The following is a 57,671-nucleotide window of genomic DNA, read 5'->3' as shown; positions in this document are numbered from 1 at the left end:
ATACCGTGAGGCATACAGCACCATGGCCATTTTCATCATCTCACTCGGCTGAAAATTGACCGGCCCTAAGGGGATCCAACGCTTTGCCCCATTAATCTCACGGCCGATAAAGGGCATGAGGACGAGTAACAATAAGACCGCAGCTACCCCAAAAAAGAGAAAGGACAGCTCCTCCCATTTGTCCATATTGATATTGAATACCGTGAACATGCCGCAAAAGCCGATAAAAATATAAATGGCTTGCATCATAAAGTAGCGGTTGAATTTAACGACCTCACTACTTGGTCCATCCGTCAGCGCAATTGAGGAGGAGTACACCATCACCAAACCCAGCACCAAAATCACGCCGATAATGGATAATAGTCCCAGATCATAGTCACGCATTTTGCTACGAGTGGGCGAAACCTCATTGATCCCCGGCTCCGTCTGGCGCACAAAGCGCTCGCGCATGCTCAGACTCATTTAAATTTCTCCATATTCATGCGCTAAATCCTGTACCGCCTCTGCAAAGGCCTCGCCACGCTGCATATAATTGCTAAACATATCCATACTGGCACAAGCGGGCGACAGTAATACAATATCGCCTGCGGTGGCGAGACGCATCGCTTCAACCACCGCTTCTTGCATGGAGTCGGCATGCTTAATTGGCGAACCCGTTGCGCTCAATGCTGCTTCGATTAACTTTGCATCGCGCCCGATTAAGATGATGCCTTTAGCCTTTTCCTGTAATGGTGTTAATAAAGGACTGAAATCCTGCCCCTTGGCGAGACCACCTAGAATCACGACCAAGGGCTGCGCCAAGCCATTAATGCCGGCTAAAGTAGCGCCGACATTGGTGCCCTTGCTGTCATTAATAAAATCCACACCGGCGATGCTGCGTACAAAGTTCATCCGATGCGGAGCCGCTTTAAAGGCAGCCAGCGCACGCAGTAACGGACTCCAATTTATGCCCAGCGCACGGCACAGCGCAAGTGCAGCTAAGGCATTCAGCGCATTATGGCGCCCTTTAACGGGCAAGGCTTCAACCGGCATCAATTGCTTTAAATGAGCAGGTGCACGAGTTGAGGCTTCGGTTTTTCTTTTTTTAGCCCCCGCACTCAATGGCGTCTCGAAACCCTCATCGTCGCAGGAGGCGGCAAGCCAACTCATGCCACCCAATGTTTGAATCCCTAAATCACCTAGTAAGGACGGCTCATCCTCACCGAAACTAATCACCTCGACTGCCGCCACCTCTGGCACCATCGCTAACACTTCCGGATCGGCTCGAGCCACCACCTTAGTCTCACTTAACTGTAAAAGCTTGGCTTTATGCTGTGCATAATCTGCCCAATCCACGTGCCAATCTAAATGATCCTGACTTAAATTTAAGACCACCGAGGCCTTAGGCTGCAAAGATTGTACCGTTGCCAACTGGAAGCTAGATAGCTCTAGCACCCAGACTTGAGGCAGGGCATCGGTATCCAAGGCATGCATCAATGCACTCAAAGCAGCAGGACTAATATTACCCGCTGCAACTGCCGTCAAACCGGCGGTCTCCAGCATATCACGCACCATCATGGTGACGGTGGTTTTGCCATTGGTGCCGGTAATAGCAACGACCTCGCACGCATAATCACGGCTAGCCTTTAAATCGCGCAAGGCGCGAGCAAAGAGCTCAATTTCACCGATAATTTCAATTCTCTGCGCCTCGGCTTGGGACAAAAACTCCCGCACCGGTGAGGCATTAGGCGATAAACCTGGGCTCAGCACCAGTGAATCAATCCCCGCTAAGGTGCTCGCTTGGAGCGAGGCGGCTCCTAGCGCATAGGAAATCTTCGCTGCCGGCTGTGCCTTAGCAGCCACTTCAATCTCAGCCAGACCCGCCGGCTCATCACGGGTATCGGCAATACGCAGCTTAGCACCTTGGCGCAAGCACCATAAAGCACTGGCGACACCGGTCTCACCTAAGCCTAAAACTAATACATGTGATTGAGACAAGTCTTTGTGCTGTGCCATGGCCTAACTCTAAAAGAATAAATTGAAAAAGATAACTAACGTAATTTTAAGGTCGAAAGACCAATTAACACCAACATAATGGTGATAATCCAAAAACGAATCACCACTTGGGTTTCTTTCCACCCTTTTTTCTCAAAATGATGATGTAAAGGAGCCATTAATAAAATACGTCGTCCCTCACCATAGCGCTTTTTCGTGTATTTAAACCAACTCACTTGGAGCATGACGGACAGCGTTTCAACGACAAACACGCCACCCATAATAAAAAACACAATTTCCTGGCGTACAATCACGGCGATACAGCCTAGCATCCCGCCTAAAGCCAATGCCCCCACATCACCCATAAACACCTGCGCTGGGTAGGCATTGAACCATAAAAAGGCAAGACCGGCGCCGCCCAAGGCAGAACAGAGAATTAGCATCTCCCCAGCGCCCGGAATATAGGGAAAGAGCAAATAACTTGAGTAATCGACACGACCGACCACATAGGCAAAAACACCTAGCGCCCCGCCCACCATCACGGTCGGCATAATCGCTAAACCATCCAAACCATCGGTCAGATTCACCGCATTACTGCCGCCCACAATCACCAACCAGGTAAGAATAGCAAAACCGAATACCCCTAGCGGATAGCTAACACTCTTAAAGAAAGGCACAATCAAATCGGCCTGTGCGGGTAGCGGCATGGTGAATCCACTCATGACCCAATCTTTAAATAATGGCCATAAATCGCCGGAGGCGGGTGCTGATACAGCAAAGCTCAAATAAAGGGCGGCAATGGCACCAATGGTTGATTGCCAAAAAAACTTCTCTTTGGACGACATGCCTTCAGGGTTGCGATAGACCACCTTACGATAGTCGTCACTCCAACCGATAGCACCAAAGCCCACGGTCACAAAGAGCACGACCCACACAAAGCGATTGCTTAAATCAGCCCATAACAAGGTGGACAGCGCAATAGAAATTAGTACCAAAACACCGCCCATGGTCGGCGTTCCGTCTTTGACCAGGTGACTTTCTAGACCATATTGACGCACCGCCTGCCCGACCTTCATCTCTAACAACTTGCGGATCACCTTTGGTCCTGCGACGAGACCGATAAGCAATGCCGTCGCACTGGCCATCAGTGCACGCATGGTCAAATAATCAAAAACCGAAAAAAAACTATAATCTTTACTTAAATACTTAAAGAGCTCATATAACATGAGTACATTCCCCGTTACTAGCGAGATTTATTATTCCTGTTTATCTAGTAAATCCTGCACCACGCGCTCCATACGCATCGAACGAGAACCCTTTACTAATACAGCTGCTGGCGCTAATTCAGCCAAGGCCTTGAGTAAGTCTGGCAGCTCCGTAAAATGCTGAGCGCCCTCAGCAAAGGCTTGACTGCTTGCCTCAGTCGCGGCACCAAAAGTCAACAAATACTCAATACCTTTTTGCTTGGCATAAGCACCCACTTCACGGTGCATTTGCGGTCCTTCAGGTCCCACCTCGCCCATATCACCTAAGACCAACAGCCTTGGGCTAGGTAAAGCACTTAGCACATCTATCGCCGCGCGCACAGAATCTGGATTAGCATTATAACTATCATCAATTAAGTGCGTGCCATTTTTAAGCACATAGTTTTGTAAGCGTCCACTAACCGGAGCAAAACTTTCCAAGCCCTGCTTTATTTGAGCCACTGGCACACCCGCTGCTAAGCAAGCCCCTGCGGCAGCAAGCGCATTACTCACATTATGCTCACCCGGGATTTGTAGACTAATTTCAGTACTACTGTCATGCGCATGCAAGACAAAATCAATACCAGCGTTTTGTGGTTGCAAATCGGTGGCGTAAATTTCTGCTGTCGGCGCTGCAATCGCAAAACGCAAGGCTTGACGATGGCGACTTAATTCATCCCACAAAGCGGTGTACTCAGTGGCCGCCGGATAAACCGCCACGCCACCCGTGGCCAAATACGCAAACACTGAGGCGTTTTCTTGAGCGACGGCCTCCACACTTTGCATAAACTCCTGATGCTCACGCTGTGCATTGGTTAAAACCGCCACCGTAGGTCGGCACAAATCCGCCAACACAGCAATTTCCCCAGGGTGATTCATGCCCAACTCAAAAACCGCCATTTGCTGTGTAGCACGCAGTCTTAATAAGCTAAGTGGCACGCCGATATGGTTATTTAAATTTCCCTCGGTGGCTAGGTAATTATCAGCATAGGCTGCTTTTAAAACGACCGCGATCATTTCCTTGGTGGTCGTTTTGCCATTACTGCCCGTCACTGCAATCACCGGCAAGCTAAATAAACTGCGCCATGCCTTACTCATGGTCATCAATGCCTCTTGGGTATCGTGGACCTGAATTTGCAGCAAGCTGATATGCTTATCAGGACTGGAGACTAAAGCGGCTAGAGCCTTTTTAGCTTGAGCCTCAGCCAATAAGCGATGGGCATCAAAATTCTCACCCTTTAAGGCCACAAAAAACTGCCCTGGCTGTAATTGACGCGTATCGGTACTAATATCCAAGGCATCACGCATCAACAAGCCTAGACTAGCCCATTGGCGATCATCGAAGTAATGACGCACGCCATGCACTTCCTGATAATCCTCATGGCCTTTCCCGGTGATCAAAATCACATCCTCAGGCGCAGCGTGCAAAATCGCATAGAGAATGGAGTAATCTCGGTGTCTTTCTACCATGGCTAACTTCGCTGCCGATGGCGAAGAAAGACCAGCCACAATCTCGTCTAAAATCCGATGCGGGTCCTCAGTGCGCGGATTATCACTGGTGATATAAACTAAATCACTTAGTTGCTCAGCAATCTCAGCCATCACTGGGCGCTTGGTACGATCTCTATCGCCACCACAACCAAACACACAAATCAAGCGCCCATCACGCGCCGCTGCATTAGGGCGTATTGCTTCTAGTGCCCGCTTGAGGGCATCGGGGCTGTGCGCATAGTCCACCACCACCAGTGGTTTATTTTGTGTATTCACTAGTGGTTCGACCGTTTCCAAACGGCCAGCAACCGCTTCTAGCTGACTCAGTGTTCTGCTAATACGGCTTAAACCCCAGCCCAGCCCTTCTAAAATACCGACGGTTAACAATAAATTAGAAATATTATGCTCGCCCACTAAGCGACTTAAAATTTGCGTATCACCTTGAGCCGTGTGCAGCATAAAGGACAAACCATAGTCATGGAAGGTGTAATGCAAAGCACGGATATCAGCAGCAGAATCCACATCAAGCGAGTAAGTTAAGGTCTTGGCAGCCACTGAGCGCTTCGCCAAACGCAAACCAGCCTCATCATTGGCATTCAGTACAGCCAACTTTAAATCGGGCCAAGTAAATAAAATCGCCTTGGCCTCTTCGTACTCAGCCATGCTCTGATGGTAGTCCAAATGGTCTAAACTTAAATTAGTAAATCCAGCAATATCAATGCGTATGCCGTCCATACGACCCTGTTCTAGACCAATAGAGGAAGCTTCCATGGCCACCGTGAAAATCTCTTGGTCCCGCAAATAGGCCAATATACGATGCAGACTGAGCACATCCGGTGTGGTTAAGGAGCCGCCTAGGTTTCTACCATCTGGTAATATCACGCCCAAGGTACCGATAGTGGCACACGGTGTATTATTTAAATTTAAGGCTTGAGCTACCCAGCTGGCGCATGAGGTTTTACCATTTGTACCGGTAATCGCAACGACTTTGACTGACTCTGATGGACGTCCGTACCATTCATCCGCTAGCTTGCCCAATAAGCCTTTCAGATGGTCTACTGTCAACAGCGGCACTGCGCTAGCCGCTTCGCTTAGCGCCTCGGCCACATGCGTTGAAGCGGCATCAACTAAAATTGCTGCCGCTCCATTATCAATTGCCGCTGGGATAAATTGTGCACCATCACTATGCAAGCCCTTAGATGCAACAAAGACATCCCCCGCTCGGATGTCTCTGGAATCAAGTTTGAGGTCGGCTCGGCTTTCGGTATGTTGACGTAGCCATTGCACAATCGCCGTAATTTCTTTAGTTTGCTCTTGCATAACACTTCCTGCACTGTTGCGTGATAATTATCCGCGCGGATTGCGAGCGGATGCAGCTGTTGCCTTGCTATTATTTGCCTCTAAGGTAGGGACGACATTAAGATCTGGTGGCACACTTAAATACTTTAAGGTACCACTGATAATTTCACCCGTCGCAGGACCAGCAATTAGAGTACCGAAATAGCCTGCTTTACGTGGATTATCCACCGTGACTGCCACCACAATGCGTGGATTGGAAATCGGTGCCACCGCAACAAAGGAACCACGATAGTCACTGCGGCTATATTTACCGTTAACAATTTTACGTGCGGTACCGGACTTACCACCAATGCGATAGCCCTCGACCATCGCCTGAATTTTCGAACCATTAGGACCAGCGGTTTCCTCTAGCATGCGACGTACATTTCTGGCCGTTTCTTTACTAAAAATTTGTACACTCTTGGCTGGTTTCTCACTACGAATTAAAGATAAAGAAACCATATCGCCATCGCGCGCCAAGGTGGTATAGGCATGGGCGATTTGCAGCAAGGAGGTAGAGACACCATAACCATAGGACATGGTGGCTTTTTCAATCAAACGCCAACGCTCCCACGGTCTTAAATTACCAGTGGCAATGCCAGGGAAACCAATTTCTGGCGCAGTACCAAAACCCAAGGCTTTAAAGACCGTCCACATTTGCTCAGCGCGTAAACGCTCAGCAATCATGGTCATACCAATATTACTGGAGCGGCGAATCACACCCGCCACATCCAAGGTACCGTTATAACGGCTAACGTCAGTAATGGTATGGCCCTGATAGCGATAACTACCGTTACCAGTCGCAAACTTTGTGTTTAAAGAAATCGCTTTAGCATCCAATGCTAATGCCGCCACCAAAGGCTTGATAATTGAGCCTGGCTCAAACACATCCGTCACTGCCCGATTTCTAAGTAGCGCACCCTTACGCGCCGAGCGATCATTTGGATCGTAACTCGGGTAACTGACCATACTTAAAATTTCACCCGTTTGGGTATCGATGACGACCGCCCCACCGGAATCCGCTGCGTGATGTTTGACCGCTTTTTCTAGTGCTTGGTAGCTTAAATACTGAATTTGACTATCAATGGTGAGTCTGACATTTTCCCCATCTTGCGCTGGTGATTGCGCATAAACGTCCTGAATCACTCGTCCCAGACGATCGCGCAGTACGGTACGGTTACCATCAACGCCGCTTAGACGGGATTCATAATGCTTTTCAATCCCTTCAATACCGTTATTTTCGATATTGGTAAAACCAACCAAATGGGCAGTAATTGGCCCTTGAGGATAGGAGCGCTTAACCTCAGGTAAAAAATACACGCCGGGCAACTTTTGCTCGCGCAAGCTCTCTGCCTTATCCATCGGCACTTGGCGCTTTAGATAAACAAAGGTCTTACCCATATGATTTTCCATGCGCTCTTTAACACTGGCCACGGATAAATCAACCGACTCAGCTAAAAACTTAAATTGTTCGGGCGTGGCTCGTTGCAATTCCTCGGGAATAATCCACACCGCACGCACCGGCACACTGGTGGCCAAAAAGACACCATTGCGGTCTTCAATACGACCACGATTGGCCGGCAAGGTCTGATTCACCTCAAAACGCTTTTCACCCTCGGCACGTAAAAAGTCGTTATTGTAGATTTGATGATAAAAAGCCTGTCCCAAAACGATGGTAAAGCCACCGACAAACAGCCCAAGAATACACAAACTGCGCCATTTAGGCAGTTTATTCTCGATCACCGGCTCATTAAAAAAGCGAAGTTGGGGCTTATAGCCGCGCGTATTGCGACTTTTTGAACGCTGAATATGTTGTAAAACTTTTTTTAATTTCATTTTTTTACCTATTCTGAACCAACTTCGCTAATGGGACTAAGCTCAGACTCTTTGATGTAAATAATTTCATTCACTTGGGGCGAATGCATCTTTTTCAGCTTTTCTTCGATCTCACTGCGAATATTCATGGAGCTAGTTAATTGCGCTCGTTCCAACTCCAAAAATCGCCATTGCGTTTCCAGCTCACGCTCAACCCGAGTCGCGCGTTCAATTTGAGTAAATTGCTGCCGTTGTTCATAACGTGCACTTACCAACTCGATCGCGCTATAAATAAAAAAAGCGATTAAACCGAAAATCAATACTCTTAACATGCCAACGCCTTAGCCCTTATTCAGCGGCAGTACGCTCTGCCACCCGTAACATCGCCGAACGCGAGCGCGGATTATGCTTAATCTCCTCGGCGGAGGCTTGCACCTTGCCAAGATTGATTAGACGCGCTGCAGGCAACTCCGTCTCACGCAGTGGCAACTTGGCCAACGCCGGATCTAAGGTGGAGGCTTGGGCAATTGCTTGCTTCACCGGCCTATCTTCCAGTGAATGAAAGCTGATGACCGCCAAACGCCCACCCACATCCAACAAATCTAGCACTGACGCGAGGCTGCGTGAAAGCTCCTCATGTTCTTGGTTGATGTGAATCCGTATAGCTTGAAAGGTGCGAGTTGCCGGGTGGTGACCCTTTTCGCGCGACTTGACGACGCTAGCGACGAGCTGGGCGAGCTCGAGCGTACTACGAAATGGGCCGGATTGCCGGCGATCAACAATCTTCTTTGCAATCTGGAAAGCATACCGTTCTTCGCCATAGTCTTTTATCACTCCTCTAATTTCATCGAATGAGGCGGTATTTAACCATTCGGCGGCTGTGATGCCGCGACTGGTATCCATTCTCATATCCAAGGGGCCGTCACGCATAAATGAAAAACCGCGGGCAGCGTCATCTAATTGCGGTGAAGACACCCCTAAATCCATCATGATGCCCTGCACTTTGCCAATTCCATGCGCAGCCAATACCTCAGCCATGCTAGAAAATGCATCATGCACAACAATCACACGCGGATCCTCAGCTCGTAACGCTGCCGCCACTTCAATCGCTGCGGGATCCTTATCAAACACGAATAACTTCGCTTTAGGGCTTAAATGGCTAAGCAAATAACGGCTATGACCACCTCGACCAAAAGTCCCGTCAACAAAAACGCCGTCTTTCTGCTGTGCGGGCAGTGGAGAATGCACAGCTTTGGACTTCGCATTGAAGTGCGGGTCTACTAAAGCGTTGACCGTAGCATGCAGCAAAACGGTGGTGTGGCTGAAATCCTGACTCATCGCTAGCTCTTATAGTGAGAAGTCATCGAGATCATCTGGTAGACCGGCCTCTAAATCGACTGCTACTAATGCCTCATACTTCGCGGCATCCCATAGGTCAAAATGACGACCCATACCTACCAACACCACCTCCTTATCCAAGCTCGCTCGTTCACGGAGCTGTGCTGGGATCAAGACCCGTCCCGCCTTATCAATATCCACGTCAAACGCGTTACCGAGCAGGGTTCTCTTAACTGAAGCGCGATTAGCGGGTAAGCGCATAATCTCTTCCAATTTGGACTCCCATTGAGCCCGTGGATAGACCAATAAACCGCCGTCAAAATTACAAGTGAAGGTTAATTCTCCCTTGGCACCCTCCAATAAGACGTCACGGTACCGGGCTGGGATCATGATCCTGCCCTTCGCGTCTATCGTTAATGGATGGTTCCCTTGGAAAATCACTACCCTATCCCACTTTTAATCTTTGTATCCCACTTAATACCACTTCATAACCCTTTTACTCCACTTTATGACATTTTTCTATTTTTTTCAAGCAAAATCATGCTTTTAGGCGCAAAAAAAAACCCTGCCATGGCAGGGATAATTTATTTAAATCTCAACTAGTTATCTAAGAAAGTAAATGTAAGTGGCATAAACCATACTAAAACAGTGGTTTTTCATCATCGAAGTGGGCGCCAAGGGTCAACAGCAATCGCAATCACTTGCTTTTCTATGACAATTAGCGTGGCCGAGTGGGAATCTGCGAAAAAAGAAAGGAGGGGCAAGTCTATAGGCCGGATTCTGTAAACGATAAATCGTTGGCAATCATTCATCTAGGCTTGTTATTACTAACAAGCTCTTGCCATCTACCCGCATACTCGGACGGACCGCCCTTAGCTGCTTGACGCAGTACGTACGCCTATTTGATGTTGCTCCGAGTAGAGGTTACCGCGTTTCACCCTGCTATGCTTCTACAATGCAACTCAATGCACTATATCAACAAGTGGAAGTCGCCACCTGTGTGCCTAATTGCTTAAGCCCTCATAACAGTCTCGTCTCTGTGGCCCTATTCCTCATGCCAAAGGCATGGACGGCTGTTAGCCGCTACTCTGTCCTATGGAGTCCGGACCTTCCTCGTACTTATAAGCACGCGATTGCCCAACTTGCCCTCGGCTTAGATTCTATCGCATCCAAGGAAGTTCCAAGCGCAAACCAGGCGTATTTGTATTTTTTTAGCCTATCGCTAGTGGCAAACGCTATTGGTACTGCCCATGCGCAAAGCGGCGCCTTTAATCACACCATGAATCAACAATGGCGCTAATGGCTCTCGGCGACGAATATCATAGCGCAACACTTGCGGCTCACCATCCTCGAGCGTCAGATAAAGTGTTTTACTATCGCCACTCACCCACATATCCGCCACAGCAGCTGGTAGCTCAATTAAGGTCTTATCCTTCGGGTCATCAAAGGACTGAAACTGCAAGGCCTTATCACCGCCCAATATCAGGGTGGTTTCTAGCCAACCGGTGCGGAACTCGCGTGGGGAAAAGTCAACTGTAAAATGCGTGGCTTCCTTGCTTTTCTCAAAGTCAAACAAAGCCACATGGCCGCCCGCATTGGCAAAAAGCGCACGCCTAAAGAATGAATCAATATATGGCCTCACCATGGCTTGATGAGCATCAGCTGAGCCCATGGGCCCGGTACTGTACAAGCGATCCTCATCAATATAGTAAACATAGCCTTCATTAGACCCTGTGGCGCTTAGTGCCATCATGTAGTTACCCGGGGTGACCACCCCACCATCAAAGCCCGAATTGATAGTAAGTCGCTCGGACAAATCCGTGACTGCCCAAGGCGCATCCTCCGCATCGTAGCTCGACCTATGATAGATATGAGGTTTATGTTTGTCTAGTAGCCAGTACGTTCGAGTAAATGAGCTAAATAACAAGCTAAAGCCCTGCTCATCGATAGCGCCAAGATCAAAGGGCGATGAATATAGCTTTAAGGCGCCGGTCTGATAATTCACCAGACCGAGCTGATCACGCATCCCTATCGCTAGCAATGTAGACTGCGGGATAAACACAGCCCGCTGAATCGGTGAAGGTAATGCCACGACACGTTGCAAACGCGTTTTAAGATCATACAAAATCAAGTCCTGAGACTCACTGCTAGCAACCACCATGATGGAGTCATCACGAGAAATTTCGACAATTTCTGGCTTGAGATTAAAATTCAATAAATCAATCTGCTGACCACTTTTAACATCTAACACCGTAATAAAGGCAGACTCGCTATCTACAATAAACAAATAACGCGTTGGATTATATAAACTCAGATGCTCAAGCAGCTGTGGCTCAGTGGCTGCTAACAATCGCTGCGGTTGAGACAGCACCAGCCCGCCCGCAAGCGAGTAGCGAAGAAAATCCCGTCGTTTCATAACAAATTCCTTGATACACCCAAGCCCAACATCACCCGCTTAGTGAGCCATCTTAATACCGGCTGCTTGCATAATCTCATCAATTGACTTAACCATGGCGTCACAACTGGCTTCCGTCCCATTGCTAAATTTAAACGTCATGGTATGGATCTCACCAACCCTAGGCAGTTTCTCCTCTGGAATGCTCATCAGCATCACGTGATCAGCGCCTTTTTTAAACTCTCTTATACCCGCTTCCAGGCTAGGATTAGTCAATGGAATCATGGTCATCACATGGTCTTTTAGCTCCATGGAGTGCAACTCAACGTGTGAAGTAATACTTGGAATCTCCGCCGCAATAATATCCACTGCAGGCCCCTGATGGTGAAAGGTCACAAAGGCGCCAGTCATGGCTTTGCCAGGCAAAACCTCCTGAATCACGCAATTATCCACGCTTGTGACCGTCGTTTCTGCCACTGCTACTTGCGCAAAAGCCACGAGCATGGCACTCAAAAATACACACTTTTTCATATTAACACCTCATTTGCTTAATTTAACTCTGGCTACTGGCTCACTGCGTGTGCCTTAAAACACTGGGCGTAATGACTGAGCCCCTCGGTTTCTTTAATGACCCCGTTTTTAATGGCCACCGCCTGACCATCAACAAATAGTGCATTAAAGGGCAAGCCGATACCACCCAGACGACGTAAAAGCGCATTATCCTCGCTCCGTTGTGGCTGCAAATTTTTTATCGCCTGGGCTTTAAAAAACTCGGCAACCCTTTCTGTCGGTTCATTTAAGTTTAAAGCAATCACCGACATATCATTTTGTGACCCTGCAAACGTATCCAGAATGGGCAACTCTACACGACATGGTGCACACCAAGTGGCCCACAAATTTAATAAGCTCACCCTTGATGCGGGAGCGGAATCAAGTAGTGTCGATAACTCATGGGCTTCTTTAGAGTCAACAAAGCCCTCCGGCAGCTCACAGTTTAGTGCCGGCGTCACTTTCGCAGGCGCTCGCACCGCGGCCTCCGACGTCTGTCTGGCAGATAACATCGCGCTACTAGGATTAGCCTCAGCCTCAGGGCTGCCTAGCACCTCATCGAGCGCCTCTACCAGCCCCTCTACCCCGATCTGATAGTCATACACATCAAGCAGCTCACGATCGGGTCCAATCAAATAGATTAACGCACTGTGATAAACCGCGTAGGACATGCCAGGCGCTGGGTCTTCGATTCGTTTACCATGCAGACTATAGCCATAGGTCGCCCCCAATTGATCGGCAAAGTGCTTGATATTTTCTTTAGTCCCTGATAAACCCACGATACGCTTATCAAAAAAGCCAGTATAAGCATTTAAACGATTTACCTCGTCATTCGTCGGATCAATCGTCACAAATAATGGCTGAATGGCATCCGGATTTTTAATCGCGCGCATGACGGCACCGAATTCATAAAGCGTGGTTGGGCAAATATCAGGGCAGGAGGTGTAGCCAATCGCCATAAGCAAGTACTTACCCGGATAACTTTCATGACTCACGGGACCCTTATTATCAAACAAGTCAAAGCGGATGCTTTGGGCATAAACAGTGCCACTAAGGAATGCTAAAAAGCAGACTAAACTCTTTATAAAAAATGCTCTTATCATCTATGGCTCCAACAACTCAGGCTAACAACGCCACACAGCGCAAGACCTGGTTTTTAACGCAAACATGGCAGTTCCTCTATAATATTAGCTTCTTTTGTGCAATTTTTACTGTTTATACATCGCTTTATGTCAGGACAAGCCCTTATTTCCCTTATCAACGTCAGCCTATCCTATGGTCATCATGCGCTGCTAGACCAGGTCGACTTGATCATTGCTGAAGGCGAGCGCATCGGCTTAATCGGTCGCAATGGCGCCGGTAAGTCTTCCTTGCTGCGTTTAATTGATGGTCGTAGCGAAGCTGATGATGGCGAGATCCAACGCCAAGGTGGTCTTAAGGTCATCACGGTAGAGCAAGAGCCGGACTTAGATCCTGATAAAACCGTACTTGATACGATTGCTGGTGATTACTTAGCGACCGAGGATTGGGCCAAGCCCTCCCGCGCCGAGGCGATTATTGATGAATTAGGTCTCAACCCCGAAGCTAAAATTGCTGGCTTATCGGGCGGCACCCGTAAGCGTATTGCCTTAGCGCGCGCCATTGTTGAACAAGCGGACCTAGTGCTGCTGGATGAACCGACAAACCATCTAGACTTTGAAGGCATTGCCTGGTTAGAACAACAGCTTAAAAGTAGCGGCATCAGCTGCATGATCATTACTCACGACCGTCGCTTTTTGGATAATGTCACTAATCGCATTGTTGAGTTGGACCGCGGTCAATTATTGAGTTTTCCTGGTAACTTTAGTCGCTGGCAGGAACATAAAGCCGAGTGGCTCGCTGCCGAAGCCAAGGCGCAAGAGCGTTTTGATAAGTTTCTAGCGCAGGAGGAAGTCTGGATTCGCAAAGGCATTGAGGCAAGACGTACGCGTAACGAGGGTCGGGTACGTCGCCTTAAGGCACTTAGAGTCGAGCGTCAGGCTCGCCGCGAAGTACAAGGCAAGGTGAACTTTGCCATTGATGCCGGCGATCGCTCCGGCAAAATCGTTGCCGAATTAGAGCATATCTCGCATCGTTTTGGTGACAAGGAAGTGATCAAGGGCTATAGCACCACGATTTTGCGCGGTGACCGTATCGGCCTAATCGGTCCCAACGGTGTCGGTAAAACCACCCTCCTCAAAATCATCTTGGGCCGTTTAGAGCCCACCGCAGGCACGGTAAAGCTCGGCACCAATCTTAATATCGCCTACTTTGACCAAATGCGTGAGCAATTAGATGAAAATGCCAAGCTCACCGAAGTGATCAATCCTGGTAGCGAATGGGTTGAGATTGGCGATAAGCGCCAGCATGTGATGAGCTACTTAGGTGATTTTTTATTCCCACCGGCACGTGCGCAATCTCCAGTTAGCAGCCTCTCCGGTGGCGAGCGAGCGCGTCTCCTGATGGCGCGACTCTTTGCACGCCCCGCCAATGTCTTAGTCATGGATGAACCCACCAATGACTTAGATATTGAAACCCTAGAGCTACTAGAGGAGCTGATTCAGGACTTTAATGGCACCGTCCTACTCGTTAGTCATGACCGCAGCTTTTTGGATAATGTAGTGACACAAACCATTGCTTATGAGGGTGATGGTCATTGGCGCGACTACGTGGGCGGCTATGAGGACTGGTTGGAGCAAAGCGCTGCCGCCAGAGCCACCGCAGCGAGCAAAGATAAAGCCAAGACGCAGCCAAGCATTCAGGCTGAGCTAGCTAAAGACAAACCCAAGGAAGCGCCTAAGCCACGCAGCGCACGCAGCAATCGCATCAGCCCTTGGGAACAAAAAGAGCTAGACCAACTACCCGAAAAAATTGCAGCACTTGAGGCTAAGCAAGCCCAATTATCAGAGCAACTGAGCCACCCGGATACCTATGCCGAGGGCTCAGCCAAAGCACAAGCCATTCAAGAGGAGTTGCTACAACTAAGCGATGAACTGGACACGCTATTTGAACGTTGGGAATTGCTTGAGAGCAAAACAAGCAACTAAGCGATGGCCTATGCGCTTATTTCACAATAGCCATTGAAAAGCCATCCCAGCTCTTTGCACCCACCGTCTGTATGGCGGTCGCATCAAGCTGCGGATGCTGACTCATCAACTCAAAAAAGCTACGTAGCCCCTTGATATTAGACCCGCGTGCGTTTTCATCGATTACCTTACCATGACGCACGACATTATCCCCGATAATCACCGTCCCCGGTCGCGACAGCTGTAAACACAGCTCCAAATAACGTGGATTATTCCCCTTATCAGCATCAATAAACACAAAATCAAAGGGTTCACAGCCCTCATCGATTAGACGCTGCAAGGTATCGGCTGCGGGCCCCTCAAGTACCTCGATTTTATCGCTCATTCCCGCAAATGCAATATTGTCACGCGCAATCGCCACATGCTTTGCATCATAATCTAAGGTGATGATTTTACCGTCCTCGGGCAATGCCAAGCCCATCCAAATGGTGCTATAAGCGGCTAAGGTACCAATCTCTAAGACCCGCTTGGCGGCCATCATCTGCACTAAGAGCTTTAATAACTTACCCTGTGTAGGTGACACATGAACAAAAGGGATCGGGTGCTGCTTTGAGCGCTCCAACACCTCCGCCAATAAACTATCTTGGGCAATTAAATGCTGATAAAAATAGGCATCCACCGCCGCTGCCTGCTGCAAATCCACCATGCGCTTCGCATCTGCTGTCATTTACTACTCCGAGAACGAGTTGTTAAGCTTCAAAGGTCCAGTTTAAGGTGGTACCTGCAGCCAATGGCACGAGGGTATCACCATTAACATAGGGTAGATACGTCGGCACCTCAAAGGCTTGACGCTTTAAGCTAATGGTCTCGGTATTACGTGCTAAACCGTAAAAATCCGCACCATACAGACTGGTGAATCCCTCTAACTGCTCAAGTTTGCCAGCCATATCAAATGCCTGCGCATAAAGCTCCAGGGCATGCAGTGCCGAATAACAACCCGCACAACCACCACTCTGCTCCTTCAGACCGCGCGCATGGGGCGCACTGTCGGTGCCCATAAAAAAGCGTCCTGAACCGCTAGTCGCCGCTTCTACCAGCGCTTGTCGATGCACCTCACGCTTTAAAACTGGCAGACAGTAATAATGTGGCTGCAAACCATTAGTAAAAATAGCATTGCGGTTATACAGTAGGTGTTGCGGCGTGATCGTGGCGGCTACTGGCCCCTCTGCATCCCGCACATAGTGCGCCCCCTCTTTGGTTGTAATATGCTCAAACACCACCTTTAACTCAGGAAAGCGTTGACGCAAAGGCAGCATCACCCGATCAATAAAGACCGCCTCGCGATCAAATACATCAATCGTCGGATCAGTGACCTCACCGTGCACTAATAATGGCATCCCGAGTTGCTGCATCTGTTCCAACACCGCAGAGCAATTCCCCAACAGATCGGTCACGCCAGCGTCAGAATTGGTAGTGGCGCCGGCTGGGTACAGCTTGACTGCGTAAACTAAGCCAGAAGCCTTAGCCCGAACAATCTCCTCGGCGGCGGTGTTATCTGTCAAATACAGTGTCATCAAGGGCTCAAAGCCTAATAAGGAGGGATCCGCCTGCGCATCTGGGGAGTCTGCTAAGGCCTGCATAATACGCTGATGATAGGCTTGCGCCTGCGCCGTGGTGGTGACCGGTGGTACCAGATTCGGCATAATCACAGCGCGTTTAATCTGCTTAGCGGTGTCTGCCACCACATGAGCCAATGCCTCACCATCTCTTAAGTGCAGATGCCAATCGTCTGGGCGTATAAGGGTGATGTTATCCTCACTAATTTGCATAATACATCCTAATCAAAAACAGTAAAAATCTCGAACTGTGGTTATTTTAGCTTTTTAAGCAAGCTTTTAAAAACATTTGTATAATGAATGCCTTACAATATCACGCTTTATCCATCAGCGCTGGGGCAGCTTTACTTGCCCGAGAAGCCGTACCAGAGCGGTTTAACGAGCAATATCAAGCGACAGTTTAGCCGCCGCTTTAAATCAATGCTTGATTAAGCCCGAGTATCGGCGACAGGTTTCGATACAAGGCAAAGACGCCGGATTTTAACCAGCCCCTCAGCGCACACCTTAGCTCCAAGTAATTAACTTAAATCAGAGAAAACTATGATGCGTATTATGATGAACAGCAAAATCCACCGCGCTGTGGTGACCGAAGCCGACTTAAACTATATCGGCTCCGTGACTATCGATCGCGACATCATGGATGCTGTGGGTCTATTAGCCAATGAAAAAGTCGCCATTGTGAACAATAACAACGGCGCTCGTTTAGAAACCTATGTCATTGAGGGCGAGCGCGGTAGTCGTGTAATTTGCCTTAATGGCGCCGCCGCTCGTTTAGTACAAAAAGGTGATGTCGTGATTATCATGTCTTACGTCTATGTGACTGACGAAGAAGCAAAAAATCACCGCCCTAAAGTGGCCATTATGAATCCTGACAACACCATTCAGGAAATTCTTGACTATGAGGCAGAAGCGACCATCAGGTAGTCCTTTTTCATGGATAATATAGGTAGGTGCTGGTGATTGAGCAAGTCATTTCAGTGCTTTCCTAGTTTTTAACAATTGCTACAGCAATTCAGGCTTTTAACTCTTCATAAAGGATATAAACATATGTTCCCTGAATATCGAGATCTAATCGCTAAGCTTCGCCAAGAAGATGCACACTTTGAAAAGCTATTCGATCAGCATAACGAACTTGATCACAAGATCATTCGCATGGAGCAAAATGCGGCTACGGCCATCCATGCAGACTTAGAAATTGATAAGCTCAAAAAAGAAAAGCTTGTACTTAAGGATCAAATTTACCAACTACTACTTAAGGCCGACGGCAAGCACTAGGTCTTGTATTAATTAAATGTGCATCGCCTATCTACGCTTTCAACCAGAGCAAGAGATTGCATTATTTATAGCGGCTAATCGCGATGAATTTCACCGTCGTCCCACGGCCTATGCCGATATCTGGCCAGATCACGATACGATCATTGCCGGTCGCGACTTAGAAGCCGGTGGTACGTGGTTAGGTATGAATCGCCAAGGCGGTGCCGCATTAATTACCAATATTCGCCATCCCATGGCGCTCAAAAGCACCGCGACTAGTCGTGGTGCTTTAGTACTTAATGCCCTGCGACATCATGCGGCAGATCCAGCGCATTGGCACGATGCAGATCCCTTAGCGCAGTGGCTTCAGAAGCAAGGCCCCTTAGACAGCTACAATGGCTTTAATCTGATCTTCGGTGATGCTAAAGCACTTTATTACTTAAGCAATTACGCCCTTATTGCAGCAGATACCTGCTCCCACAAGCAGCATTTACACCCCCTCAAAGCGGGTAGTTACACCCTCTCCAACGCCAATTTATACACCCCATGGCCCAAGACAGAGGCCCTTGGCAAAAGCTTAGCGCAGGTGGATGTATCAGCACTTCGCCCTCATGATTTTCACGAGCCTCAGAGCAGCTTCGTTCGTGATTTTACGGGGGAGGTATTTGCGCGCTTGGCAGATACGCAGCAAGCTGCACCGGAGCGACTACCTCAAACCGGTATTACTAAGGAACTTGAACAACTGCTCAGCAGCCCCTTTATTATCAACCCAGATTACGGCACCCGTAGCTCAAGCATTGTTTTAATCTTCAAGGATGGTAGCAGCTTTCTCGCTGAACGCAGTTTTGACCCTCAAGCGCACATTATCCAGCAACGTTATTTTTTTCAGCGACAGGGAGAAATAGTTTGCGGTCATTAAAAAAGCAGAGCACCTAGGCTCTGCTTAGTATTATGCGATTAACTCAGCGACGCTTATTCAACCGCATACAAGAACAATTCAACACGACGGTTCATACGACGACCCTCGGCGGTATCATTAGACGCAATTGGATCGTTGGCAGCGCGACCCTCAACCATCATACGCCCTTGATCTACGCCCTGACTGGTCAAGTAATTCGTCACTGCAGAAGCGCGGTTATTAGATAGTGGCTGGTTAATTGAAACCGAACCCGTGCTATCGGTGTGACCAACGGACTTCACACGCAATTGCTGATGGGTATTCATCTCAGCAGCAACTTGGTTTAAGACAGGATATAAATCCGCCTTAAGATCGTATTTACCGATATCAAAAGTAGCATTTTCAGGGATATACACCTTGAGACTACCGTCAGGCATCTGAGTCGTTGTAATACCTAACTCTTGACCGCCGGCTTTGTTGATATTGCCACGCAGACGATCCCAGTTATAACCAACAATACCACCTGCTACAGCACCGATACCGGCACCAATACCAGCCGCTTTGGAGCTATCACCGATCAGTGCGCCCAAACCAGCCCCCACGGCAGCACCCACACCAGCACCCGCTGCTGTCTGACCACCTTGAGTGGCACAACCAGCCACTAAGGTCGCTGCTAAAACCATACCACCTAAACGCATTGATTTGATTTTCATCCTATTTCTCCTAGTCTCATATGGTGAAATCCTTGTAACCATAAAATAGCATTACGCAGACTTTTAAATTACCCTTCCGGTAATTGAATCCTCTCATATTATCAAAGCTTAAAGCATTCAACCTTAAGTAATTGTAACTATTCCCACAGCGCCTACTTAAAGCCTGTGCGGGCCGCTTTAGAGAGCATCACAAACACCAAAGGCAGTACCGCAAAACTCAGCAATAACGCAGCCGAGGCTGATTGGGTGCCGGCTAAGTCGCCCCGATTAAAACCTGCCATTGCTACAATCATGCCACCCAAGGCCGTACCCAAAGAGACTGCATACAATTGCACCGTGGTAATGGCACTCGAGGTCTGATTCTCCTGCCCTTTATCGGCAGCCATTAAAATACGCGCCAAGATATGCGACCAAGACATGCCCACCCCTAAGCCAATACCAAATAAAGGAATAATTAATAAGTCGACCAAATGCCATTCGCTACTCAGTGCTTGCCAAGGCATCAACAAGCCTAAAATGAATAAAGAGGTAGCGGAAAGTAAAGGGCTATAAAACAGTAGCTTATTAACCGTCTGGCTCGACTTAGATGCCGTACTGAGCGTACCTACTGTCCACGCCGCAGACATCGATGCTGCCATATAGCCAGCGAATAAGGGACGCAGGCCATGAATATTCTCCAAAAAGTACGGGATAAAAACCTCGGTGGTCACCCCCATACTAAGTAGCAGCACGCCTGCAAACAACGCCCCTACGGGATGCTTCCAAGAATACAGTGCAGTGGGAAATAAAGGCTTATCCCCTGTTAAGTCACTGCGTGCAATAAAAAACAAAATCAGGCCCACCGCCAATAACACCGGTATTCTAAGTAACCACGAATCGCCTAAACTGCCCAAGGACAGAATAATCACGGAAAGGCTCAACAACAGAATCTTAAGCAAAGGCAACTCGCTTTTTGTATGCACATCCATGGCGACCGTTCGCTGGGGCACTTGGCTTAACACCAAGCAAGCTACAACCAAGGCGATTGGCACGGTTGACCAGAGTGCTAGGCGCCAGGCACCGTGCTCGGCAAATAAACCACCGACGGCGGGACCGGTTAGGGTCGACACACCCCACATGGTTGAGATCAATGCCATAGCACGGGACCATAAATGTGCTGCAAAGACCAAGCGCACCGAAGCATAGCTGAGCCCAAGCATCACGCCACCACCCAAGCCTTGGATAGTGCGGCCACACAGCAGAAAAGGCATGCTGGGCGCAAGCGCCGCCAAGATAGAACCCAAGATAAACACAAAAATGCTCAGCAAATAAGCAGAACGTAAACCCAAGCGCTCCATCAGGCGTACGGCCACGGTAGAGCCAATAATCGATGCCGCCACAAATAAGGAGGTATTCCATGCGTAGTAATCAATCCCACCAATATCTCGCACCACCGAAGGCATAATCGTGGTGACGATATAGACATTAATCGCATGCACCGCCACGCCCCCGCACAGTGCAATCGCTCTTAAACCGTTGCGACCACCCAAGAGCTCGGCCCATCCACCCTGTTGTGCGGGATTCTTTAATTGATTAGGCATAATTCATCCAACATTCTAAATCCTATAAAAGATGGGCTATTCTACCAAATTAGGCAGCCTTGGCCGCAGTCAGATATTTACCCTAGGCTTTTGAAAATGCTATGCTTATAAGAATAAAAACAGCCACCAGGAGACAATATGCCCAACGCTGATCAAGCACTGATCCTCACCCGTCGCGAAGAGGACGTGATCACCATTAGCCTAAATCGAGCCCATCAGTTTAATGCCTTATCCGAGGCGCTACTACAGGCTTTAATCGACTACTTAGCACCCTTGCAGGAGGACACGACACTACGTTGCGTGGTGATTGAGGCGCAGGGTCGAGCTTTTTGTGCCGGGCACGATCTTAAGGAGATGCGCAGCAAACCCGATTTAAATTACTACCGTGAGCTATTTACTCGCTGCGGTCAGTTAATGCAGCTAATTCGTGCTTTGCCAGTCCCCGTCATTGCTAAGGTACAAGGCATTGCCACCGCTGCCGGTTGTCAATTAGTGGCGGCGTGTGATTTAGCGATAAGTGCGGACACGGCGAAGTTTGCCGTATCGGGGATCAATGTCGGTCTCTTTTGCTCTACCCCGGCGGTGCCATTAAGTCGTAATGTACCAACTAAGCAAGCCTTTGAAATGCTCTTTACCGGACGCTTTATTGATGCCCACAGCGCTCAACGGTGGGGGCTGATTAATGACGTAGTAACACCCGCCGAGCTTGACGCACGGGTACAGAGTTTAGTCGATGATATTGTCGCCAAAAGCAATGCTGCGGTTCGTTATGGCAAACGCATGTTTTATCAGCAACTTGAGATGCCGCTCGCCGAGGCTTATGCCTATGCGAGCGAGGTAATGGCACAAAATATGATGGAGGATGATGTAGCCGAAGGCATTGATGCCTTTATTCAAAAGCGGGCACCGGTATGGAGCTCCTAGTTAAGAGCTAGCCCCTCATGTTGCAGCATGCGACGAAGGTGTCAAGTCCTATCTCAAGCGGTAGCTTATGAGTGCTTAATTAACATCACTAATTTATAGTCCAGATGCGTGGCCAGTCTGAAGGTGAGTTGTTCAAAGCTTAACTCACCTAATTGCGGATGATTAAAGCTGCGACTGCCACCCTCTCTGGCTTGCACCGCACGCTGCCCCCAAAACTGAGCAAATTCCTCACTGAGACTGCTAAAGCTGTCGAGAAACTCTCGCACCTCATTTTCTTCCATAAAAGGCGCAATATCAGCACGTAGCTCGGCCACTGAACGCCGCGCCCGTTCCTCCCAATCGACGATAATATGGCGCGCCTGGGGCTCTAAGAAAATAAAACGCAGCAAATTCGCAGCGCTTCCCACCTGACAGCTAGGCCAGTTAGCAAACAGATCGTCTAACTGCGGATTAAAATAAAGAATATTCCAATACCTATCCAGAATATAGGCAGGTGTGCTTATCTGTTGCACCGAATCCGCCAAGAACAATGGCAAACTACCGGCGGAGGCCTTTTCCCGATCCGGATCACTTTGCTCAGCGAGTTGAAATAAATAGGCTCGTTCCACCGGGTTTAAATGCAGCGCATCAGCTAGTGCCGACCAAACCTCAGCCGACACTCTCAAGTCACGACCCTGCTCAATCCAGGTGTACCATGTCACACTGATGCCGCTTAATTGAGCCACCTCCTCACGCCGTAGTCCCGGCGTGCGACGGCGCCCATAATTGGGTAGCCCCGCCATACCGGGAGTCACCTTAGCTCGCGCCTGACGCAGAAAATCGCCTAATTCCTTTTGTTTGAGTGAACCAAAACGCGCCATGTTACCCCCCCCTTATCGATTAAAGCTAAACTCTACTCAAGCACGCTGCTAAGCTGACGTTTTGCTTGTCCAAGAGAGATATTGCAACGTTCAGCATAATCATGCAACTGATCATCACCAATGGTGCCCACATTAAAGTATGAAGACTCGGGGTGACTAAAATAAAAACCAGACACACTAGAAGCTGGAATCATCGCATAACTCTCAGTGAGTTGCATACCGATATGCTCAGGCGCCAGCACCTCAAACATTGCCGCTTTGACCGTATGCTCAGGACAGGCTGGATAGCCAGGCGCTGGCCGTATGCCTTGATACTTCTCATCAATCAAGGCTTGATTATCTAAGTGCTCATCCGGCACATAGCCCCAGAGATCGGTACGTACACGATGGTGTAAGGCCTCCGCCAAGCCCTCGGCAAAGCGATCGGCTAGCGCCTTAATCATAATCGATGAATAATCATCGCCCTCGGCCTCAAACCGTGCAACATGCTTTTCAATACCCAAACCACCGGTAACGGCAAACATGCCAATATAGTCTTGGACACCGCTCGCCTTAGGGGCAATATAATCCGCTAAGCATTTATTAGCGATACCAGTACGCTTTTTGCCTTGAGAACGTAGATTGCGCCAAGTCAGTAGTACCTCAGAACGAGACTCATCCGTATACAGCTCAATATCGTCATCATTAATCGAATTGGCAGGATAAAAGCCTACCACGCCACTGGCTGTCAACCAGCGACCGTCAATGATTTTTTTAAGCATGACTTGGGCATTTGCAAATAGCTCTTGCGCCTCTTTGCCCACGACCTCATCCTCTAGAATGGCTGGGTACTTACCGAAAAGCCCCCACGAATTAAAGAACGGTCCCCAGTCAAAGTACTTTACAATCTCCGCTAAATCAAAATTCACGATCTCACGACGGCCAATAAACTTCGGCTTAGGTGGGGTGTAATTGCTCCAATCGATGGCAACCCGATTCGCCCGCGCTTCTTCAATGGAAATCAGAGGATTAGCCTTGCGATTCGCATGACGCTGACGCACCTGTTCATATTCCTGGTCGAGTTTTTCGACAAAGCTATCCACGTCATCAGACACCAGAGCCGTACAAACACCCACCGAACGGCTGGCATCCGGCACATAGATCACTGGTCCCTCATAATTCGGGGCGATTTTAACTGCGGTATGTACACGGCTAGTGGTAGCACCGCCAATCATTAAAGGAATTTTGCGCTCCGTAAAATAAGGGTCGCGTTGCATTTCCGCCGCCACAAACTGCATTTCCTCAAGACTGGGGGTGATCAGACCGGACAGACCAACAATATCTGCATTGACCTCTTTGGCCTTATTAAGAATATCGGCAGCGGGTACCATCACGCCCATATTCACCACGTCGAAGTTATTACACTGCAGTACCACGTCCACAATATTTTTACCAATATCGTGTACATCGCCCTTGACCGTAGCAATTACAATTTTACCCTTGGCGCGTACATCACCTCCGGCCGCTTCAATCTGGCGCTTTTCCTCCTCAATAAAAGGTACCAAATGCGCCACTGCTTCCTTCATCACACGGGCCGACTTGACCACCTGTGGTAGGAACATTTTACCGTCGCCGAACAAATCACCCACAATATTCATGCCGTCCATTAACGGCCCTTCGATCACCTCAATCGGACGACCGCCGGCATTGGTAATTTCCTGACGAACTTCTTCTGTGTCTTCAACAATATAGGTTGTGATGCCATGAACCATGGCGTGAATCAGGCGCTGACGCACTGGCGCTTCACGCCAACTCAGATCCTCCTCTTTACGCACGACATTGCCGCGCACGCTTTCAGCATGCTCCACCAGACGTTCAGTATTAGTTCGGGTATCATGCGGATCGGTTTTACCTACCGGCTCACTGCGATTAAAAATCACATCCTCAACCAAATCACGGGTGAGCTGATCCAACTCGGCATACACGCCCAACATACCGGCGTTAACAATGCCCATGGTCAATCCCTCACGAATGGCATAGTATAAAAAGACGGTATGAATGGCTTCACGCATCACTTCATTACCACGGAACGAAAAACTGACATTGGAAATACCACCGGAAATACGTGCATGCGGCAGATTCTCATGAATCCACTTCACCCCTTCGATAAAGTCCATGGCGTAGCGATTATGCTCTTCTAGCCCAGTGGCAATGGCAAAGACATTGGGGTCGAAAATAATATCTTCCGGTGCAAAACCGACTTCATCAACCAGGATCCGATAGGCTCTTTCGCAAATCTCGATACGCCGTTGCAAATTATCGGCCTGACCCTGCTCATCAAATGCCATCACCACCACGGCAGCACCATAGCGCATACATAATTTTGCATGCGCTTTAAACTCCTCCACCCCCTCTTTCATGGAGATCGAGTTAACGACCGCTTTGCCTTGAATACACTTCAGGCCGGCCTCAATCACCTCCCATTTGGAAGAATCGATCATAATCGGCACCCGTGAGATATCTGGTTCCGAAGCGATGAGATTCAGAAAACGCACCATGCATTGCTTAGCATCTAGCATGGCCTCGTCCATATTAATATCAATAATCTGCGCCCCATTTTCCACCTGCTGGCGCGCCACCGCTAAGGCTTCGTCGTATTTCTCCTCGCGAATCAAGCGTAAAAAAGCCTTGGAGCCAGTTACGTTAGTCCGCTCCCCGACGTTGACAAATAAGCTGTCTTCATCAATATTTAAGGGCTCCAAACCGGACAAACGCGTCTTAATTGGAATCTCTGGCACCTTGCGTGCCGGCACACCACGTACTTGCTCCCGAATGGCAGTAATATGCTCAGGTGTGGTACCGCAACAGCCGCCAACCACGTTAACAAAGCCCGCCTCTGCAAACTCCCTAAGTAAGGAGGAGGTCACATCGGGCGTCTCGTCAAAACCGGTTTCAGACATGGGGTTTGGCAGACCGGCATTAGGATAAACACAGATATAGGTACCGCAGATCTTAGCCAGCTCCGCCACATAAGGGCGCATCAGGGCGGCGCCTAAGGCACAGTTTAAGCCGATGGTCAGCGGTCGCGCATGGCGCACGGAGTTCCAGAAGGCCTCAACCGTTTGACCGGAAAGAATACGACCAGAAGCATCGGTCACCGTACCGGAAATCATCACAGGCAAGCGCACACCACGTTCTTCAAACACCGTCTCAACCGCAAAAATAGCGGCTTTGGCATTCAGCGTATCGAAAATTGTTTCTAATAAAACAATATCAATTCCGCCATCAAGTAAGCCATGGAGCTGCTCCGTATAGGCATCTCTTAATTGGTCGAAGGTGATATTACGCGCACCGGGGTCATTCACATCGGGGGAAATGGAAGCAGTCTTAGGCTGCGGTCCTAAGGCGCCCGCCACAAAACGGGGTTGCTCTGGGGTGCTGTATTTCAACACGGCGGCCTTGGCCAACTCAGCCGAGGCCTTATTCAACTCATAAGCAATCTCTGGCAAATCATAATCACCCTGCGCCACGCGCGTCGCACCAAAGGTATTGGTACTGATAATATCTGCGCCAGCCGCTAAATACTGCTCATGAATGGCAGCGATAATATCTGGACGCACCAGAGAAAGTAGCTCGTTATTACCCTTTACATCCTTATGATGATCGGCAAAACGCTCGCCCCGAAAATCCTGCTCACCCAGTTTGTAGGTCTGAATCATCGTTCCCATCGCCCCATCCAGCAGCAAAATATCATCGCCGCTGAGACGACGGGCAAACTCCGCCCCATGTGTATAAGAATCGATTGGATAAGGCAAGGTTGGATAAGACACGACAAACCCTTTAAAACAAAGAAAAATAAAGTCTTATATTATACGTCAGCCCGCTTCACTAAACACGGCCTAGACTTCGTCTCACACACTTGATGCTAAAGGCACGGCGCTTTAAAAGCAGTTTGGGCTGGTGTGAGCTGATAACATTTTGTTGCTTTTAAACACCACTTATTAGGCGAAAGCCCCTAATTATGAGCCCTCGCCTAATAAAAAAATGAATTTTTGTTACAATACTTGCAGGATTGATGGGTGCTTACGGCTAAATAGAACACCATTCTGTCGCTGCGTAAGTTAAATGGGAAACAGGATGCTCATACTCCACCCACTCCTTTAGGAACTGAGCAAAACTGTGCTGCCCCCGCAACGGTAATGATTAATTTGTCTCCTATCTAATTTTTCAAGCCCGATACCAGCCCGCAATCTACCTGGTTTTTTATCATTATGTGCGGGGTCGCACATTCACAGGATTGTTCATGTTTAAAGTCTCCTCCTTGACGACAGCCTTGGCTGTCGCTTATGTATTTACATCTACTGCAACAGCACAAAGCACCGACACTCAACATACGCAGCCGGAAATTCAACCATTACCACCGCTAGTAGTTATTGCTTCTCGTAGTGCCCAAACCATCGATCGTGCCATTGGTGATATCTCAGTGATTGACGGCGTGCAACTACGTCAATCAACTGACGCTACGATTTTGCGCACGCTAGCACGCCAACCCGGCATCCAAATGTACGATAGTGGCGGTCCGCAGACTACATCAGGTATTTCCATGCGCGGTGCATGGGGTGATCAAAACTTGATTATGCTAAACGGTATCCGCATCAATAATCCGGTGAGCGGTAACAGTATCCCATGGGGCACCCTCAATCCTCGTGCCTTTGAGCGGGTTGAGATGGTTCGTGGTTCTGCCAGCAGTTTATGGGGCTCAAGTGCCATGGGCGGAGTGGTTAATTTAGTGACCGAAGTGGCTCCTGGTGAGATCCGCGACTTTAGCCCCTATGCAGATATTGGCTTTGGCAGCCAGGGTACGGCCCGCAGTGGCGCTGGCTTCTCAGGCGCTGATGGCACCTTTGATTACAGCCTCAATGCGCTTTATGCCAGATCCGATGGTTATAATGCCACCACCAAAGACAATGTCTTTAGCTATCATCCGGACGATGACGGTTATCAGCAACATAGCCTAAGTGGCAGCTTCGGTTGGACCTGGGCGCCTGAACAACGCATTGGTGTGCACTTTTTTAATAGTTATTTAAATGGGGATTATGATGCGGGTCAATTTGATCCCGTCGGTGCCCATGTCAAACAGCGTCAGCAGGTTTACGGTGTTAGCAACAGCAATAAAATCACCGATTGGTGGCAGAGCACCTTGCGCTATGGCTTTGTGAAAACCTCCATGTTTAACAACGGTCCTTTCGGTGACTCAAATAATCGCAACTATCAAAATAGTTTTAGCTGGCAGCATGACTTCAGCCTCACGCCTGATCAAATCATCTCCGTGTTTTATGAAGGCTACAAAGAGCGCATTGCTTCTTCAAGCCAATTTGATAAAAACAAACGCAACACCAATTCCTTTGGTGCGATTTACCAAGGCCATTTTATGGATCGTCATCATGTGCAAGCAAGCATCCGAAACGATCGCTACACAGATTATGGCGCTCGCACGACCGGTAGCTTAGCGTATGACCTGGATATCACAGAGGAAGTCACTGTGGGGGTGGCGGCAAATACTGGTTTTAGAATGCCAAGCTTTTATGATCTCTATGCACCACTTGAATGGGGCTTTAAGGGCAACCCCGAGCTAAAACCTGAAAAATCGCGTAATCTCGAAGCCCATATTAGCTTTGAAAATGAGACTAGCTCAGCCAGTTTACGTGCTTTTCATAGTAAGTACCGTGACTTGATCAATCCCTATGACCTTAGCATGTTCCCAGCTTCTACCAGTAACACGGAAAAAGCAAGCATTCGTGGTATCAGCCTAAATGCCTCCCACGATTTTGGCACTACGCTAATTTACGCAGGTGCAGACTTCTTGGATCACAAGGATGACAGCACTAAAAAGCGTTTATTACGTCGGGCGCGTCAAGTCTATCGTGCTGGTGTAGTACAACGTTATGAACGCTTTGAGTTAGGCGCTGAGTTTATGCACATCGGCTCACGCTTTGATGATAAGGACAACACACCTGAAAAGCGTTTAGGCGGTTATGGCATTGTGAATTTATCTGCCAAAGCGCAACTGAGCAAGGAATTCTCGGCACAACTTCATTGGAATAATGTGTTCGATAAAAAATATGCGCCAAGTCACGGCTATCGCGGCCAAGGCAGCAATGTCTTTGTCAACCTAAGTTGGCAGCCCAAGCAATAATTGTTCCTTAGTTCCTTCAAAAGCTGCTTTAAGTGGGAGTAAAATCTAAGCTTCCCATAAGCAGCTTTTTTAGTTTATCCAATGCAGATAAAACAATGGCTTTGCTTAATTACTTTAAGCTTAAATTTACTCTTTCTCACCACCAAGGCGTGGGCGCTTGAACAGTCGCCTCCACGGCTAATTAGCTTGGCACCACATCTGACCGAGATGGTGTATGATTTAGAGCTGCAACAGCAATTAGTTGCGGTGGATGCGTATAGCAACTACCCAGCAGCAGCTAAAAAGCTACCCCGCATTGGCTCTGGCTTGGAGCCCAATCAAGAGCTACTGCTACGCTATGGTGCGGATATTTTATTAAGCTACTCAAGCTCAGTCAGCATTGAAAAAATCGCCCGCAAGCTCGGCATGAGACTATGGATTTCTCAGCCACAGAGCGTGCCGGCACTTTTTGCTGATTGGCGTCAACTGCTAGCCCTAGCACAAACGGATCCCCAAAAAGCAGCGCTCATCGAAGATAAAATTCAACAGCTCGAAATGGCTTGGCGGGAGATGACTGCCACGTACGCAAGTCGTCAAGGCAAAAGTGTATTTTTTCTGATTGCTGAGCAACCCCTCTACAGTATCAGCGATCAGAGCTTTCTTAGCGCAGCGCTTAAAGGCTGTCAGGCTGAGAATATCTTTGCTGATATCAAGCAAAGCAGTTTTTTAGTCGATCCGGAAGCACTCTTAGTCAAGCGGCCAGAATTTATAATCCACGGCTATCGCAGCGATCAAGCCAATGGCAAACAACTCGCCCAAGCTGCTGTCCTAGCTCGCCTGCAAAAGCTTGGTCTCACTGTGCAAGCCGAGCAGCTAATTAGCGTTGATGTGGATATTTTGCACCGCCCAAGCTTGCGCTTTATCCATACCTTGCCAAGCATCTGTGCTGCGCTTCACAAAGCCACACACTAAACCCCTAAATCCAACGCCCGCTGTATTGCCTTAGCCGCTGTCACCCCATCAGCCATCGCCGTGACCACACAAGGATGCTGCCTTCGTGTGACCTCGCCAATAGCATACAAAGAGGGCACCGCCGTTTGTGCCGTACGAAAATCCACCTCAATGTAGCCTTTATCATCAAGGTCAATGGGTAGCCCCTTGAGCCATTGGGCTTGAGGCTCATAGCCATAAAATACCAAAACCACATCATAAAACTGCTGAGCGACTTTTTTCTGTTGTGGATCAAAGTCATAGTCTCCCACGCTTATTTGCTCAGCCTTTAAACGCGTTAACCAATGGCTTTGTCCACGCAAGGTTCTGGCATACACATGTACTGAGGCTGCGCCACGGTTTAGGGCAAAGACCGCATTTTCTAAGGCATTGTCCCCACCCCCTAATACCGCAACGCGCTTCGCTTTAAAATCGTAATTATTTAAGCGAGCGCCTGCGCCAATCAACACATCATCAAATGACTGACCAACACATTCTGCGGGCACTTTATAATCCACACCAGTAGCAACCACCAGCTTTTTAGCCCTAACATATACTTGCTGCTGAGTTGACGCAACGACTTGTAGCCTAAAGCCCTCCGCCGTAGACTCAACCGACTGCACCTGATGCTGCAACTGCACCTCAATCTCGGCTGCGGCTAAACTATGCACTAAATTAGCTGCAACCTCCTTACCGCTAAGCCCTGGTGCGGTAGGATTCCACTCATCCATAAAGGGATTACGCGCACACATACCGCCAACCTGCTCTGTCGCCTCTAACAACAACACCGAACAGCCCATGCGTTTAAGCCAAACAGCACAGGTAACACCGGCCACACCTGCGCCGACAATGATTGAATCATAAGCAGTCGCTTCCGTAGCAATCGTCTCTGTTCTCATTGTCATAAATCCTTTTCAAACAAGCATTTCTCCGTCCAAGAGACTAAAATATAGCCTAATCACATTGAATCGATACTATGAATACCATTACCATCTTTTTTAAGCGCCTTGCGATTGAGGCGCGCATCGGTGTGTTACCGCGTGAGCTGAAAAACACACAGCGCATTTATGTAGACGTTGAGATCAGCGTCCAACCTACACAAGATGTTAACGATCTTGATATTAAGACTGTGCTTGATTATAGACAGCTCCGTCAAGCCATTATTGAAGAATGCACACGCAAACACGTCCATCTGGTGGAGGCGCTAGGGCAAATGATTACCACTCGCTTACTCAATGACTTTAGCGAAGTGGTGGCGGTTAAACTGCGCATCAGCAAGCCCTCAGCCTTTGATGATTGTGATGCCGTGGGCATTGAGTTTAATGTAAGCCGCTAAGCCACTGTAAGTCTATGAGTATAAACCAAGCTACTTCTACCGTAAATGAGCATGAGTCCGAGCTATCGGAGCGCCAACGTCAGCGTAATAACAAGCTGACTAAAAAAATCATTCGTGAAACAGCCACAGCCATCACCGATTACAACATGATCGAAGACGGTGATAAGGTCATGGTCTGCCTATCCGGCGGCAAGGACTCCTATACCCTACTGGAAGTGCTGCGCACCCTACAAAAGCGTGCGCCAATACGCTTTGAATTGCTAGCGGTCAATCTGGACCAAAAGCAACCAGGCTTTCCAGCGCATGTGCTACCGACGTATTTAAGCAGTATCGGTGTACCCTTTCATATTGAAAATCAGGATACCTATTCCATCGTAAAGCGTGTGATCCCCGAGGGTAAAACCACCTGTTCATTATGCTCACGCTTGCGCCGAGGCATTTTATATCGCGTTGCTGAGGAGTTCGGCTGCAATAAAATCGCCCTAGGTCACCATCGGGATGATATTTTAGCGACCTTTTTCTTAAACCTATTTTATGCGGCAAAGCTCAAGTCCATGCCACCTAAGTTGGTCTCGGATAATGGCAAGCATACCGTTATTAGACCCCTGGCTTATGTCGCTGAGAGCGATATTATTAAATTTGCCGAGTTGCAGAATTTTCCGATTATCCCGTGCAATCTCTGCGGTTCTCAGGAAAATCTCAAGCGGCAGGAAATTAATCGCATGATTCGCCAATGGGAAAAGGAAAGTCCTAAAAAGGTCTGGAATACCTATAAAGCCTTAGCCAATATCGTACCGTCGCACCTGATGGACCGGGAGCTGTTTGACTTTGTCAATTTACGCCCTGATTTTCAAGATAATCCAGAGGGTGATATCGCCTTTGATAGCGAGCCTTTCCCCGACTTAGAAGAGACTCCAACGAAGCAACAACATATTGTTCAACTTATTAGAAAAAGCAATGCCTAAACAAATCTGTGATAGCAACTTGGGGCAAACAACACAGTACCCCAATCAATACGATCCAAGCCTACTCTTTCCCATTGCCCGTGTCGTTACACGTGAGGATTCGCGCGCCGCAAACACGCCTAACTGGATTGGCGCTGATCTTTGGACTGCCTTTGAAATCTCCTGGTTAGACAGTAGAGGTAAACCAGTGGTAGCTATCGCCTCTTTTGATTTTGCAGTGTCCAACCCCTACCTGATTGAATCTAAATCCTTTAAGCTTTATCTAAATTCCTTTAATCAGAGCAAATTCGATGCCCCCGAACAAGTGATCGAGCGCATGACGAAGGACCTCAGCCAAGCGGCTGGTGGCAAAGTCACGATTCAACTACTGTCCCCTCAGTCGTGGCAAGACGCGCAAATCATCGAACCACTCGGTGATTGTGTCGATGACTTAGCGATAAGCATTGATTGTTATGACGCCAATCCGGCCTTACTACAGCTACTCGATAGCGAGACAGACGCAGAAGCGGAACAAGCCGAACAAGCACGCATCCTGTATTCGAACTTATTAAAGTCCAACTGCCCTGTCACCAATCAACCCGACTGGGGCACAGTGATCATTGCCTATCAAGGGCAGACTATCGATCCGGCGGCGTTTTTACGCTATATCGTCTCCTATCGACAGCATAACGGCTTTCATGAGCTCTGCGTCGAAGAGATTTACTGCGATTTAATGAAGTATTGCGCGCCGGAAGCTTTATTTGTTATGGCCCGCTATACACGGCGGGGCGGTTTGGATATTAATCCTTGGCGTGCGAGTAGCCAAGCCATTATCAAAGGAATGGAGCAACTATTGACCCCCTTTAATCGCCTAGCAAGGCAATAAAAACAAGCGCTTTTATCCTTGTATTTCAGGCGCTTAGCACCATCTACTAGACTAGATCAAAGCTAACCACTTACATTTATCAGGATGAGTCAATGTCTAAAATCACTAAATCACGCACGATAGAAGAAATCTTTCGCGGTCAACAGACAAGCGATGGCGCTGGAGTAAAGCTCACCCGTTTATTAAGCAGCAATTTACAACGTCGTCTGGATCCCTTTCTCATGCTGGACTGCTTTGGCAGTGACAATCCCGATGATTATATCGCTGGCTTCCCTAACCACCCTCACCGCGGCTTTGAGACCGTTACCTATATGATCGAGGGTCGTATGTTACATCGTGACAGCCAAGGTAATGAAGGGCTGTTAGAAAATGGCGGTGTCCAATGGATGACCGCCGGTCGTGGCCTAATTCACTCCGAAATCCCTCAGCAGGAAAACGGGCTGATGCGTGGTTTCCAACTGTGGCTAAATCTGCCAGCTAAAGACAAGCTAATTGAGCCCTGGTACAAGGATTTCCAACAGCCGGAACTGCCAAGCTATGGCAGCGAAGCTGAAGGGCTAAAGGTCACGGTGATTGCCGGTCAAAGCCACGGCGTGCGAGGAGCCGTACAACGTGAACACACGGAGCCCCTATATCTCGATGTTATGCTAGCTGCCGGTAAGCGCTTTGAAGCGGCGATCCCAGCAAGGCATAATGCCTTTATCGTGGTATACGACGGTCGAGTAGAGGTCGCAGGCACGGAAGTTGCAGCGACGCAACTAGCTTTATTAAATAATGATCCAGAAGCTGACGGGGTCAGCCTCACGGCCAGCGAAGACAGCCGCGTGCTAATTATTGCAGGTAAGCCGCTAAATGAGCCAATCTTTCAACATGGCCCCTTTGTGATGAATACGAGAGAGGAAATCATCCAAGCTTTTCAGGACTATCAGGCAGGCTTATTTGCCTAAACTGTGTGAAAGCGAATTAAAGGTGTTGAGATACACAAAGTCAACATGCAATTGGAAGCCGGCGCACTTACCCAGTAAAAACCTGCTCAAGTCTTAATTTGATATTAAGAAGAAAAATTTTCAGACAAGCATGCTATGAGATTTTTTGTAGCTTTAAGTACTTTTTATGAAATAAAGATGCTTTTCTTTTAATGGGATAGTTGTCATTAGAAATAGAATAGCTAGCTTTGGGGAGGATGGTTAATAACCACCTCTCATTATTATCAAAAAGGCAAATCGAATTTTATCTGGAACGGCGATAAGTAGATTTCTAAGCATCCCTTGTGCATATATCGCTGACAGTTCTAATGAATCGATGATCTTTAAATGATGATCGACATAATAAATATAAAGCGCCTCCTCAAAAGGGTTATCTTCTGTGATCAATAAAAGGTAATGATTGCCCACACGATATTGAGCCTCTAATACTGCGCCACTTAGTGATAATCTTTTTTTAACTGTTTATGCTCAAGCAGCAGTGTTGGGGTTTGTCGATAACTTTTATTACATCGGCGCTTTGAAACTCATTAATCGCTTTAATGCTCATTAGAAAAGCCATCCAAAGGTGAGATCTGCACCAAGCGCACCTAGAGCACCTCCTATGAATACACCTAAGGTGACATAAGCGGGCGCAGCTGGACCGCACGCAAGTCCTACAGCACCGCCTGGGAGGGTTTTCTAGCCTCATCATCTTGATGTATACAGAGCTCCCTCTTTTTATGTTGAAATGAAGATTTAAACATCTAACTGCTTCTGAACCTTCTCCTTGACCATATCAAGAAAGCACGGTACATCATCAAAATATATGTCGGGGTCGAAAGTTTTGTAAAAAGCCTCCTCTAAACATCCAGCATACTTTAATTCAAAATCAGCTATTTCATGCATTAATTGATGCAAGCCCTCAATAGGGGTACGAGTAACAAAAATTTCAACAACATCTTCTATATTAGTAGTTATGAATATAATGTCGAAATCAAGATTTAAATAACCACCAACTAATTCGTCAAGTCTAGGATAATCTTCATGCATGTAAATATAACTTACCGTTTTATAAAAACAATTTTAATTTTTACATTCTAGGTTTTTGGAAAAGAAGTAAGAATATAATATCTCTTTCCGTTAATGTTCGTTTTAACCAACACCACTCTCAAGCTAGAGGTATTAATAAGCTCTTCAGAACCCCTCTTAATAAACCCACCCACTCTATAATTTGCATTATAGTTAAATCGGAGCACTTCTGAACTAGGCTGTTGACTCCATTGTTTAATTTTTGCTTTGTTTGCCTTTATCGCTTGAGATATAGCCTTTTCGGCTATATCTAAGTTAGTGAAAGAACTTACCCCTGTTTTTATTCGTGGGTCTGTCTTTAAGCGATACAATAATTCCTCTTTGGTCTTGCCCACATGTTGCGCAATGGTATGCCCTCCCATAAGCTCGTGCTCACTCAACTTTATTCTACCGAAACGAATAGCCCTTACTCTGAAAGCACCAGCAATTCCTAGCGCTACAGAAACGCCAATGGGTACAGCGACCTCAATTGTTTTCGCTAAGTTGTGCGCTGTCTCGTCATCAGCACCAAGTTCTTTGGCAAGTATTGTTGCGGTCTTGTATGTAGAAGAATTTGTGTCAACTCCCGTCCAAAGTTGGTTTGCGCCAGTTGTAATAGTATCTAAACTATGAGCTGCTAGAGTAATACAAGCTTTACGAGCACGCACTCGACATAGCCCTACAGATCCTACAAGTTCTAGCGCACCAAATAGAAGGGAGCCAGCTCCCCACAACCTATTTGATATAGTTTCCCCCTCACTGACAGATTGGTCTGATAGAATTGCAGCCAACTGTACAGGAGTTAGCACTAATTGCAAACCTTCTTCACTTTGCATAAGATTTACCAGAGAGTATGAGTTTTGGATATTCCAAGAGAATCGGCAACGTAAGCAACTAACGCCAATAGATTACTCATACAAGGTGTCAACCTTATTACAAAACATTTTAATCAATCGAAACATCGGGTCCTCTCAAACACCTCAAAATATTTACTACTTTCATGTCTAAGCTTTAATCATGCTCTACAAAAGCACTACCACCAAATTTTCTTAAAGGCTAACAACAAACTGCATCAGTACTCTGCACTTTACTGAATTGAATAGTTAGACTAAGCAACGTGATTGCTAAGACCCACATGTGAGGTTTCCGGTCCTGCCAGAATTAGTAAACCGGCACGGTTTAGCGACTTTATGTATTGACCCATGAAGGAGATCAGACTAAAGGAAGATACATAACATTATTTACAGACTCACAAAACACCCCACAGCCGTCACAAACCTTTTTAACCAAAACAATCTATTCTTCAAACGCTTCTTGAGCTAGTAGGGCTACCAACTCTGAGGCAGGCATCTCCCGAATTGCCGCTAAACCCGCCCCCGACCAATAGGCACCATAACCCTCTTCACCCTGCTTTAAAGCAGCATCATTTAATTGCTTATTGACGTCATATAAAAAGGGATAAGCTGGACGGGTTAACCCCTCCTCTTGCTCCAGCTTCGCCCCTAAATCACTTAACTTCGTTCTAAGGCCGCGCGCTGGACGCCCCGAAATAGCCGCACTAACAACCGTTTCTGGTTGATTTTGCCGTGCCTGCGCGCTTAATTGACGTCGATAAGCCGTTGAAGCGGAACTCTCCGGGCAAAGAATGAAGGCAGTACCTAACTGCACCGCATCCGCCCCATGTGCCATCATTGTGCGGATTTCGTGACCAGTCATTATCCCGCCGGTTGCAATGATTGGGGTACTGCACTCTTTTTTGAGCAATTGTAGTAGTTCCAGGGTAGCAATCGCCGGCTCGTGGTTCGCATCAAAAATACCTCGATGACCACCTGCCTCAAAGCCCTGAGCCACAATATAATCCACCCCTGCCGCTTCCAATTGCTTAGCATCATTCAAATCACAGGCGGTGGCAAAAATTGCTATCCCTTGTGCCCGCAGTTTGGCTAATACCGCAGTCGACGGTAAACCGAAATGAAAACTAACAATCTGCGGCGCGGCCTTTAACACTACCTCGAGACGCTCATCCTCTACCTGTTGCAAGCTTTGGTAAATCAATTCAAGTCGACTTGGAGGTTGAGCAGCAAACCCTTCAAATACAGGCGCTAATCGTTGCAGCCAAGCCTGATTGGCGCGCTCATCAATCAAGGCCTCTTGATGTGAAAAAAAATTAATATTGAGCAGTGGCCGCTTATCTTCTCCTGTTAAGTCCATATACTCACGGATCGTCTTCTCAAGCGTACTCGCACTCATCGCCCCACACCCCAAAGAGGGTAAAGCCCCCGCCCTTCTAACGCTCGCCGCTAACACGGGATTAGACACACCGGCCATGGGCGCTTGTATGATCGGATAAGTCAAAGCGAAGCGCTCACAAAAAGCATTATTCAGCATAAAATCCACCATCTCCTAACCAAACTTACGCTTACGTACACCAGCAATTGCTGCTTACACATTCACAATAAAAGTTATATAAACCCCATTATACTTACAAAATCTGCCGATTCATTTCAAATTAATAATAGTCTCTAACTGCTGAATACTTTAAAGTAAAACTTCATGCTTATAAGAGAGAAAAAGGAGAAGTTCATGCTTCATTACGCCGTTGTGTTTTTAGTGATTGCCTTAATTGCAGCCGTTTTAGGCTTTGGCGGCATTGCAGGTACCGCCGCCGGCATTGCCAAAATACTATTCTTTGTATTTTTAATTATTGCTGTCTTGTCATTCGTGTTTGGTCGACGCTCCTGATGAGCATCGAATCTAAAGCCCTCTAAATTACGCAGTCTACTGATTTAGAGCTCTTTTTAGATAACAAATCGCCGCAGCGGAACTGCGGCGATTTGCTTTATACAATTAACCTATCAGTGCGTTAGTTAATCAAGCCGCATAAGTTACGGCCACCGCCACCACCCAGTGGTAACGGATCATCACTGTAGTTATCACCGCCCACATGAATCATCATTGATAAGCCTTTAATTTCATTTAAATCAGTGATACGTGGCGCCACCACTGGATAGGTGATCGTACCGTCATCAGCAACATACAAGGCCGGTAAATCCCCCTTATGACCAGTAGTGTCCCAAGGTCCCTTATGCGCATTGGTGTTGTCTGGGTCCCAATGACCACCCGCCGCCCCCGCAGGCACTACCTTGCCGTCTTTTTCAGTCGCATCACACGAGCCCTTGGCATGAATATGAAAACCTCGCACACCTGCTTCATCAAGACCCTTAATATCAGGCGTAAATTTAGCACCAAAATCTGTCATCGTGATGGTGACCGTGCCTGCTGACTCACCTGGTCCCTTGTCGGTTGCAAATTTCATATCAACCACAATTTCATCCGCAGCATAAGCGCTATTCATCAACGCGGCACATAAGGCAGCAAATAAAACTTTTTTCATCATGAAACTCCTTTCAAAATATCGCAATGCTTTCACTGAAAAATCATTACGCAAAAAACTCTGCTAAAAATAGCAAAGCTATCAAAAGCTTAACACGTTGACCGGTTCTTATACATGCCAAAAGCTGCCGCAATCAACGCAATTGTTTTAAATTGTAACACTGATAGCGACGCCTAGTATTAACACTGATAGCAACCGTTAGCGCTCCATCAGCCTGGGCAGATATGGTAAATATACAAGGCTATGTTTTAAGATTTTATCAACACCATGCCAAATCAATCCAATCTGCCCGACACCCAAGCCTCTTTATTAAGCGCTGAACAGCCAAAACAAGCACCCATTGGCATTATGGCCGCTTTAGAGCAAGAAATTGCTGCTATTTTAAAAAGCATGGAGCATCAGGTGACTATTCGTACCGTGGCAGATCGTCGCTACCACCTCGCCGAGCGCAATGGTCAACAGTATGTGATTGTGCTTTCCCGTATCGGCAAAGTCGCCGCCGCTGCCACCGTCACCACCTTGATTAATGTCTTCGGGGTTCAAAGCGTGCTGTTCACCGGGTTAGCAGGCGGTATTCATGCTGATGTCAAGGTCGGTGATATTGTCATTGCTCGCTCCGTGTATCAGTACGATTTAGACGCTAGTCCCCTTTTCCCTAAATACAGTGTACCCTTACTAAATAAGACATTTTTTGATACTGATGAGGCACTCAACGATAAAATCGCAAAGGCCTGTAACGACTATTTAGCACAGGACTTTGCCACTGCCTTTAAGGGCATTGAGCGGCCACGCTTTTTCCAACGTGATATCCCTAAAGTACATCAAGGCTTGATAGGTAGCGGGGATGTCTTTGTCAATGCGCTGGAAAAGCAAAATCAAATCGCCGAACAAATGCCTAGTACGCTCTGTGTTGAAATGGAGGGAGCCGCAGTCGCCCAGGTTTGCTATGAATATGCAATCCCCTTTGCTATCTTCAGAATTATCAGCGACCGAGCGGACTCCAAGGCCGAGCTGGATTTTAATGAGTTTCTCAACGAAATCTCACCGCACTACGGCTCGGCAATTTTGACACGACTGTTAGACCAACTAGCAAGTAGTTAAAGCCTAAACCTTTAGCTCTAAGCCCGCTTGCCAGAAGTCAATTTCCAAACGGGTGGCGTCGCGGAAAATCGCTTCAAGCTCCTTAAAGCGCTCCTCATCAACCCTTGCTAAGGCTTGATTCAACCACTCGATCTCAGCTTTAGCGGCCTCTTGGAACTCGTCGCTGATGTACATTTTTATCCACGGTAAATAAGGATTCGACTCATCCATCACGGTAAAGTCCTGCGCTTCTAGCCATTTACCAATTTCCGCATAACCGATCAGGCATGGCACCAAGGCCACATGTAAATCCAGTAAATTCCCCTGATTACCGGCATCCAACACATAGCGCGTATAGGCCATGGTGGCACGTCCCTCGGGCAAGACCTCTAACTCCGCTTCAGTAATGCCCCACTTAGCGCAATACTCGATATGTAGATCGAATTCAACATCCACAATGGCCATCAAACTCGCATAACTCTGGCGTAACTCACGTAGATTACGGCTTTTATAAACGGCAAGACCCCATGCGCGTGCAAAATGGACTAGAAACAAATAATCCTGCTTCAAATAATGCTTAAACGCTTCTTCAGGGAGTGTTGCTGCCCCCAACTGACGGACAAAGGCGTGCTGAGTATATTCCTGCCACTCCGCCGCACTACTCTGCTTTAAACGCTCTAAGGGTGTAAGATTTGAATTAGTCATACAATATCCTAGGTTTAAGGGTTAATCGAAAAATACATGCTACAAACCGTCAAGCTAAGGGTCTGTGCCATGCTTGAGTATAGCAGTAACGGTTTATTTAATATCAAGCTGAGGTGAGTTTTTGAAAGCGATGAAGAGAATTTATACCGCTGCCGCCATGCGCCAGGCAGAACAACAAGCGGTCGAGCGCGGCACGAGCTATGAGCAACTGATGGAAAATGCCGGTCAAGCTGCAGCAGAGGATCTATTAGCGCGTCTCGCAGCAGCTAAATTAACACGCCCAGGCAGCGTGTTTATCCTGTGTGGTAAGGGAAATAACGGCGGTGATGGTCTTGTGATTGCCCGCGCACTTGCCACAGCAGGTCTTTGCGTAAAGATACTATTCGTCTTAGGTGAAGATTTATCAGCTCTAGCCGAGCTTAATCTAAAGCGGCTAGCGGATTTATCTAGCATCAAGTACCTCTCGATTGATGAGTTCAGCGCTGAGGTAATGAACGATAGCACGGCATGGATCATTGACGGCGTATTTGGCACTGGATATAGCGGTGATTTACCGACATCGGTAGCGAGCGTGATGGCTGTAGCCAATCGAGCAACGGCTTATCGCATCGCGTTGGATGTACCAAGCGGTTTAAACTGTGATAGCGGTGTCATTGCCAAAGATAGCTTTAAAGCCGATCTCTGCTACACCTTTGGCGCTTATAAACCAGCCCATATGATGCCACAGGGCAAAGCCATGTGCGGGGAACTTGTTTGCCTAGATATTGGCATTTAGTCAGCTCTTCACGAGCGCATGAACTAGCACCGAGTGCTTGGGATCGGCTCACTCAGGGATTAATCTAATTCTGTTTGGGTTTTAATCTCGCTCTGACGCCCTTCCATCTCACGACGCAGTTCGCGACGTCGTTGCGCCGCATTAAAGCGACAAATTTCAATATCATCGCTTGGCTCAAGTGGCGGCACAGGAATTGCCTTACCCTGTTCATCGACTGCCACCATTGTAAAAAAGCAGCTATTGACATGCCGTTGCTCACGCGTGCGAATATTTTCCGCTAGCACACGAATACCCACCTCCATCGATGAGCGGCCGGTATAGTTGACCGAGGCTAAAAAGGTCACTAGCTCGCCGACATGGATGGGCTGTCTAAAAATCACCTGATCCACCGACAGCGTCACCACATATTGACCCGCATAGCGGCTGGCACACGCATAAGCTACTTGATCGAGAAACTTCAAAATCGTGCCACCATGCACATTGCCGGAGAAATTTGCCATATCCGGTGTCATTAATACGGTCATGGAGAGCTTGTGTTTGGCTAAATCTGTCAAAATCAATCCTCGGATAAATTGAAAATAAGAATTATAGTCTGTTATAGTGCTTAACGGTTGTGTGGGCGATAAAATGCTACCCTCTTGACGCACTGACTATTTTCAGTTTTAGGGTGACGCTTAGAGTCGTCGGCAGCATAATCACATATTATGTTCAATCCCTTTGTTTATCATTTATCCAAGGAGTTATCTTATGACGGCGGATATAGAAAAAAAGATTCATCAAACCTTCCAATATTTGCATGACAATGCTGAACTCAGCTGGGAGGAAGTTGAAACCACCAATTATTTGAAAAAACTGCTGGAAGAGCATGGTTGTGAAACCATTACTTTTGATGACTGCACTGGTGTCGTTGGTAAATATGGCAATTTTGACGCTGGTCTTCCTGTGGTTGCGATTCGTGGCGACATTGATGCCTTATGGCAAGAGGTGGATGGAGAATTTAAAGCCAATCACTCTTGTGGTCATGATGCGCACATGTCGATTGCCCTAGGTGCTCTATGGCTATTACAGGCAAGACCTGAGCTTAAGGATAAGGTTGCTTTAAAAGTAGTTTTTCAACCCGCAGAAGAAGTCGGTGCAGGCGCCTTGAAAATGGTTGAAAAAGGAGTGATTGATGATGTGGAGTATTTTTATGGATTACATCTACGTCCCATCGCAGAAACCGTGATGGGACGCGCATCACCAGTGATTATTCATGGGGCTACACGCCGTCTCATTTATGCAATTAAGGGCGATGATGCGCACGCGGCTAGACCTCATCTCAATAAAAACGCTATCGAGATTGGTAGTGAAATATTGCAACTAGTTAGCAATATTCATATTGATCCTAGAATTCCTCACTCTGCCAAAATGACACAATTCCAAGCAGGCGGTAGAAGTGGCAACATCATTCCTGGAAGCGCCACCTTCACACTGGATTTACGTGCTCAAAACAATGACACCATGGAAATCTTAGTGAACAAGGTCAAAAACATTGTCGACAGCATCAAAACGCTCTACAACGTGGACATTTCCCTCACTAAGGAGAGTGGCATTGTGGCGGCAGTAACGAATGATGAGGCTATCGCCATTGCTGAGGCTGCCATCATTAAACAGCTTGGTGAAGAAGGCCTAGAAAAGCCTATCGTCACACCAGGTGGCGATGACTTCCATTATTACACCGTTAAAAAGCCCGCATTGAAGGCCACGATGATCGGCTTAGGCTGTGATCTAGAGCCTGGCTTACATCACCCAAACATGCGTTTTAATCATGACGCATTGATCAATGGTGCCAAGGTTCTTTATCAAATGATTTTGGATACCTACAAAATCTAAGTGCAAAGTTTTAGGAAGGAGTCCCACAATGACTGAACACAAAACTAAAAAATCGCTGAAGATGGCTATGCCGGATGCTTTTATCATCATCTTCGCCATCTTAGTCTTGGCTGCGATTGCGACCTATATAATTCCTGCTGGTAGCTATGAGCGCGAGGTGGTGGATAAAATCACGCGTGTTGTACCTAATAGTTATGCTCTGACTGAGGCAAATCCAGCCAATCTCTTATTTATTTTTAAAAGCATCCAGCTAGGGATGATTCAAACCGCCAGTATTATCTTTTTAATCTTAATTATTGGTGGTATTGTCCATGTGATTGAGTCAACGGGCGCAATCAATGCTGGTATTAACCAATTAATTATTAAGACCAAAGGCAATGATCGTTTATTAATTGCCTCAGTGGCGGGCCTATTTGGTGTGTTAGCCTCAATGGGTTTGTCAGCGAATGTGGTGATTGCCTTTATACCCATTGGTATCACCTTAGCACGCTCACTAAAGCTTGATGCCATTACAGGGGTAGCGACCATCTATCTCGGCTACTACGCAGGTATGATCGCAGGGATTTTCGATCCAACCATTTTAGGTTTGGCACAAACCATTGCCGAGCTACCGCTCTTTTCTGGTATGCCTTTACGTGTTGTTATCTTTATCGCCTTAATAAGTATTGTGATTATTTACACCACACGTTATGCCGCTAAAATCAAAAAATCACCTGAGCTTTCTAAGATGGGCGCATTCCCATTTGGCGAAGAAGATGATCCAGAGCTCGTAGCAGAAGCAGAGAAATTGCAATTAGACACGAACTTTACCTTAACGCATAAACTCGTTTTCTTCACTTTTATTGCCTTTATTGGTTTCTTCATCTGGGGTGCCTTTGAATACCGTTGGGGCGTGAATGATTTAGTCGCCATCTTCTTAATGATGGGCGTAGTCATTGCCTTGATTGCACGTATTTCACCCAATGAGTTCATCCGTCGATTTATCAAAGGCGCTCAATCCCTAGTGTATGGCGCTTTGGTAGTGGGTTTAGCTCGCGCTATTATTGTTGTACTCTCTGAAGGCAATGTCATGGATACCATTGTGTATGCTGCATTGGTTCCACTAGAGGCCACTTCACAATTCCTTGGTGCGCAGCTGCTTTTTGTCTTTAATATGCTATTCAACCTACTAGTAACCTCGGGCTCAGGTCAAGCCGCCATTGTGATGCCGATTATGGTGCCCATCGTAGATATCTTAGGCATTACACGCCAAACAGGTGCACTTGCCTTTATGTTGGGTGATGGTTTTACCAATATCATTACACCAACCTCGGGCGTACTCATGGCGGTATTAGCCGTTGCCAAGGTTAAGTGGATAGATTGGGTACGCTTCGCCTTCCCGCTACTGCTGATGTGGATTGTGGTCGGGGTGATTGCGGTAGGCTATGCCACCCTCACTGATTATGGACCTTTCTAATCGCCAGACGATGCCCCGTCAACGGAGCTCGACAGTATAGGGAGCTGAGCCCTTCAAGTTGGGTGCTTAGTTTAGTTAGATATGGGACTGATTGCTGTATTCTACAGGACTCAGTCCTTTTAACTTTTAAGTTTTTACGATAGCCCAACCGACCAACAAAAACCCACTAGGGCAAAGCCAAGCTAGTGGGTCCTAAGCGACTGATATCGCGAGATTTAGCAATTAAACATCAACAGCCTAAATTTGCTCCTGAGATTGCCGCTTATGGCGTTCAGTTTGATCGACGATCTTTGCGCCCACCAAATCCCCTACGACATTACCGAAGGTGAAAATCATATCCACTAAAATATTAATGCCTGCTGTCAGTGCGACAATTTCTATCGGCAGTCCTGCTTGTGTAAATACAATTGACATACCGATTAAACCCGCTCCCGGCACACCTGCTGTACCAACCGCTGCCATCGTACCAATAATGACGATAATCGCTAATTCTGGAATGGATAAACTAATCCCCATAATTTCAGAGGCAAAGATAACCGCAACCCCAAAGCGTAGAGCGGTACCATTCATATTCACCGTGGCCCCAATGGGTAAGGTCAACTTGGCGACACGCTCACCGATCCCTGCCTTTTCCGCACATTTGATGGTAATAGGTAATGTGCTAAGGCTACTACTCGTGACAAAGGAAGTAAATGCTGCTTCTTTAATGTCTTTATAAAATTTGATGACCTGGATTCTAAAAGGCTTCATCATCAGTGGATAGACCACAACAACCAGTAAAGCAACGCCTAAATAAGAGGTACCAATAAACTTACCTAAGGCGATCACAACATCTAGTCCTTGTGTGCCGAAGGTATTCGCTGTAATACCCAAGACACCGATCGGGGCATATAATAAAATGCCATCAAGAATTTTTGATACCGCCTCATTACACGCTTCTGTCAGCTTAAATAAAAACTCACCTAGCTCCTTTTGCTTTGCGTCGTCTGAATGCCGCATAAATAAAATGGCTAAACCAGCAATCACCGATACAAACACCACCGCTAAAATATCGCCTTGGGCAAAGGCATTAAAGGTGTTGCTTGGCACCATATTGATCAGCGTATTGATAAAGGATGGACGCTCAGGCGTTTGCACCACGACATCGGTGGGCAACGATAAGCCAACGCCAGGGTTAGTTAGCTTCGCTAAGGCAATCCCCACAACCACTGCAACAGCGGTTGAAATCAAATAAAAAGGGAAAATCTTTAAACCAATTCGCCCCAACTCCTTCGGATTAGAGTGATTGACCGCGACCATTAAGGAAAAAACCACTAATGGTATAACAATCATCTTTAATAAATTTAAAAAGAGTGTCCCTAACGGCAGAAAAAAGCTACTATTCTCCCCTAGTAATAGCCCTAATGCGATACCGATTAAAAAGCCAGTAGTCATTTTGAACATAAACGACATGCTGGTATACCAACGCCAAATTGCCCCCATATTTTTCTTCCTATTATTTCTTATAAGCGCCTGAGTAAACACATCAATACAAGCTCAAACGCTTATCTCTGATTGATAAGTGATAATACCTGCGACTATTGTTGATAAAACGACAAAAAAGTCTTTTCAAATACTAACTAAGCTCTATTTGAACCACAAACGAATTATATGCATGCAAGCGTCACTTTTTTTCATGCTAAGCACTCGTTGCACCCATTGACCAACCTTATTTAGACCAAAAGCGCAACGAGCCACTTGATATTTTGCTAATCAAAAATCTTGCCACGATTCATAATGCCGTTTGGATCAAATACCTCCTTAAGGGCTTTTAAGTATTCAATTTCGCTGTGGCTACGACTGTATTCTAAGTAAGGCTTTTTGGTCATACCCACGCCATGCTCGGCAGACACCGAACCACCGTATTTCTGTACGGTAGCAAACACCAAATCATTGACCGTGCGACATTTTTCAAAAAACTCGTCTTTAGATAAATCCTCGGGCTTTAAAATATTAAGATGCAAGTTACCGTCGCCAATATGACCGTACCAGCATGTTTCAAAGTTAGGATAATTCGCATTTATCACGGATTCAATCTCTTTAATAAATTCAGGCACGTAGCTAATTAAAACAGAGACATCGTTTTTATACGGCGTAAAGACTGAGATGGTTTCTGAAATATTCTCACGTAATTTCCAGAGCTCAGCGGCTTGAGCTAGGCTTTGACTCATGACACCATCCACCACCCAGCCATTTTCCATACACTGTTCAAACAAAGCCATCGCCTTATCCATTATCGGCTCATAGGGCGCTTCAAACTCTAATAAGGCATAGTAATTGCTCGACGTTTCAAAGGGACGCTGCACATTGCCAGTGGCCATCAACTTATCAAGCGCAACCTTATCAAAAAACTCAAAGGCGGTTAAATCAAGTTGCGATTGGAAAGCTGATAAGACATGCATCACATGATCAAACTCCTCCAAACCAAATACCATCACGGTAAGATTCTGTGGTGCCCGTTCTAGTTTAATTTGTGCCTTTGTGACGATGCCTAGGGTACCCTCCGCACCAATAAATAGATGACGTAAATCATAACCGGTCGCATTTTTAATCATGCCGCGATTAAGTTCGAGAATATCACCTTTGCCCGTGACCACTGTCAAGCCTAAGACCCAGTTACGCGTCAAACCATAACGAATGACCTTAATGCCACCCGCATTCGTGCCAATATTACCGCCAATTTGGCTAGACCCTGCCGATGCAAAATCGACCGGATAGTAAAGCCCCTTCTCCTCAGCAAATTGCTGTAGTTGTTCGGTAATTACTCCTGCCTCGACTTCAACCATTCGGTCAGCAGCAAAAAAACGACCGATTTTGTTCATTTTGTCCATGCTGATAACGATTTCACCATTGCTGGCGACTGCCCCGGCTGATAAGCCGGTGCGACCACCACTTGGAGTAAGCACGAGCTGATGTTCATTGGCCAACTTAATTACCGCCTGAACTTGCTCTGTCGATTTGGGAAAAACAATCGCAGCAGGTGCGGGCTCGAAATGTACGGTCCAGTCCCTACCCCAATGCTTGAGGCTAGCCTCATCAGTCTTGATTTGACTCTCATCAAAGCCGTAGCTCTGCTGCAAGGCACGAAGGACTTGAGTCACGCTTTCAACCTTGGTCGCAACTAATTTATCTTTTGACATGTATATACCCTAAAAACACAGAAGCAACCCTGCTGATTTTTTAAAGAAAGGTTGCTTCCTAGACTGTGATAATGCTTGAGAATGAATACGTTTTGAGCTCAACTACTTGCTAACTTGCTTTTTTAAATACTCAATACAGTATTCCTTACTCCTTTCTTGCATCATACGATACAACTCAAGTTCATCATGAACCGGCGCACCCAGCGCTTTTTCAAAATCATCTTGATTCGAGCTCTCACGATAACCCCCTTGTTGGGCATCTTTTAAATTGGAATGAAAGATGCCGGCAGCACTGACGGGCAAAAAGTCCTCATAGACAATGGGTTCAATGCGTAATACACCATTGCTTATTAACTCATCCATCGCTTGGTGTGAGCTCGCCTTGTCTATCATAGCCTCATTTACCTGATAATAGAAATAAGCGAGTCCCTGCTCGTGCATACTGTGATAGTCATCCGGAAACGCCTCAAAGGCCTGGGATAGCAATTGATAATACTCATCCGCATTCGTGGCATTTGGCGTTACGCCCAACTGACTTCGAGCAGCATTTAGCAACTGATCATAAAGCACTCGACCTTTAGGCGTAAGCGCCACACCGCGTTGCTCAATTTCACCAAAGCGTGCCGTATGAGTCCCTGCCACCGTGCTGCCCTCTTCCCCCGTGAAATTCACCGCCTCTTCTAGCGCCTTAAAGCTGGTCTGGCGTAATAAGATGGGGCATTGACGACGCGGCGGACCCTCAATAATATCTTTAGGAGGAATATTGCGCTGGCTCATACCCTTTTGAACCAAATCAATATCTAAGGTTCTGGGGGTTAAGTGATTAATATGAGGGCCTTTAAAACCGACAATATCCGCAATTAATCCATGCTGACTTAATAGCTGATCGTATAATTCCTTGCTAATAGGTGAAGACTCATGCCAGCGGAACGTTTCTAAGGCTTCAAGCACAAATTCTTCACCCTGCTCTTGGCTAAGGCCACCTTGCTCCTCAAAGCATTCGATTAACTCAACTACTCTATCTGTAAAAATATTCCGCTTAGCTAATGCTTGCTTGGCCTGATTGCGTAAAGCCTCATCCTCAATCAGCTCCATGCGTAATAACGAAGTAAAGACTCTAAAGGGACTGATATTTAAGGACTCTGTACTCAATGCACGAAACGCAGTAGAATGCACCGGCACGCCGGCGGGCGTTAAATCATAATAACCCACTGGATGCATGCCCATCACGGCAAATAAACGTCTCATCGTATTTAATTCTTGTGCCGTACCAACCCGTATCGCACCATGTCTTTCCGCAGCAAGACGCTCAAGCTCACCCGTGTTAATTAGCTGCTGTTTAATATCTGCTTGCTGCTGCATCACGAGTTCATTCACGTCGTCTACCAATTCAATTAAATCGGTATACAGTGGCACCTCCTTTTGGTACATCGCCGACATCGCCTGTGAAAACTTGAGTCGAATATCATCGCTGCTCATGAAATTTTTCTCATTCATCCTGAATTACCTCAATACTCGAAGATTATGTAGTCTCTTATAAAAATTTTACTCAGCGAGGGTGCTGAGCACGTGTTCTAAAATATCCAAGCCTGCTTCCAAAGTCTCTGGCTCAATGGTTAAAGGCGGTAATAAGCGGATAATATGACGATCCTTACCACTAGGCATCAGTAACAAGCCTTTTTCACGCGCCCTTGACAGTACCTGAGTCATAATTTCTGGCGCAGTACCCTGTTCGGGATGGCGCAATTCAATACCGCGCATGGCACCAATGCCTGTTATTTTGCACAACCAGTTAGACAACCCCTCAGACTGCCAATGCGCAAAGCGAGTTAGCAAGCTCTGCTCGTATGCTTGTGCTGACAACCAAACCTGCCCTTCTGCCATGATATCAAGCGTGGCATTAGCGGCGGCGCATGCGACAGGGTTACCTGAGTAGGTTCCGCCTAAACTACCCTTAGGCAGTCCATTGATGATCGAGTCCTTGCCAATGACCGCCCCCAAGGGGAGACCGCCGGCAATACTTTTACCCAATAGTATAAGATCCGGCTCTATCCCTAAATGAGTAAATGCAAACGGTGTCCCAGTTCTACCAAAGCCAGATTGAATTTCGTCCATTATCAGCAAGATACCATGCTCATCACAGAAAGAGCGCAAATACTTGGCAAAGGTTTTGGACAGCACTTGGAATCCACCCTCACCTTGTACTGGCTCCACAATGATGGCACCAATATTTTTGATATCCGTTTCAACCGTCATCAAGCGGTCTAATGCTGCTATCGACTGCTCATCAGGGATATCATTATCTGGACTTGGAAAAGGAATATGATAGACGCTACCGGGCAAAGGACCTAAGGCAGTTTTATAGGGTGCCACCTTGCCATTTAAGTTAACAGAGGCCAGGGTGCGGCCATGAAAACCCCCATCAAAGGCAATGACCCCCACTCGACCCGTTCTCATGCGCGCAATTTTAAGCGCATTTTCCGTCGCTTCAGCGCCGCTATTAGTCAGCATACCCGACAACCCACCGCTGATGGGTATCACTTCACAGAGACGTGGCATTAAGCGTTGATAGGCCTGATGGCCCGCCGCATTGTAGGCATAATGAATTAAATGCTCGGCTTGCTTTTGGATCGCCGCCACAATGCTTGGATGACAATGGCCAAAGTTTAACACTCCAATACCACCAACAAAGTCAATGTAGGCCTTGTTTTGATCATCCCACACAATGGCATTTTTACCCTTGATAAGGGTAATCGGGTGCACCATGGTAAAGGCATCTACCACATTATATAAATTCGTCATATCCGTTCTTAGATCCTCTAAATCATCTTGCTTCATTTGAACAGATGTAGCCTACATAGACAAACGAATAAAAGTTAGCCATGCATTCCTTTTGCTATGGCTATGCGCATTTAAATACTTAGCGACTAAGGTCTATCCATCTCAGCATGTTGTTCTAGGTACTTAGTAATCCAGTTCAACATCGCCTTGACCCGATAACTATTATCTAAAGATAAAGGATATGACATATAGTAGGAACCATTACCCTTAGCGATGTAATCCCACACTTTGACTAATTGACCACTCAACATTTCAGGTTCCACTAGCCGCTGAGGAACGAGTGCGACTCCATAGCCCATTAATGCTGCGGAGATGATGGCATAAAAGGTATCAAAGCGAGGACCATTAAAGTTATTTTCAATACTAATTGATTGCTGCTTAAAGTAATCATGCCAAGCGCTAGGTCTAGAGATCAGATGCAGCAAGGTCACATCATTCACCCCCAGACCGGGTGAGCTTATTTTTTCTAAATAGGCTGGTGAGCAGACTGCCACACAGTGCTCATCGAATAACTTAATTGAGTGCATGCCAGCCCACACACCGCTACCATATAAAAAAGCGATATCGACATCATGCTTTTCAGAGAAAAAAGGACCCACTTGCTCTTTTATTTCAACAGAAATTAAAGGATAGGCTTGATTAAATCCAAGCATCGCTGGCACCAACCAGCGTGCACAAAAGGTCGGATGAGACGTTATTTTTAGCGTTTCTACGTTGTCGGCAGTTGACATCAAGGAGATGGTAGCCGCTTCAATATGCTTTAAAACATCTAAAATCTCAAGGTAGTACCTTTTACCGGCAGGTGTTAAAAAAATACGTTGTGCAGCTCGATAAAACAGTGGTGTATTGATCATTTCCTCCAGCTGCGACACCTGCTTACTCACCGCACTTTGTGTCATATTCAGCTCCTGTGCTGCCTTAGTAAAACTCAAATATCGAGCAGATGACTCAAAGCACTGCAATGCCGTTGTGGAAGGGTATTTTTTAAAACTCAGTGAATCTAGGGTCTGCTTCATTACTTAAATACATCGGGTGTAGGATAAAGATTGGAACATAAGCAATCCTCTCTTAAATAAAAGCCACATAAAACTAGAGTTTACCTTGAGATTGCGAATTGCCCTTAGCGTTGTTGCCCAAACTACACATGTCAAGCGAAGCCAGCTGGTCAAATATCGCCTTCGCTGTTAATATTTTGATATCATTCTTACAATTATTTTACACATCAGATAAATAAGATTGCCCTGATTGTAGACGACATTTCACTGCACAAAAGCAACTAATCCCGTTTCAGCTTTTTAAGTTTCAAACAACACGAGCGGAGGTGGCATGTACAGGGTTTGAGAAAATCTCATCGACATCAAATATCAGCCATTACATTGACGCACGACGGCGTTTCACCTTTATAATGAGTTGCGACTACACTTGCCTTCTAAATCAAGGTCTGAGTAACGCAACCATTCGACTTAAGTAAAAAGATTCTACGTGAGGAAATACAATGCGCAATACAGATTTCGTTAGTACTGTTTTTGATGGTCCCGATAAACCGAATAAAGCCACAATCGCTTTTACCATGTCGCTCGCTGCCCTTAAAAAGGGACATAGTTGCACTGTGATCTTAATGGGGGATGCCTCTCACTACGCCAAAGCCGGCGCCGCTGACGGCATTCACATTGGTGAGCCCTTTGCCGCTTTAACTACTTTAATGCAGGAATTTATCGAGCTTGGTGGACAGATTGTGGGTTGTAAATCATGCATTATTCATCAAGGGATTCAGCTAGATGACGTGCAGCCCGAGTATGAAGTTATCACGGCACCGGATGTGGTGGATCTACTCATGGCCAGTAAGGGCTCATTACAGCTAACTTAGTTTTGGCTTGAGGGCTAAGCAAGGACTTAGCCCTTTGCTATCCCTCAAAAAAGACACTATTTTCATTCGAACGACGTATCGTGCCCTGCCTTGATTTGTTGTATTGCGTCGGTGCTCGCTAGCGCTTTACTCCACGTGATAAGCCCCATGTACACCTGTTCGGTTGTGTTGCGCTGCGGTCATGATCAGTGGTAGCTGCATCCCTATGTACTTGTTCACTAAACTTAGCATAGCAGTAATATAGAGGCTGATAAGGGGATAACAAAACGAACTGATCAGCATAAAATTCCACTGTCTGTGTTAGCATCACATAGAGTCATTTAACTAGTAAGGAATTTTTATGAGCAAAGTCACGATTTACCACAATCCACGCTGTGGCACCTCACGCAATGTCTTAGCACTGATTAATGCGACCACAGCGGAGCTTGAAGTCATTGAGTATTTAAAAACACCACCAAGCAAAGAGCAATTAGCCAAACTCGTGGCTGATTCAGGTCTTGCGATACGTGATTTTATGCGCCAAAAAGAAAGTCTTTACCAAGAAAATGATCTTGATAATGCAAAATGGAGCGATGAGGAGCTGCTTGATTGGATGGTTAAAGAGCCTATTTTGATGAATCGCCCCGTGGTCGTCACTGAGGCTGGGACGCGGTTATGTCGTCCTAAAGAAGTCTTATTTGAGATTCTCCCAGCCGCTAAAGCAGCAGACAACTAAGCCCTCACTGAATCCTGCATTGACGTCTTATAGGAGGAGAAGTCAATGCAGTCTTTAAGTATATCGATACCGACACAAGGACCATAGGCCACAATTTCAATCAAGCTAGACGGTCGTAATCAAGTTATGTTAAACGAACATACATCGCCTCATCGTGCAAATCATGGGTTTATTCGCTCTCTGCCGAGTCAGGCACGCTTTTTAAAGTTCATGTCCTATGGGCGATTAGTCCTAAGTCTTTTGCTTTTGTTGCTACTTATCCATGGCTTAGTTAGGGATAATCCATGGCATTTGCCTATTTTGGCCATTTTGCAGATTGCGCTGTCCATGGCGGTAGTAAGCGTGCTGTTATTCTACGCTTATCAGCGACATTATTCGCTTGAACAATTAATGCGATTTAGCCTGATGCTAGATGTCTTCTTCCTGAGTGAGCTGATTTATTTTACCGGTGGCGCAGCCAATCCAATTACCGTCTTGTATTTTCTGCCCATCATTAATGCGTCTTTGTTTTGTAGCCCACGCTTTGCCCAAGGATTAACCATAGCGGCGATATTGTGTTATTTATTGCTCTTTTTTCATTACTGGCCTTTATCAATTTTTGAGCACACGATGACTATGCACGGCGCGCATGATGAGCAAGGTGATAGTTCCATGCTATTTCATCTCATTGGCATGTGGATTACCTTTTCATTGTCCGCTTTTTTAGCGATGAGTTGGATTTCCAATTTAGCCCAAACCGTACGTCGACACGAGCTAAATTTACAACAAGCCTATCAACGACAGCAGGAAAATGAGTATTGGTTAGTGACTGGTATGCAAACAGCGATGCTAGCGCATGAGCTTTCTACCCCTTTGAATAACCTAGAACTCATCTACGAAGAGCTCAATAGCCACCCTAATTTACCGTCTTCAGCTAAAGAGGATGTTGCTTTGATGGCTGCACAACTGGCGCAAAGTAAGGCCAGCTTAGAACGTCTGAAGCAGTTTACACCGCCTCAAGAAGAAGCAGTTTTACTCTACCAGGAGCTGCAAGAGCGCTTACGCCACTGGCACAATCTACGTCCAGAAGCGCAGTGCCTTTGGCAGCGAGGCCATGATGATGCCGCAGACTATCATGTTTTACTGCACGAGAGTTTCTGGTACGCTTTTTTCAATATTTTAAATAACGCAGCCGATGCCGGTGATCAAAGCGTTGAGTTGCATACCCAAGTTAATGCTGATAGTGAACTACTCGTCACGATTTATAACCGTAAAGGTCATTTAAGTGAGCAGCAATTAAATCAAGCTGGACTCAATATCGTTGAGTCTGAAAAACCTTTTGGCTTAGGTCTTGGCGTGCGTTTGGCGCATGCTAGCTTATCGCGACTAGGCGGTAGTCTGGAATTAAGCAATCACAGTGAAGGTGGTGTCATTGCCACCATTCGTTTACCCTTAACGGTGTTGCAAAGCTTTGGAGCGTAGTTGATGTCCTTACACCCGTACCTGCTAATTGATGATAATGATGCCTTTGCCTCCTTATTAATCAGGGGCTTTGGGCGTCAAGGCCTGGAGCTACGCTGGGCTCAAACAGGTGAGCAAGCGTTGCAGCAGAGTGGACCTTTTGAGGGAATTATTTTAGATTTAAACTTAGGTCAGGAAAGCGGTCTTAGGTTATTACCTGAGCTCTTAGCACATTTCCCACAGACTAAGATCTTAATTCTGACCGGCTACGCCAGCATTAGCACCGCAGTTAATGCCATTAAAATGGGCGCAACCAATTATTTACCCAAGCCCGCGAATGTAGACAGCATTTTGCAGGCCTTGGAGGGTGAGGTTTTGGCAGAGGAAACTAATGACACCGAGGGTTTTGAAACACCCTCACTAAAACGTATAACATGGGAGCATATTCAATACGCATTGGATAGTCATAACGGTAATATCTCCGCCACTGCGAGAAGTCTTGGTATGCACCGCCGAACCTTGCAGCGTATGCTGAATAAGCGGCCAGTAAAAAAATAAAAGCAGCAGTGCGACAATTTGTCGCATGGTCAAAGCACCTAAGATAACGCATAATCCTTTGTTAATTTGTAAGAAAATGATAGAGGGATATTATGTATTCGCATAAGCCATTAGTTTTGGTTTTAGCCTATGCTTTTTCTAGCGTAGCTTGGGCGCAGGGAGTTGAGGAGCCCAATGTCCAGCAATTACAAGATTTGGTCGTGATGGTTGCACCGACCCATGAACCGAATACAGTCTGTTTAAATCCAAAAAGTGCCTTTCAACCCATGCCTGCAACCGATGGTGCAGGTTTACTAAAAGCCATTCCTAATATGGGCATAATTCGTAAGGGTGGTATGTCAGGTGAGCCACTGTTTCGCGGTTTAGGCGGTTCACGTTTAGGTATTTATTCTAATGATAGTCAGTTTTTTGGTGGCTGCCCAGGTCGTATGGATCCACCGACGGCTTATATTTTTCCTCAAACATATGATGAAGTGATCTTGACCAAAGGCCCTCAGACCGTTGTGGCTGGTCCTGGTCAGATTGCCGGTTCGGTCCAGTTTAATCGTGAGCCATACTATTTTGATGAGCCGGGCATTGAGGCTGACGGTAGTCTCACGGTCGGTAGTTTTAACCGTTTTGATGGCTATGGCGCCGTTACGGCTGGCATGCCTTGGGGGTATATCCACGCCAACGCGACACGCAACACCTCCCGAGATTATAAAGACGGTGATGGTAACGGCGTACACTCGGCCTATCAGCGTCATTCCCAACAATTTGCTTTGGGTATCACGCCCGATCCTGATAGTGTGATTGAGTTTGGCTATCAACACTCCAGAGGTTGGGCTGCTTATGGTGACCGCGGTATGGATGGTTCGATTTTTGATCGAGATGCCTTTAGCCTCAGAGCAGAAAAACGCAATATTTCCTCGTGGCTGTCTGAACTAAGCTTTAATTATGGCTACAGCTATGTAGATCATGTGATGGATAACTACCGTCACCGTACCCACACGGCACCCATGTTTATGGCGATGAACCCCGATCGTCGCACGCAAACTGCACGCCTAAAAGCAACCCTCGAGCTTGCTAATACCACCACTGAATTAGGTCTGGATTTTATGTGGGATCGTCACCGTGGACGCATGGGTCGTGGCATGAATCGTGCCATGGCCGAACGTTATAAACAAGCGGATCGCAAAGAGAATCAGAAGTTTAATCAGTGGGGTTTATTTGCTGAGACCACATGGCGCCTTAACGACGTGCAACGCCTCGTTGGAGGCTTACGCTATGATCGTATCACCGGTCGCTATTTTGGTGAGATGGGCAAAGGGGTTGCACTTAAACACAGCCATCCAGATCTCATGAAAAAAACCTACCATATGGGTGCCGGTTTCTTACGCTATGAGCATGATATTAATAACTTCACTTTCTATGCGGGTTACGGTATTGCTCAACGGGCACCAGACTTTTGGGAGCGTGATAAGCTTAATGGCTGGTTTATCAAGCCTGAAACTAACCACGAAATTGATTTAGGGTTGATTTATCGCAGTCACAAGGTAGAGGCGTCCTTAACCGTGTTTGCCAGTCAACTAGAGAATTTTATTCTGATTGATGCCGACAAAGCACGCAATATTAGAGCGCGTCGTTACGGTTTTGAGGGTGATATAAATTATGAGTTCGTAGCAAATTGGCATATCGGAACTTCAATCGCTTACACACATGGTCAAAACCGTAGCGATAAACATGCCTTAGCACAAACACCACCATTAGAGGCCAATAGCTATATTGGCTATGACAACGGCAGCGTATCGGCGAATTTCTTGATGCGTAATGTCGCTCGACAAAATCGCTACGCCAAAGGTCAAGGTAATATTGTTGGTACCGATAACGGACCATCGTCTGGCTTTACAGTGTTTTCAGCCAACGTATCCTATCAGTTAACGAAAAACTTCAGTTTAAGTGGTGGGGTCGACAATATATTTAATCGCACGTATCGTGAGTTTATTAATCGTAGCTCAGCCGATATTGCCGGTTATAACCCAATTGTAGGTCAACAAATCAACGAACCAGGTCGCCAGTTCTGGTTGCGTTTACAGGGGACTTACTAATCGTTTAATGGCACTGGTAGCGGAGAAGCAGTGCTATTAAAAATGCCTCCCTCTTTAGGCAACATCGAGTAGGGTGGTAAGCGTCCGGTGAACACATGTATTCATTCCTCCTAAATTGCGCGACACTAAGGTTTTGTGTATGTTAGGAGAAATCAATGCCGTCTTTAATGCGTATCGAGACCGCCCAACGCGTGGGAATTCAAGAGCAAGCGTCTAGCCTACTGGCACTAGATAAAATCATCCTGGTGAGTGAGGCGACAGATTTACGAGCGGGGATGGATACCTTGCGCACTAAGGCAATTCAGCGCTTTGGTCAGGTGGCACCT

The 57,671-nt window shown here is 46.9% G+C and carries 50 protein-coding genes, 1 other RNA gene and 1 riboswitch (1 of these 52 running past the window's edge); of the genes, 21 read left to right on the top strand and 30 right to left on the bottom strand.

Translation table 11 applies throughout. The features are described 5' to 3' along the window. From ftsW to A3GA_RS0106205, 12 genes are all read right to left on the bottom strand, one after another. Window positions 1–462, bottom strand: partial view of a putative lipid II flippase FtsW gene (gene ftsW, locus A3GA_RS0106255; RefSeq protein ID WP_018026539.1) — the start only. Its footprint begins 795 nt before the window's first position; only the first 462 of its 1,257 coding nucleotides appear in the window; it begins with the start codon at window positions 460–462; its stop codon lies off the left edge, out of view. Next, window positions 463–1,995, bottom strand: coding sequence for a UDP-N-acetylmuramoyl-L-alanine--D-glutamate ligase (gene murD, locus A3GA_RS0106250; protein ID WP_018026538.1), 1,533 nt, complete (start codon window positions 1,993–1,995; stop codon window positions 463–465). 35 nt (window positions 1,996–2,030) lie between these two features. Next, on the bottom strand, window positions 2,031–3,200 hold the full coding sequence (gene mraY / locus A3GA_RS0106245; protein WP_018026537.1) for a phospho-N-acetylmuramoyl-pentapeptide-transferase: 1,170 nt from the start codon (window positions 3,198–3,200) through the stop codon (window positions 2,031–2,033). A 30-nt stretch (window positions 3,201–3,230) separates the two neighbouring features. Then, complete coding sequence (gene murF / locus A3GA_RS0106240) at window positions 3,231–6,029, bottom strand: bifunctional UDP-N-acetylmuramoyl-L-alanyl-D-glutamate--2,6-diaminopimelate ligase MurE/UDP-N-acetylmuramoyl-tripeptide--D-alanyl-D-alanine ligase MurF (RefSeq protein WP_018026536.1); 2,799 nt, start codon at window positions 6,027–6,029, stop codon at window positions 3,231–3,233. A 27-nt stretch (window positions 6,030–6,056) separates the two neighbouring features. Continuing rightward, window positions 6,057–7,883 (bottom strand): peptidoglycan D,D-transpeptidase FtsI family protein, encoded by a 1,827-nt coding sequence (locus tag A3GA_RS0106235; protein ID WP_018026535.1) that lies wholly within the window; start codon window positions 7,881–7,883, stop codon window positions 6,057–6,059. 8 nt (window positions 7,884–7,891) lie between these two features. Further along, the gene (gene ftsL / locus A3GA_RS0106230) at window positions 7,892–8,194 is read right to left on the bottom strand and encodes a cell division protein FtsL (protein ID WP_018026534.1); all 303 of its coding nucleotides are present in this window, start codon (window positions 8,192–8,194) and stop codon (window positions 7,892–7,894) included. 16 nt (window positions 8,195–8,210) lie between these two features. Next, complete coding sequence (rsmH, locus tag A3GA_RS0106225) at window positions 8,211–9,200, bottom strand: 16S rRNA (cytosine(1402)-N(4))-methyltransferase RsmH (protein WP_018026533.1); 990 nt, start codon at window positions 9,198–9,200, stop codon at window positions 8,211–8,213. A 9-nt stretch (window positions 9,201–9,209) separates the two neighbouring features. Beyond that, a complete protein-coding gene (gene mraZ / locus A3GA_RS0106220; protein ID WP_026156842.1) occupies window positions 9,210–9,638 on the bottom strand; it encodes a division/cell wall cluster transcriptional repressor MraZ in 429 nt (142 codons plus the stop codon). A 315-nt stretch (window positions 9,639–9,953) separates the two neighbouring features. Next, window positions 9,954–10,349, bottom strand: an RNA gene (rnpB, locus tag A3GA_RS11815) — RNase P RNA component class A. A gap of 73 nt (window positions 10,350–10,422) precedes the next feature. Next, complete coding sequence (locus tag A3GA_RS0106215) at window positions 10,423–11,616, bottom strand: YncE family protein (RefSeq protein WP_018026531.1); 1,194 nt, start codon at window positions 11,614–11,616, stop codon at window positions 10,423–10,425. A 39-nt stretch (window positions 11,617–11,655) separates the two neighbouring features. Then, window positions 11,656–12,126, bottom strand: a complete 471-nt coding sequence (locus tag A3GA_RS0106210) for a copper chaperone PCu(A)C (RefSeq protein WP_018026530.1) — start codon at window positions 12,124–12,126, stop codon at window positions 11,656–11,658. Window positions 12,127–12,158: 32 nt separating this feature from the next. Beyond that, the gene (locus A3GA_RS0106205; protein ID WP_018026529.1) at window positions 12,159–13,247 is read right to left on the bottom strand and encodes an SCO family protein; all 1,089 of its coding nucleotides are present in this window, start codon (window positions 13,245–13,247) and stop codon (window positions 12,159–12,161) included. 126 nt (window positions 13,248–13,373) lie between these two features. Here A3GA_RS0106205 and A3GA_RS0106200 point away from each other — a divergent pair, with 126 nt between their 5' ends. Beyond that, window positions 13,374–15,209 carry an ATP-binding cassette domain-containing protein gene (locus tag A3GA_RS0106200; protein ID WP_018026528.1) on the top strand — a complete coding sequence of 612 codons (1,836 nt, stop codon included), beginning with the start codon at window positions 13,374–13,376 and terminating at the stop codon, window positions 15,207–15,209. A gap of 16 nt (window positions 15,210–15,225) precedes the next feature. Here the strand turns inward: A3GA_RS0106200 and A3GA_RS0106195 are convergent, their stop codons facing one another. Then, window positions 15,226–15,915: an O-methyltransferase gene (locus tag A3GA_RS0106195; protein ID WP_018026527.1), complete on the bottom strand. Its 690-nt coding sequence runs from the start codon at window positions 15,913–15,915 to the stop codon at window positions 15,226–15,228. A 22-nt stretch (window positions 15,916–15,937) separates the two neighbouring features. Further along, the gene (pyrC, locus tag A3GA_RS0106190; RefSeq protein WP_018026526.1) at window positions 15,938–17,017 is read right to left on the bottom strand and encodes a dihydroorotase; all 1,080 of its coding nucleotides are present in this window, start codon (window positions 17,015–17,017) and stop codon (window positions 15,938–15,940) included. A gap of 327 nt (window positions 17,018–17,344) precedes the next feature. Between pyrC and panD the strand changes: the two genes are divergently transcribed. The 3 genes from panD (at window position 17,345) to A3GA_RS0106170 (ending at window position 18,977) form a co-directional block, all read left to right on the top strand. Then, the gene (gene panD / locus A3GA_RS0106180; protein ID WP_018026525.1) at window positions 17,345–17,728 is read left to right on the top strand and encodes an aspartate 1-decarboxylase; all 384 of its coding nucleotides are present in this window, start codon (window positions 17,345–17,347) and stop codon (window positions 17,726–17,728) included. A gap of 123 nt (window positions 17,729–17,851) precedes the next feature. After that, window positions 17,852–18,079 (top strand): HP1242/YdcH family protein, encoded by a 228-nt coding sequence (locus tag A3GA_RS0106175; RefSeq protein WP_018026524.1) that lies wholly within the window; start codon window positions 17,852–17,854, stop codon window positions 18,077–18,079. Window positions 18,080–18,095: 16 nt separating this feature from the next. Beyond that, the gene (locus A3GA_RS0106170) at window positions 18,096–18,977 is read left to right on the top strand and encodes an NRDE family protein (RefSeq protein ID WP_018026523.1); all 882 of its coding nucleotides are present in this window, start codon (window positions 18,096–18,098) and stop codon (window positions 18,975–18,977) included. Window positions 18,978–19,030: 53 nt separating this feature from the next. On the opposite strand, the gene A3GA_RS0106165 is transcribed toward A3GA_RS0106170, so the two are convergent. Continuing rightward, window positions 19,031–19,669 (bottom strand): YiaD family glycine zipper/OmpA-like lipoprotein, encoded by a 639-nt coding sequence (locus A3GA_RS0106165; RefSeq protein WP_018026522.1) that lies wholly within the window; start codon window positions 19,667–19,669, stop codon window positions 19,031–19,033. Between the two features lie 152 nt (window positions 19,670–19,821). After that, a complete protein-coding gene (locus A3GA_RS0106160) occupies window positions 19,822–21,249 on the bottom strand; it encodes an MFS transporter (RefSeq protein WP_018026521.1) in 1,428 nt (475 codons plus the stop codon). A 138-nt stretch (window positions 21,250–21,387) separates the two neighbouring features. Between A3GA_RS0106160 and A3GA_RS0106155 the strand changes: the two genes are divergently transcribed. Next, complete coding sequence (locus A3GA_RS0106155; RefSeq protein WP_018026520.1) at window positions 21,388–22,173, top strand: enoyl-CoA hydratase; 786 nt, start codon at window positions 21,388–21,390, stop codon at window positions 22,171–22,173. A 65-nt stretch (window positions 22,174–22,238) separates the two neighbouring features. Here A3GA_RS0106155 and A3GA_RS0106150 read toward each other — a convergent pair whose 3' ends face one another. Together A3GA_RS0106150 and metH are read right to left on the bottom strand one after the other, a co-directional pair. Next, window positions 22,239–23,033, bottom strand: a complete 795-nt coding sequence (locus A3GA_RS0106150; RefSeq protein WP_018026519.1) for a helix-turn-helix transcriptional regulator — start codon at window positions 23,031–23,033, stop codon at window positions 22,239–22,241. 32 nt (window positions 23,034–23,065) lie between these two features. Continuing rightward, window positions 23,066–26,842, bottom strand: a complete 3,777-nt coding sequence (metH, locus tag A3GA_RS0106145) for a methionine synthase (RefSeq protein WP_018026518.1) — start codon at window positions 26,840–26,842, stop codon at window positions 23,066–23,068. Window positions 26,843–27,071: 229 nt separating this feature from the next. After that, window positions 27,072–27,274: riboswitch (cobalamin riboswitch) on the top strand. 41 nt (window positions 27,275–27,315) lie between these two features. Between metH and A3GA_RS0106140 the strand changes: the two genes are divergently transcribed. Both A3GA_RS0106140 and A3GA_RS0106135 read left to right on the top strand, forming a co-directional pair. After that, window positions 27,316–29,208 (top strand): TonB-dependent receptor plug domain-containing protein, encoded by a 1,893-nt coding sequence (locus A3GA_RS0106140; RefSeq protein ID WP_018026517.1) that lies wholly within the window; start codon window positions 27,316–27,318, stop codon window positions 29,206–29,208. A gap of 81 nt (window positions 29,209–29,289) precedes the next feature. Further along, a complete protein-coding gene (locus tag A3GA_RS0106135; protein ID WP_018026516.1) occupies window positions 29,290–30,159 on the top strand; it encodes an ABC transporter substrate-binding protein in 870 nt (289 codons plus the stop codon). Here the strand turns inward: A3GA_RS0106135 and A3GA_RS0106130 are convergent. Then, window positions 30,156–31,076 (bottom strand): NAD(P)/FAD-dependent oxidoreductase, encoded by a 921-nt coding sequence (locus tag A3GA_RS0106130; protein WP_018026515.1) that lies wholly within the window; start codon window positions 31,074–31,076, stop codon window positions 30,156–30,158. The genes A3GA_RS0106135 and A3GA_RS0106130 overlap by 4 nt on opposite strands. A 77-nt stretch (window positions 31,077–31,153) precedes the next feature. Between A3GA_RS0106130 and folB the strand changes: the two genes are divergently transcribed. The 4 genes from folB (at window position 31,154) to A3GA_RS0106110 (ending at window position 34,290) form a co-directional block, all read left to right on the top strand. After that, window positions 31,154–31,513, top strand: a complete 360-nt coding sequence (gene folB, locus A3GA_RS0106125) for a dihydroneopterin aldolase (RefSeq protein WP_018026514.1) — start codon at window positions 31,154–31,156, stop codon at window positions 31,511–31,513. A 14-nt stretch (window positions 31,514–31,527) separates the two neighbouring features. After that, window positions 31,528–32,478, top strand: a complete 951-nt coding sequence (gene ttcA / locus A3GA_RS0106120; protein ID WP_018026513.1) for a tRNA 2-thiocytidine(32) synthetase TtcA — start codon at window positions 31,528–31,530, stop codon at window positions 32,476–32,478. Beyond that, window positions 32,471–33,343 carry an NADPH-dependent 7-cyano-7-deazaguanine reductase QueF gene (gene queF / locus A3GA_RS0106115; RefSeq protein ID WP_018026512.1) on the top strand — a complete coding sequence of 291 codons (873 nt, stop codon included), beginning with the start codon at window positions 32,471–32,473 and terminating at the stop codon, window positions 33,341–33,343. The genes ttcA and queF overlap by 8 nt, the downstream gene beginning before the upstream one ends. 92 nt (window positions 33,344–33,435) lie before the next feature. Beyond that, window positions 33,436–34,290, top strand: coding sequence for a pirin family protein (locus A3GA_RS0106110; RefSeq protein WP_018026511.1), 855 nt, complete (start codon window positions 33,436–33,438; stop codon window positions 34,288–34,290). A gap of 774 nt (window positions 34,291–35,064) precedes the next feature. Here A3GA_RS0106110 and A3GA_RS11410 read toward each other — a convergent pair. The 3 genes from A3GA_RS11410 to A3GA_RS0106090 form a co-directional block, all read right to left on the bottom strand. Next, window positions 35,065–35,358: a contact-dependent growth inhibition system immunity protein gene (locus A3GA_RS11410; protein WP_018026509.1), complete on the bottom strand. Its 294-nt coding sequence runs from the start codon at window positions 35,356–35,358 to the stop codon at window positions 35,065–35,067. A gap of 47 nt (window positions 35,359–35,405) precedes the next feature. Continuing rightward, a complete protein-coding gene (locus A3GA_RS0106095; RefSeq protein WP_018026508.1) occupies window positions 35,406–36,212 on the bottom strand; it encodes an RNase A-like domain-containing protein in 807 nt (268 codons plus the stop codon). 460 nt (window positions 36,213–36,672) lie between these two features. Further along, entirely contained in the window at window positions 36,673–37,776 is a 1,104-nt protein-coding gene (locus A3GA_RS0106090; protein WP_018026507.1) for an NAD(P)H-dependent flavin oxidoreductase, read from the bottom strand. Between the two features lie 183 nt (window positions 37,777–37,959). Between A3GA_RS0106090 and A3GA_RS11990 the strand changes: the two genes are divergently transcribed. Further along, complete coding sequence (locus tag A3GA_RS11990) at window positions 37,960–38,118, top strand: DUF1328 domain-containing protein (protein ID WP_018026506.1); 159 nt, start codon at window positions 37,960–37,962, stop codon at window positions 38,116–38,118. A 121-nt stretch (window positions 38,119–38,239) separates the two neighbouring features. Here the strand turns inward: A3GA_RS11990 and sodC are convergent, their stop codons facing one another. Further along, entirely contained in the window at window positions 38,240–38,770 is a 531-nt protein-coding gene (gene sodC / locus A3GA_RS0106080; protein ID WP_018026505.1) for a superoxide dismutase family protein, read from the bottom strand. 267 nt (window positions 38,771–39,037) lie between these two features. Here sodC and A3GA_RS0106075 point away from each other — a divergent pair, with 267 nt between their 5' ends. Then, window positions 39,038–39,871 (top strand): 5'-methylthioadenosine/adenosylhomocysteine nucleosidase, encoded by an 834-nt coding sequence (locus tag A3GA_RS0106075; RefSeq protein ID WP_018026504.1) that lies wholly within the window; start codon window positions 39,038–39,040, stop codon window positions 39,869–39,871. A 3-nt stretch (window positions 39,872–39,874) separates the two neighbouring features. On the opposite strand, the gene tenA is transcribed toward A3GA_RS0106075, so the two are convergent. Further along, complete coding sequence (tenA, locus tag A3GA_RS0106070; protein ID WP_018026503.1) at window positions 39,875–40,555, bottom strand: thiaminase II; 681 nt, start codon at window positions 40,553–40,555, stop codon at window positions 39,875–39,877. Window positions 40,556–40,685: 130 nt separating this feature from the next. Here tenA and A3GA_RS0106065 point away from each other — a divergent pair, with 130 nt between their 5' ends. Next, window positions 40,686–41,330 carry an NAD(P)H-hydrate epimerase gene (locus A3GA_RS0106065; RefSeq protein WP_018026502.1) on the top strand — a complete coding sequence of 215 codons (645 nt, stop codon included), beginning with the start codon at window positions 40,686–40,688 and terminating at the stop codon, window positions 41,328–41,330. A gap of 59 nt (window positions 41,331–41,389) precedes the next feature. Here A3GA_RS0106065 and A3GA_RS0106060 read toward each other — a convergent pair whose 3' ends face one another. Then, window positions 41,390–41,884: an acyl-CoA thioesterase gene (locus A3GA_RS0106060; protein ID WP_018026501.1), complete on the bottom strand. Its 495-nt coding sequence runs from the start codon at window positions 41,882–41,884 to the stop codon at window positions 41,390–41,392. A gap of 193 nt (window positions 41,885–42,077) precedes the next feature. Here A3GA_RS0106060 and A3GA_RS0106055 point away from each other — a divergent pair, with 193 nt between their 5' ends. Next, complete coding sequence (locus tag A3GA_RS0106055; protein ID WP_018026500.1) at window positions 42,078–43,202, top strand: M20 peptidase aminoacylase family protein; 1,125 nt, start codon at window positions 42,078–42,080, stop codon at window positions 43,200–43,202. 28 nt (window positions 43,203–43,230) lie between these two features. After that, on the top strand, window positions 43,231–44,658 hold the full coding sequence (locus A3GA_RS0106050) for a YfcC family protein (protein ID WP_018026499.1): 1,428 nt from the start codon (window positions 43,231–43,233) through the stop codon (window positions 44,656–44,658). Between the two features lie 237 nt (window positions 44,659–44,895). Here the strand turns inward: A3GA_RS0106050 and A3GA_RS0106045 are convergent, their stop codons facing one another. From A3GA_RS0106045 to A3GA_RS0106025, 5 genes are all read right to left on the bottom strand, one after another. Continuing rightward, window positions 44,896–46,140, bottom strand: coding sequence for a dicarboxylate/amino acid:cation symporter (locus A3GA_RS0106045; protein ID WP_018026498.1), 1,245 nt, complete (start codon window positions 46,138–46,140; stop codon window positions 44,896–44,898). Window positions 46,141–46,406: 266 nt separating this feature from the next. Further along, the gene (locus tag A3GA_RS0106040; protein WP_018026497.1) at window positions 46,407–47,837 is read right to left on the bottom strand and encodes an FAD-binding oxidoreductase; all 1,431 of its coding nucleotides are present in this window, start codon (window positions 47,835–47,837) and stop codon (window positions 46,407–46,409) included. A gap of 102 nt (window positions 47,838–47,939) precedes the next feature. After that, window positions 47,940–49,334, bottom strand: a complete 1,395-nt coding sequence (hglS, locus tag A3GA_RS0106035) for a 2-oxoadipate dioxygenase/decarboxylase HglS (protein ID WP_018026496.1) — start codon at window positions 49,332–49,334, stop codon at window positions 47,940–47,942. Between the two features lie 48 nt (window positions 49,335–49,382). After that, window positions 49,383–50,675 carry a 2-aminoadipate transaminase gene (locus tag A3GA_RS0106030; protein WP_018026495.1) on the bottom strand — a complete coding sequence of 431 codons (1,293 nt, stop codon included), beginning with the start codon at window positions 50,673–50,675 and terminating at the stop codon, window positions 49,383–49,385. A gap of 89 nt (window positions 50,676–50,764) precedes the next feature. After that, window positions 50,765–51,694: a LysR substrate-binding domain-containing protein gene (locus tag A3GA_RS0106025; RefSeq protein ID WP_040614124.1), complete on the bottom strand. Its 930-nt coding sequence runs from the start codon at window positions 51,692–51,694 to the stop codon at window positions 50,765–50,767. A 479-nt stretch (window positions 51,695–52,173) separates the two neighbouring features. On the opposite strand from A3GA_RS0106025, the gene A3GA_RS0106020 reads away from it, so the two are divergent. The 5 genes from A3GA_RS0106020 to A3GA_RS0106000 all read left to right on the top strand — a co-directional run bounded on the left by A3GA_RS0106020 (window position 52,174) and on the right by A3GA_RS0106000 (window position 57,345). Then, window positions 52,174–52,545: a DsrE family protein gene (locus A3GA_RS0106020; RefSeq protein WP_018026493.1), complete on the top strand. Its 372-nt coding sequence runs from the start codon at window positions 52,174–52,176 to the stop codon at window positions 52,543–52,545. A gap of 340 nt (window positions 52,546–52,885) precedes the next feature. Next, window positions 52,886–53,260, top strand: a complete 375-nt coding sequence (gene arsC / locus A3GA_RS0106015; protein WP_018026492.1) for an arsenate reductase (glutaredoxin) — start codon at window positions 52,886–52,888, stop codon at window positions 53,258–53,260. Between the two features lie 126 nt (window positions 53,261–53,386). Next, window positions 53,387–54,721: an ATP-binding protein gene (locus A3GA_RS0106010; RefSeq protein ID WP_040614122.1), complete on the top strand. Its 1,335-nt coding sequence runs from the start codon at window positions 53,387–53,389 to the stop codon at window positions 54,719–54,721. A gap of 3 nt (window positions 54,722–54,724) precedes the next feature. Then, on the top strand, window positions 54,725–55,258 hold the full coding sequence (locus A3GA_RS0106005) for a response regulator transcription factor (protein ID WP_018026490.1): 534 nt from the start codon (window positions 54,725–54,727) through the stop codon (window positions 55,256–55,258). Window positions 55,259–55,350: 92 nt separating this feature from the next. Then, window positions 55,351–57,345, top strand: a complete 1,995-nt coding sequence (locus A3GA_RS0106000; protein WP_018026489.1) for a TonB-dependent copper receptor — start codon at window positions 55,351–55,353, stop codon at window positions 57,343–57,345. The last annotated feature ends 326 nt before the right edge of the window (window positions 57,346–57,671 follow it).

This window comes from Oligella urethralis DSM 7531 (assembly GCF_000372065.1).
In the GTDB taxonomy this organism is placed as follows: domain Bacteria; phylum Pseudomonadota; class Gammaproteobacteria; order Burkholderiales; family Burkholderiaceae_B; genus Oligella; species Oligella urethralis.
Note: the sequence above shows the minus strand (reverse complement) of the source record. Positions and strands in the feature narration are given on the sequence as shown.

Bases quoted from the DNA above. Each gene is read 5' to 3' on its own strand.
- murD (WP_018026538.1), bottom strand. From the start codon at position 1,995: ATGGCACAGCACAAAGACTTGTCTCAATCACATGTATTAGTTTTAGGC.
- mraY (WP_018026537.1), bottom strand. From the start codon at position 3,200: ATGTTATATGAGCTCTTTAAGTATTTAAGTAAAGATTATAGTTTTTTT.
- murF (WP_018026536.1), bottom strand. From the start codon at position 6,029: ATGCAAGAGCAAACTAAAGAAATTACGGCGATTGTGCAATGGCTACGT.
- A3GA_RS0106235 (WP_018026535.1), bottom strand. From the start codon at position 7,883: ATGAAATTAAAAAAAGTTTTACAACATATTCAGCGTTCAAAAAGTCGC.
- ftsL (WP_018026534.1), bottom strand. From the start codon at position 8,194: ATGTTAAGAGTATTGATTTTCGGTTTAATCGCTTTTTTTATTTATAGC.
- rsmH (WP_018026533.1), bottom strand. From the start codon at position 9,200: ATGAGTCAGGATTTCAGCCACACCACCGTTTTGCTGCATGCTACGGTC.
- A3GA_RS0106215 (WP_018026531.1), bottom strand. From the start codon at position 11,616: ATGAAACGACGGGATTTTCTTCGCTACTCGCTTGCGGGCGGGCTGGTG.
- A3GA_RS0106210 (WP_018026530.1), bottom strand. From the start codon at position 12,126: ATGAAAAAGTGTGTATTTTTGAGTGCCATGCTCGTGGCTTTTGCGCAA.
- A3GA_RS0106205 (WP_018026529.1), bottom strand. From the start codon at position 13,247: ATGATAAGAGCATTTTTTATAAAGAGTTTAGTCTGCTTTTTAGCATTC.
- A3GA_RS0106200 (WP_018026528.1), top strand. From the start codon at position 13,374: ATGTCAGGACAAGCCCTTATTTCCCTTATCAACGTCAGCCTATCCTAT.
- A3GA_RS0106195 (WP_018026527.1), bottom strand. From the start codon at position 15,915: ATGACAGCAGATGCGAAGCGCATGGTGGATTTGCAGCAGGCAGCGGCG.
- pyrC (WP_018026526.1), bottom strand. From the start codon at position 17,017: ATGCAAATTAGTGAGGATAACATCACCCTTATACGCCCAGACGATTGG.
- panD (WP_018026525.1), top strand. From the start codon at position 17,345: ATGATGCGTATTATGATGAACAGCAAAATCCACCGCGCTGTGGTGACC.
- A3GA_RS0106175 (WP_018026524.1), top strand. From the start codon at position 17,852: ATGTTCCCTGAATATCGAGATCTAATCGCTAAGCTTCGCCAAGAAGAT.
- A3GA_RS0106170 (WP_018026523.1), top strand. From the start codon at position 18,096: ATGTGCATCGCCTATCTACGCTTTCAACCAGAGCAAGAGATTGCATTA.
- A3GA_RS0106165 (WP_018026522.1), bottom strand. From the start codon at position 19,669: ATGAAAATCAAATCAATGCGTTTAGGTGGTATGGTTTTAGCAGCGACC.
- A3GA_RS0106160 (WP_018026521.1), bottom strand. From the start codon at position 21,249: ATGCCTAATCAATTAAAGAATCCCGCACAACAGGGTGGATGGGCCGAG.
- A3GA_RS0106155 (WP_018026520.1), top strand. From the start codon at position 21,388: ATGCCCAACGCTGATCAAGCACTGATCCTCACCCGTCGCGAAGAGGAC.
- A3GA_RS0106150 (WP_018026519.1), bottom strand. From the start codon at position 23,033: ATGGCGCGTTTTGGTTCACTCAAACAAAAGGAATTAGGCGATTTTCTG.
- A3GA_RS0106140 (WP_018026517.1), top strand. From the start codon at position 27,316: ATGTTTAAAGTCTCCTCCTTGACGACAGCCTTGGCTGTCGCTTATGTA.
- A3GA_RS0106135 (WP_018026516.1), top strand. From the start codon at position 29,290: ATGCAGATAAAACAATGGCTTTGCTTAATTACTTTAAGCTTAAATTTA.
- A3GA_RS0106130 (WP_018026515.1), bottom strand. From the start codon at position 31,076: ATGAGAACAGAGACGATTGCTACGGAAGCGACTGCTTATGATTCAATC.
- folB (WP_018026514.1), top strand. From the start codon at position 31,154: ATGAATACCATTACCATCTTTTTTAAGCGCCTTGCGATTGAGGCGCGC.
- ttcA (WP_018026513.1), top strand. From the start codon at position 31,528: ATGAGTATAAACCAAGCTACTTCTACCGTAAATGAGCATGAGTCCGAG.
- queF (WP_018026512.1), top strand. From the start codon at position 32,471: ATGCCTAAACAAATCTGTGATAGCAACTTGGGGCAAACAACACAGTAC.
- A3GA_RS0106110 (WP_018026511.1), top strand. From the start codon at position 33,436: ATGTCTAAAATCACTAAATCACGCACGATAGAAGAAATCTTTCGCGGT.
- A3GA_RS11410 (WP_018026509.1), bottom strand. From the start codon at position 35,358: ATGCATGAAGATTATCCTAGACTTGACGAATTAGTTGGTGGTTATTTA.
- A3GA_RS0106095 (WP_018026508.1), bottom strand. From the start codon at position 36,212: ATGCAAAGTGAAGAAGGTTTGCAATTAGTGCTAACTCCTGTACAGTTG.
- A3GA_RS0106090 (WP_018026507.1), bottom strand. From the start codon at position 37,776: ATGGTGGATTTTATGCTGAATAATGCTTTTTGTGAGCGCTTCGCTTTG.
- A3GA_RS11990 (WP_018026506.1), top strand. From the start codon at position 37,960: ATGCTTCATTACGCCGTTGTGTTTTTAGTGATTGCCTTAATTGCAGCC.
- sodC (WP_018026505.1), bottom strand. From the start codon at position 38,770: ATGAAAAAAGTTTTATTTGCTGCCTTATGTGCCGCGTTGATGAATAGC.
- A3GA_RS0106075 (WP_018026504.1), top strand. From the start codon at position 39,038: ATGCCAAATCAATCCAATCTGCCCGACACCCAAGCCTCTTTATTAAGC.
- tenA (WP_018026503.1), bottom strand. From the start codon at position 40,555: ATGACTAATTCAAATCTTACACCCTTAGAGCGTTTAAAGCAGAGTAGT.
- A3GA_RS0106065 (WP_018026502.1), top strand. From the start codon at position 40,686: ATGAAGAGAATTTATACCGCTGCCGCCATGCGCCAGGCAGAACAACAA.
- A3GA_RS0106055 (WP_018026500.1), top strand. From the start codon at position 42,078: ATGACGGCGGATATAGAAAAAAAGATTCATCAAACCTTCCAATATTTG.
- A3GA_RS0106050 (WP_018026499.1), top strand. From the start codon at position 43,231: ATGACTGAACACAAAACTAAAAAATCGCTGAAGATGGCTATGCCGGAT.
- A3GA_RS0106045 (WP_018026498.1), bottom strand. From the start codon at position 46,140: ATGGGGGCAATTTGGCGTTGGTATACCAGCATGTCGTTTATGTTCAAA.
- A3GA_RS0106040 (WP_018026497.1), bottom strand. From the start codon at position 47,837: ATGTCAAAAGATAAATTAGTTGCGACCAAGGTTGAAAGCGTGACTCAA.
- hglS (WP_018026496.1), bottom strand. From the start codon at position 49,334: ATGAATGAGAAAAATTTCATGAGCAGCGATGATATTCGACTCAAGTTT.
- A3GA_RS0106030 (WP_018026495.1), bottom strand. From the start codon at position 50,675: ATGAAGCAAGATGATTTAGAGGATCTAAGAACGGATATGACGAATTTA.
- A3GA_RS0106025 (WP_040614124.1), bottom strand. From the start codon at position 51,694: ATGAAGCAGACCCTAGATTCACTGAGTTTTAAAAAATACCCTTCCACA.
- A3GA_RS0106020 (WP_018026493.1), top strand. From the start codon at position 52,174: ATGCGCAATACAGATTTCGTTAGTACTGTTTTTGATGGTCCCGATAAA.
- arsC (WP_018026492.1), top strand. From the start codon at position 52,886: ATGAGCAAAGTCACGATTTACCACAATCCACGCTGTGGCACCTCACGC.
- A3GA_RS0106010 (WP_040614122.1), top strand. From the start codon at position 53,387: ATGTTAAACGAACATACATCGCCTCATCGTGCAAATCATGGGTTTATT.
- A3GA_RS0106005 (WP_018026490.1), top strand. From the start codon at position 54,725: ATGTCCTTACACCCGTACCTGCTAATTGATGATAATGATGCCTTTGCC.
- A3GA_RS0106000 (WP_018026489.1), top strand. From the start codon at position 55,351: ATGTATTCGCATAAGCCATTAGTTTTGGTTTTAGCCTATGCTTTTTCT.